The organism is Ruegeria sp. CDSC068, assembly GCF_059610545.1.
Genome location: NZ_JBXWNV010000007.1, coordinates 221,243 through 278,913, shown reverse-complemented (window position 1 = coordinate 278,913; position 57,671 = coordinate 221,243). Strand labels below are relative to the sequence as shown.

The window sequence follows — 57,671 nt, the reverse complement described above, 5'->3', positions numbered from 1 at the left end:
CCGTTCACTCCCATGTGCTGTCCTCAGTTTTGTGACCATGCGCTTCTTGCCATCACGGAATTGAAAGCTGCAGGCGCTCCTATCCGATCCGCGCCGCGCCGCGCCCAGTGCTATTTCGTCAGCGCCAAACGGCAAAGCGTGCCGAGTTCCCAGCTGACATAGCTCAAGATGGAGCTGTTTTATGAACTTCCGCCCATTGGCGATCCTGCCCCCACTCGTGATTGCTGTGCTCGGCTTCAACTGGATGACTCGGGAACTGTCCGAGGACGTCACCCGTCACGAAGAAACCCGTCTCGCGGTGCGCGCGATGGAGATCCTACCGCAACCAGTCTCGGCCACTGTCATCGGCTATGGACGGGTCGAGCCAGCTCGGGACTGGTCAGCCGTTTCCGAGGTCGAGGGGCGGATCGACGCGATCCCCGGGGACCTTGCCGTCGGAAGCGTCGTCGAAGCCGGCGATGTGCTGTTCGAGATCGACGTGACGGATTACGAGCTTGCCCGCCAGAAGGCGCAGGCAAATATCACCTCGGTCGAGGCCCAGCTGCGCGAGAGCGAACGGCAGGAAGAAAACACCCGCAAGACGCTGGAGTTGCAGGAGCGGACGAAAGCTGTGGCGCAGAACGAGTATGACCGCGTCGCCTCGCTGGTTGAACGCGGCGCCTCGACACAGGCCGCGCTCGATACCGCGCAAAAAACCCTGCTGGCACAGTCGAATTCGGTGCTCACCCTGGAGAACACGCTGGCGCTCTATCCAGCGCAACGCGAGAGCCTGGAGGCGACACGCGCTGTGCGGATGTCCGAACTACGCGAGGCTGAGCGGTCGATCGAGAAAGCCAAGATCTCCGCGCCATTTCGCGGCCGGGTCTCAGAGATTGGCGTCGAGGCCGGACAGTTCGTTCGTACCGGCGACATATTGTTGGTCCTGGACGACACTTCGGCCGCCGAAGTAACCGCCGAGGTTCAGCCGAAAACCTTCGCGCCGATCTTTATGGCGGCACGCGGCAAGGGCGAGGCTCCCGCCGAGGGCATAGACACCTCCCGGGTCATGGAGTTCCTGACGGATGCCGGGATTTCGGCAGAAGTGCGCGTCTCGCTTGAAAACCGCGTCCTGTCATGGCCGGCGAAGTTGGAACGTATGCGCGGCACACTCGACGCCGACACCGCAACCATGGGCGTTGTCGTCCGGGTCGAGGATCCGACAATCGGGCAGCCGCACCTGCAACGCGGCCCGCTTGAATCCGGTGCATTTGTCTCGGTCATCTTCAGCTCGGAGCCGATGGAGAACACCATCGTCGTTCCGCGCAGCGCTTTGCGCTATGGCGACGATGGCGCTGCGTTTGTCTACCTCGCGGATGCGCAGGACCGGCTTGCCAAATCCGCGGTCAAGGTCGGTCATTCCATCGGCGAGGGCGCCATTATCCTCAGTGGGCTGGAGGGCGGCGACCGGCTGGTGCTGAGCGAGCCATCCCCGCCGGTGATCGGCATGGCGTTGGATCTTGTCATGCCCACGGCGGAGCAGTGACATGATTGCCTGGTTCGTCCGTCACCCCGTTGCGTCCAACCTTCTGATGGCGTTGATTTGCACCCTGGGTCTCGCAACCGTCAGCGATATCGAACGCGAGACCTTTCCCGACACCACCGCCTCCACCGTTCTGGTCTCTATCTCCTATCCCGGCGCCTCGGCCGTCGATGTGGACGAGGATATCTGTACCCGGCTGGAGGATGCGATTTCCGGTACTGACGGATTAGAGGAACTTTATTGTCTCTCCATCGACGGACGTGCCTCAGCCACGGCCGAGCTGGAGACCGGCGGCGATATCATCCAGTTCTACAACGACGTCTCCTCGGCCGTCTCCGGCGTGGACGACTTCCCCGATGATGCTGAGACACCCTCAATCGAGCGAGGTGGGCGCACCGAGATGATCGCACAGATCGGCATCTCTGGGATCGACGGCAAGCAAGGACTGCTGGAATATGCCGACGAGCTGGCCAGCACGCTCCAGAGTGTGGACGGTGTGACCGAAGCTACCGTGTCGGGGCTGACCGATCGAGAGCTGCGCGTAACTTTCGACGACGAGGACCTGCGCCGCTACGGGCTGTCGAGCCAAGACGTGGTCGATGCGATCAACGCCCGCTCGCTCCAGCAGCCGCTGGGTGAGGTCGAAACCACTGAGAAGAGCCTCGTGCTGCGTTATTCGGACGTGCGTCGCTCGGTTGCCGATCTCGAAGACCTGATCGTATTGCAGAACCAGAACGGTGGCATCGTCCGGCTCAAGGATCTCGCAACCGCACGGATCGTCGACAGCGACGAGAACACGCAAAGCTACATCAACGGTGCGCAGGCGGTGACCATCCAGATCATGAAGGCGTCGGAAGGTGATTCCATCCGTATTTTCGAACGTGTCGAGGCGATTTTGGAGGCGGAGCGCGCAGCTTGGCCGAAGCCATTCGAAATTACCGTCATCAACAACATGACTGAGATCGTTGAGGAACGCCTTTCCCTCATTGTCAGCAATATCGTGATGGGCTTGGCGCTGGTTTTTGCGGTGATGTGGATGTTCTTCACACTCAAAGAGGCGCTCTGGATCTCGGCCGCACTGCCGGTTTCCTTCCTCGGCGGGCTGTTTCTGATGAGCGCTCTGGGCGTCACCATCAATATTTTCACGCTCATCGCGCTCCTGCTGGCAGTTGGGCTGATCATGGACGATTCAATCGTCATCGCCGAGAATATCGACAAGTGGCGCCGGCGCGTCGGCGGCAAGGAAGCTGCCTGGCGCGGCACGCAGGAGATCTTGCCAGGCGTGTTGTCCTCTTTCCTGACCACGGCCTGCGTCTTCGGCCCGCTGATGTTCATCGACGGCGACCTTGGACAGGTGCTCAAATACATCCCGATGGTGCTGCTGATGACGCTGGCATTGTCCTTGCTTGAAGGCTTCCTGATCTTGCCGCATCACCTGAGTCATATCGGGAAGGGGGCGCCCGCCGAGTACAAGGATCGACCAGCTGCGCGGGTGCTGGAGCGGTTCAAGGAGGGTGTTGTCATTCCCACCGCCGCAGCGCTGGCGCGGGCCCGCTACCTGACCGTCGGCAGCGTTCTAGGCGCGCTCGTCCTCTCGATCGGGTTGGTCGCGTCCGGTCAGGTCAAGGTGGTTGGCTTTCCAGAGGTGGAGGGCGACACGATCGAAGCAAAGATTGCGCTGACCTCGGGGATCGCCCGCCATCGCACCCTGGCCAATGTCGAGCAGATTCTCGAGGGCCTCGAACGGGTGGATGCGCAATTCAGCCCTGAAACTGAGGGCGCCGCGCCGCTGGTCGAACGTGTCCTTGTCAGCTACGGCTCTAACTCGAGCGTTAACGACAATGGCTCGAACACCGCGACGGTGACCGTCGACCTGTTGGAAGCTGGGAAGCGCAATGTGAGTGCCGACGAGGTCCTGCAGGTCTGGCGCGCGGAATCCGGCACGCTTCCAGACCTTCACCAGATAAGCTTTGCCCAGAACGAGGCAGGGCCGGGGGGCAATGACATCGATATCGACGTCTCGGGAAGCGATCTAGGGGAGATCGAGGCGGCCGCATCCGAAGTCCTGTCACGGCTCTTGGAGCGGATTGACGTCAAAGAGGCCTATTCCGATTTCTATGGTGGCCGTCAAGAAGTGAAACTAACGCTGAACGAATACGGTTATACCGTCGGGCTGACACCGCAATCGCTCTCGGCGCAGCTCCGCCAGGCCTTTCAAGGCTCGGAGACCGACACGTTCCACACCGGAGCGTCGAGCGTGAACGTGCAGGTGCAGCTGGGAGACACAGTCGCGAACTTCACCGAGCTGGAACAATTCCCGATCATCGTCGGCGGCGGCAAACAGACCGCCCTGATCTCGGTGGCCGATATGGAACTCGCTGCCTCCTACCCGACGATCACACGTAAGGATGGGCGGGTCGTCGCCAATATCATCGGCCAGATCGACCGCAAGGCCACCACCTCCACAGCCATTTCGGCCTTCGTGCTGAACGATGTCGCGCCGGAACTGGAGCGACAATACCCCGGCATTTCGATCTCAATTGGCGGAGCCACCGAAGAACAACAGAAGTCGCAATCTTCGGTCGCCACGAAGCTGCTATTGGGGCTTGTCGGCGTGTATATGGTACTCGCCTTCCAATTCCGCAGCTACACGCTGCCGCTGGTGGTGATGCTGTCGATCCCCTTTGCGCTGATCGGCACGATCCTTGGCCACTGGGCAATGGGGTTGAGTCTGTCGATGCCCAGTCTGATCGGCTTTGCCTCGCTTGCGGGGATTGTAGTCAACAACGCCATCCTTTTCCTGACTTTCTTCCAAACCCACCTGCAAGGAGACGACCACGTTGCCGCAGCACTGGATGCCGTCCGTGCCCGCTTCCGGCCGATCATCTTGTCGACCGGGACGACGGTGGCCGGGCTTCTTCCCTTGATCTCCAACACCTCGGTCCATGTGCAAACCACAGTGCCCCTCGTTGTCTCGGTGGCAGCTGGTCTAACGGCCTCGATGATTCTGGTGACACTGGTGCTGCCATCTCTGCTCAGTATTTATTTCGACATTTTCTCGGTGCAGAGATGGGTTGGAAAGTTCGATGACGCGGAGGGAGGAGACATCCGGCGCAGTAAGGATTGCCGTCGGAGGCCTGAAGTATAAGCAAAAACTTGCGACAAACCTCGGCTTTGCAGAAAGCCTACTGCATTTGGCCAGGTTGGACTGGTCAGTACCCGATTTTATGCATCTTGTGTCGTCGACAAAGGCCGCTGAGTGTAGACCTGCTTACCGTGATAACAGCGACCCGTTGAGCCTTTGTTTTCGACAGCACGGGTATCAAGACAGAGGGTAAAGCTGAATAGTTTGCTCGCAAGCATGGACGCCCTATGCGGTGATTTGGCGCAAGATACACACCGGCATTGATAAGGAAACGCTGGAAGCGCGCCATTGAAGTCACCACCAGAAATGTCGCTGACGCTCGCTGTTACCTGAGTTAACTGCCCGGACCCCGGTTGATCAGGACAACGGTTTCGTGACCGCATACGGTGCTTGCGACAAGCAAATGCCGTGACGCGATGGCCACGAGTGGCGCACATGCCGTCATTCTCCCGCACAGGAATGCCAATCTTTGAAGTCCACAAACATAGATGCCATCGCCCGAAACGAGGCGGTCACTGCCTCGCGATACCTATGCCGCGCCATATGGCGGACCTGGATCGGATATCACCGCCAAAGCCACGTCGAGACCAAGATGCATTGGATGAGACTGCTAGGCCTTCCTCTCGGTAGATTGTTCCGCAACCGCCTGCTGGGCAAGGGCTGGCGTAGGACTCGCTTGACAGGATGCCTAAATCCAGGCCCAAGTCTCCGTCCTAAACCGCTACTCTAGGCATAACCGTCACAGTGCCCATGGGATAAGTCCGTCCGTTGGAAAGGAACCTACGAACAGAACCTGATTTGTCCAACAAAGCCATTGCGAGACTGAGAGATGACCGCCGTCACCATACTTTTTTGATAAACCGCATGATTGAGAAGCATGATCGCATTTAGATCGAGCTTTAGTTTCTAGTCCAACGGAGCCTCATAGCTTGATCACCGCCATCTTGTCATGCGTCATGTCGTGCATAGTATAGCCGATCCCACCTGTGTTGTAGCCTGACTGTCGGCGGCCCGCGAAGGGCATCCAATCGACCCGGAACGCAGTGTGATCGTTGACTATAACCGCTGTGGCATCCAGGCGCTGAATGGCTTGCATCGCCGTGTCCAAGTTTTTGGTAAAGACCGCAGCCTGAAAGGCAAATGGCAAGTTATTCGCGGCCCTGTAGGCATCCTCCGGTGCGTCATAGCCATAGACACAGACAACCGGCCCAAAAACTTCCGCCGTTGAGACCCGGGCATCAGAAGACGGATTCAGCAGGACAGTCGGGGCATAGGTTGTCGGGCCAAGTCGTTTTCCACCGGTCAGCAGCGTCGCACCGCCTTGAACCGCCTCGTCCACCCATTGTTCGACGCGGTCAACTTCGGTCGGGCGAATAAGGGGGCCGCAATCGACATTGGGGTCGGTGGCGTCCCCAACCGTCAGTGCCGCCGCCGCATCCGCTAGTTTTTGAGCGATCTCTACGGCTGATCCGGTCGGTGCAAAAACCCGCTGAACCGAAACACAGACCTGTCCGGAATGATAAAATCCCCCCTTGGTTAGGGATGGGATCATCGCATCAATGTCGGCGGTGTCATCCAAAATTACAGGCGCAACCCCGCCATGTTCCAACGCACAACGTGTGCCGGGTGCCAGTTTGGAACGTAACATCCAACCCACCCGCGCCGAGCCAATGAACGAGAAAAAGCCGACGCGGGGATCGGTAATCAATGTCTCGGCCACATCATTTTGGCAGGGGGCAAAGCAACACCATTCGGCGGGCAGACCGGCCTGATGCAAGATATCCACAAAGGCCTGACATGACATGGGTGTATCCAAAGCGGGTTTGACGATCACCGGGCATCCGGTGGCCACTGCCGGGGCAACCTGATGCACAATCAGGTTGAGCGGGTGGTTGAACGCGCTTGCCGCAACCACGACACCAATCGGTTCGCGCTGCGTAAACGCGACACGTCCTGCCCCGGCCTCGGTCAGGTCCATCGGGATTTCGCGCCCTGTCATCTGTCCAATCTCATGAATGCACAGCTCGACCCCGTCGATGGCGCGCTTGACCTCGACACGGGCATCGACAAGGGGTTTGCCGCCTTCATTGGCGATCAGAAACGCCAGTTCTTCGGCCCGGTCAGACATCAGCCGCGCGGTTTCTTTCAGAATTTCGATCCGCTGATAGGCGGGCAGCCAACCATCACGATTGCGGTGAAGATCCTGCGCGGTGCTTAACATGGGCTCGATCTCAGCCCACGAACGGGTTTCGACGCTGCCGATCGACTGCAGGCTGTATGGGTTTACGACATCTACGATACCGCTCATATCAAGCACACCTTGGCGGCCAGCTCGTCAATCAATACCCGTTGGTTTTCGCTGTAATCCACCGGCAGGTCGACCAGATGTACACCGCCAGCGGCAAATGCGGCCTCAAAGGTTGGAACCAGATCTTCGGTGCGTTCAATTCGGTGGCCAGTTGCGCCATAGCTGTTGGCATATTGCACAAAATCGGGATTGTTGAATTCCAGCCCCCAATCATCAAACCCGGCATGTGACTGCTTCCACCGGATCATGCCGTATGAACTGTCATTGAGCACCGTGACCACAAGGTTCAGACCTAGCCGGACTGCGGTTTCAATCTCCTGGCTGTTCATCATGAACCCGCCATCGCCGCAAATCGCCATGACCCGGCGTTCGGGATAGAGTTTGGCGGCCATCATGGCTGAGGGCAGCCCCGCCCCCATCGTGGCCAACGCGTTATCCAGCAACACTGTGTTGGGCTGATACGCCAGATAATTACGCGCATACCAGATCTTGTAGATACCATTGTCCAACGCGATGATGTCGCAATCGCCCATAACCTTGCGCGTATCCGCAACAAAGCGCTGCGGGATCACCGGGAATCGTGGATCATCTGCCCCCGCCGAGGTGTGCAGGTCGGTTTCCCGTTTGACGCGCTCAAAATAGGCGCGATCAAAATCCAACGGCCCGCCCAGCTTTTCGCCCAGCCGCGCAATCGATTGTGCCAGATCCCCGACCACCTCGACCTGAGGGAAATAGACCTGATCGACCTGTGCGGCCTTGTAGTTCACGTGGATCACCTTGGTGCCGCCTTCCTCCATGAAAAAGGGCGGCTTTTCGACCACGTCATGGCCCACATTGATGATCAGATCGGCTCGGTCGATGGCGCAGTGCAGGTAATCTCCGTCCGACAACGCAGCCGTGCCAAGGAATAGATCAGAGCGTTCGTCCACCACGCCCTTACCCATTTGTGTGTTGAAGAACGGAATCTGCGTGTCTTTCACAAACTGGCTGAGGGCACTGCGCGCGTGTTTGCGATTGGCCCCAGCTCCCAACAGCAGCAGCGGCATCTTCGCCGCCCGGATCAGATCTGCGGCTTCGTTGAGGACCGTGTCACCGGCCACGGCATAGTGGCGCGGATGTGGTTTCAGCACAGGTTCGTCGGTTTCCTCGGCTGCGATATCCTCGGGAAGTTCCAGCAGCACCGCGCCGGGGCGTTCCTCTTGAGCGACGCGAAACGCCTCGCGGATCAGGGACGGGATGGTGTTGCCGTGCACGATCTGCTTGGACATCTTGCAGATTGGTGCGAACAGGCCCACCACATCGATGATCTGAAACTGACCCTGTTTGGATTTCTTGATCGGTTTTTGACCGGTGATCATGATCAGCGGCATACCGCCCAGATGTGCATAGGCCGCTGGTGTGGCAAAGTTTGTGGCCCCGGGCCCCAGCGTTGCCATGCAGACCCCGGCCTTGCCCGTCAGGCGTCCATAGGTGGCTGCCATGAAGGCCGCGCCCTGTTCGTGACGCGTTAGCACCAGCTCAATCTTTGAGGTTCTGAGCGATTCCAGAACGTCCAGATTTTCTTCGCCCGGAACTGCAAAGATGTATTCAACACCCTCGGCCTCAAGCGCGGCGACCAACAGGTCCGACGCTTTGGTTGGGATTGTTGCGATAGGTGTTGAAGGTGACATGTGATCTCCTGATGTTTGCGGGGTCAACGCGAATGGCCGCCCCGCAGGCAGCCGGGGCTGCCGTGTCCTTTGATTATACAGATAAGTTTATTCAGCTGCCTGCATTTGTTGTGGTTTCGGGTAAAGGTCATCCATCGATGCCGAGCGTCCGTTGTCCAGAACGATGCGCGCATGATATCGTTTCAGCAGACGCGGTTCAGCCACACCGCAACTGTGAGCGATGATCCCAATCTCTTTTTTCATGTTCTTAACATAGCTGGCGACACGTTCCGCCTTGCTGACGGGATCAAGCCCGAATTGCAGTTTTGGATTGTGGGTCGTGATGCCCGTGGGACATGTATTCTTGTTGCACTGCAGGGCCTGAATGCAGCCTAGCGCGAACATGAATCCCCGCGCTGAGTTCACAAAATCAGCACCTGCGCAAAAGGCCCATGCCACTTCGGACGGGTTGATCATCTTGCCGCTGGCGCAGACCATCACTCGATCTTTCAGCCCGTACTTCCTGAGCATATCCACCGTCAGCGGCAGGCTTTCACGCAGAGGCATGCCCATATTGTCGATCAGGCTCATCGGGGCAGCGCCCGTGCCGCCATCAGAGCTGTCGATGGTAACGAAATCTGGTGCACTTTCTGGACCGCGCTTGAGAATTTCCTGGCACAGGCTTTCGAAGAATCCGTAAGCGCCGATAACCGCTTTGAAGCCGACCGGCTTGCCGCTCACTTCGCGCACATAGCTTATCATGTCCAACAGATCGCCCACGCTGTTGATTTCGGGGTGTCGGTTAGGGCTGATGGCATCCTGACCGACCTTCAGACCGCGAATTGCAGCAATGTCCTCGGTGACCTTGGCGCCGGGCAGAATACCGCCCTTGCCGGGCTTGGCGCCCTGACTCAACTTGATCTCAAACATCTTTATGGCGTCATGGGCCGCAACTGCGCGCAGCTTGTCTTCGTCAAAACCGCCTTCCGGTTTGCGTACGCCAAACTTGCCGGTCCCGATCTGGAAAACGATATCCGCGCCGCTTTCCAAGTGATAGGGCGACAGGCCACCCTCGCCAGTGTTGATCCAGATACCCGCCGCTTTTGCACCCGATGACAACGCCCGCACGGCCGGAACCGAGATTGCCCCATAGCTCATGCCGGAAATGTTAAAGACGGAATCGGTAGTATATGGGTGTTGCGCAAATGGTCCGATGGTCACGGCTGACGGCTCTTGCGCGTCCTGTTCCAGCGTTGGAAACGGGCAATTCACAAAATAAACCGTCCCGGTAGGGCGCAAATCACGGGTCGAGCCAAAGGCCACGGTGGAATCCACGTTTTTGGCGGCACGGTATACCCAGGACCGTTCGGCCCGATTGAACGGCATCTCTTCGCGGTCCTGTGCAAAGAAATACTGACGAAGGAACTCGCCCATGTGCTCAAAGAAATAGCGGAACCGTGCGACCACCGGATAGTTGCGACGCAAAGTGCTTTCGGTTTGGGTCTTGTCACGGAAATAAATCACCACGATCCAAAGCACGGCGAGACCGATGGCAAAGATGAAAGCATAAGAGAGGACTTGCAATAGGGTCAGGATCACACTCGATAGCTGTGACATCATTTATGCCTCCGAATTTTGTTCTTGGTTGAGGGTCGATTGATGGATTTTTCATCTGGCTGGATCGTTGATGATCCGTCAGGGGTGCATGGTTAGAAGTTAGATCGCGACAGAAGTGCGCCTAGTCCAATCACAAACGGTCAATTTTTGGTCATACACTCATAATTCAAGTGTTCCGTAGCAGACCCTGAAGTGTAGAGGCGACCGCTGGCTTCGATGTGCCACTGTGGGTTTGTAAACAATCCAATTTGGAGGCGTCGATTGAACAGATTAGCATGATTGGCTTGAACCTAACGAAGATTGTGTTTCAGGTTCATGGTTGGGTCAGAAATGCTTGACGTTTGGGTCAGAATTGAATGACGCGATTCACTGATTTATTGAGGTTTTGACAGTCGATTGAGTCAAAGGTCAGTGACGTTCCACATTTCCTGTTGAACGTCACACGAACCTGACCCAATCGTCATAGTTGGACCAGAAACTAGGTGAACGTTCGACGTCCGAAGGCGCCCCCCAACGTTGGACATCAGTTGAATTTGACCTTTGCGTCATCAACTAACACACCGTTCCCATTTTATGCTCCCGCACGCAGTTTGATTTGTTCTGACTTCCCTTTCGGAAAATCAGAGCTGATTTGTAGGTCAGACAGCGAAGCTGCCTGTTCCTGCTAATCTGCCACGTGGCGAACGCGGGAGGGGGCAAGGCAACGCTATTCGACAGGGGTGGTGCGGCCCGCAGGCACAGCCGAGGATACGGCCCTGTCTAATAGGGTTACCCGAGGGGGAGGGCAGCGCCCTCACCCTGACGGCCAAGGGCGTTTGGCTTGTCCAAATCCCGCTGGCCCGCGAAAGGAAAGCGGCGTGAAGGGTGATAGCTACTATTGGCGATCATTAAATTACCTAATAGCGAAAGTGACATTCGGCCCTAACCTGCCGTTCGGTTGCGGTCGCCTTAGCCGTTGTGCGGCGCGTCAGAGGAGACATTCGCCGCAAACGCGAAACTGGGACGCGAGTGTTGGTCTGGAGCACGGGCGAAGCCATCGTCTGACCAAGTTGTTCGAACCGGTTAGGAAGGCCCAATTTGATCTGTTCTATAGATGAATGGAACCTGCGCTGGCTTTGAAAACCAATCATAGCGGACCGCAGTACCGTTCAAAGGAACCTTGAATCTACGCGGATTGTTCTTGCCGGCAGTTCTTCTGTTTGTTGCGGATTGATTTCGAATGCTCGGTGAGCAAGTCTGCCAACTCTGGCCGGCAAGACCCGCAATTCGTTCCAGCCTGAAGGGTATCTCCGATATCGTCCACACTGATCATATGTTGGTCATGAATGGCACGGATGATGGTTTTTAGCCCGACTTCGAAACAGGAACAGACAATTGGTCCGCAATCTTCTGAAGACGCAGAGGAACGGCCAGACAAAATCTGCTGAGGCGTCACCTTGGGAAAGCTTGCCAAATAGTCTCGCATCAATGTGATAGGTTGGCGCGAGACGAAGAGCGCTGCCAATACGCGCTGCCCGTCTGTCATCGCTATTCTGTACGAGCCCCTCTTTGGATCTTCTACTACGGTGGCCTCGGCATCCGGTAGCCCAAACCATTCGCGGGCAGTGCTTTCCCAATTGTCTATGATCTGCATGCCTGCCAACTCCATCCTGTAGCCGTTGGGTGTTTTGGCAGTTGCCCAGTACTCTGAGCCAGGGGCCGCCGCGTCAACTGAAACGGCAAAGCCGTACCACGCGGCATGCATAGGTTTTACAGATACCGCTGTTGACTTACTTTCCGGCTGTCCTGAAATCGGATCAGTCACACTTGGAACAAGCGCATCCACACAGGCTGATGGGGCCGTTTCGGCCGTCCAGTGAATTGGCGCAAACACTTGACCTGGTGCCACAGTCTCCGTGATGCGAAGCCGAAATATACCGCTTCCAACTGAGCTGTTGAGTTCAACCAAATCTGCGGCACTAAGGCCCAATCGATCAACGTCGTTGGGATTAACGTCAACATAAGGCTCGGCAAGATGGGCAGACAGGCGCGGCGACAACCCGGACCTTGTCATGGTGTGCCACTGGTCCCTGTTTCGTCCCGTGTTCAAAAGAAACGGAAATTGTTCAGAAGTCGTCGCCTTAGGTGGACGATGGGTAACAGGCACAAAACGTGCTTTGCCATCAGGATGGAAAAACTGCCCATCGCCGAAAAAACGGCCATCTGATTTACGAGATGTCGTCGGCCACCGTGTTGCGCTCAGCGCTTCATAGTCTTCGTCATCAAGGTCCGAAAAATTTGTAATATCCAGATCCTTGCCAAATGATACAGCGAGCGAAGTCATCTTAGCGTATTCTCGAAAAACCTGTGCTGGGGTTTTATAGCTGAATGCTTCTGTCCAGCCCATGCGGCGGCCCACTTCGGCCAAAATATCCCAATCCGCGCGCGCTTGTCCCGGAGGCGCCAAAACGGCGCGTTGTCTGCTGATCGTGCGGTCTGAATTGGTCACTGTACCGCTTTTTTCGCCCCAACCCGCTGCTGGCAGCAATATGTCTGCGACACGCGCGGTATCTGTTCTGTCGGTCAGGTCGCTGACAACTGTGAATGGACAGCTTTCGATGGCCGCCTTCACTCGGTCTGCATCTGGCATAGTGGCCGCCGGATTGGTGTGGATGACCCACAGTGCTTTGATCTGGCCGCTTTCGACAGCGCGAAACAAGTCAACCGCTTTGAGCCCCTGCTTCTGTGGCATGTTGGGTGCTTTCCAGAAATTCCGGACGGCTGAATTGTGGGCTTTGTTTTCGATATCCAAATGACAGGCGAGCATGTTGGCCAAGCCGCCCACCTCTCGACCACCCATGGCGTTTGGCTGACCGGTGACTGAAAACGGACCCATCCCCGGGCGACCGATCCGTCCGGTGGCCAAATGGCAGTTCAGTATCGCGTTGACCTTGTCGGTTCCGCTAGAAGACTGGTTCACACCCTGACTAAAGATCGTCACAACGCGCTCGGTACCGATCCATAGATCGCAGAAAGCTTCAATCTCACCAGGGCGCAGCCCCGTCTCATCAGGATCGTCAAGCTGTGCCAGCTCGACGGCCTCATTGAACCCAACGCTGCGATCCAGAAATTCCGCAGACACATGCCCGGTTTGGTGAATTCTGGCCAACAATCGGTTGAACAATGCGACGTCGCTGCCCGGTTGAAGCGCCAGATGGAGATCGGCTTGATCGCAGCTTGCTGTTCGACGTGGATCAATAACCACAATCTTCGTTCCGCGCGCCTGACGCGCAGCTATGACCCGTTGATAGAGCACAGGATGGCACCAAGCGAGGTTCGAGCCGACCAGCACAACCAGGTCAGCCTGATCCAGATCCTCATAGGTTCCAGGCACCGTATCTGTGCCGAAAGCGCGTTTGTGCCCTGCCACTGTAGATGCCATACAAAGCCGAGAGTTGGTGTCGATATTCGCCGAGCCCATAAAGCCTTTCATCAGTTTGTTGGCGACATAGTAATCCTCGGTCAGCAACTGCCCCGAGACGTAAAAAGCGACGCTGTCCGGCCCGTGTTCAGTTATCGCGGCAGAGAACCGGTCTGCAATCAGTTGCAACGCGTTATCCCAGCTGGTGTCCTGACCAAAGGCGCGAGGAGCCAGCAACCGGTGTTCCAACCCCACGGTTTCACCCAAAGCCAACCCTTTCGAGCACAAACGACCATGGTTCGCTGGATGATCCGGGTCGCCCCGGACAGTCAGCCCTCCAACTCCATCTGGTCGCAGAAGCACGCCGCAGCCAACGCCGCAATACGCGCAGGTCGAGCGAACTTCGGGCAGACCACTTCCGTCCATCAAGCCGCGCTCCGCCGGGAAACCGCGCTGTCGTCCAATAGGATACGACCGTCTTCAAGACGCACCGGATAGGTGGTGATGCTGCCATCATCCGCGCCTTTAGCTTCGCCCGTGTTCAGGTCAAAGACCCAGTTGTGTAGCGGACAGGTGACTGACTGGCCGTGGACGATGCCCTCGGACAATGGGCCGCCCTTATGCGGACAGTTGTTGGTCGCGGCGAATACTTCCGCCTCGGCAGTACGGAAGACGGCGATACAGCCGATATGGGTTTTCACCAGACGCGCTCCGCGCACCGGCACCTCATCAATATGTCCGATGTCGATCCAGCTCATTCCGCAGCCTCCAATGTAAAATCTGCAATCGGCGCGTAGGTCTGCGCTTTTTCTTTGACGTGTTCGGCCCACGGGTCTTTGCGGTAGATGCTTTGCGACAGTTCGAACCGGGCGACCAAAGCAGCGCGGTTTTCAAGATCGTCCACGACCTGAGCTTTGACCCAGTCCATGCCAACCTTGCCCAACCATTTGTACAAGCGGTCCAGATACTTGCCGCCTTCGCGATAGGCTTGGGTGACGGCCATCGCGACCTCGATTGCTTCGTCCTCGGTGGAGACTTGGCAGAGCAACTCGGTCTCTTTTACGTCCATGCCTGCGGCACCGCCGATGCTGATCTGATAGCCCGAATCCACGCAGACCACGCCGATATCCTTGCACGTCGCCTCGGCGCAGTTGCGCGGGCAGCCTGACACGGCAAGCTTCAGCTTGTGCGGCGTCCACGCCCCCCACAGGGTCTTCTCCAGCTTGATCCCTAGGCCTGTACTGTCCTGCGTGCCAAACCGGCAATGATCCGTGCCGACGCAGGTTTTGACCGTGCGCAGACCCTTGGAATAGGCATGGCCCGAGACCAGACCAGCCTTGTTCAGATCCGACCAGATCGCAGGCAGGTCCACACCCTTTACGCCCAGCAGGTCGATGCGCTGACCGCCCGTGACTTTGACGGTTGGCACGTCGTACTTATCGGCAGCATTGGCAATGGCGCGCAGCTCTTCCGGTGTCGTGATCCCTCCCCACATTCGGGGCACGACACTGAATGTGCCGTCTTTCTGAATGTTGGCGTGTTTGCGTTCATTGACGAAGCGGCTTTGCGGGTCGTCTTGGTACTCCAGCGGCCAATCCGCCAGTAGATAATAGTTAATCGCCGGGCGGCAAACATGGCAGCCGTTGGGCGTGGTCCAGCTGAGTTCCTGCCAGACAGCGGCCTGGCTTTTCAGTTTCTGCCCCTTGATCAGACGACGTACATCCTCATGCGTCAGGTCGGTGCAACCGCAGATCGGTTGCGCGGTTGGCATTTGGAAGTCGTCACCCAGCGTCACCTGCAACACCTGTTCCACCAGTCCAGTACAGGTGCCGCAGGAAGCACTCGCCTTGGTGCCTGCACGTACCGCGCCCAGATCGTCGGCACCTGCGTTGATCGCCTCGACAATCTCGCCTTTGCATACGCCGTTGCAGCCGCAAATCTCCGCCTCAGGCGGCAATGCTGCAACGGCTGAGAGAGGGTCCGCGGTGTCGCCCCCCTGATAGGCCGGGCCGAAGATCAGCGTCTCACGCATCTCGTCGATGCTGGTGCCGTCCTTGATCAACCCGAAGAACCAGCTACCATCGGCGGTGTCGCCATACATGACAGCACCAACCAGCCGATCCTCTTCGATAACGAGGCGCTTGTAGACGCCGCGCGAAGGGTCGCGAAACACGATGTCTTCACGCCCCGGCCCGTCAGCGAAATCGCCGGCACTGAACAGATCGCAGCCCGTGACCTTCAGCTTGGTCGAGAGGGTTTTCTGCGCGAATGCGGCGTCTTCTTCCAACAGAGCACGCGCCGCCACTTTCGCTTGATCGTAGAGCGGAGCGACAAGGCCAAAGATCTCTCCGCCATGTTCGACGCATTCACCCACGGCATAGACATCCGGGTCCGAGGTCAGCATTTGATCATCCACATGGATGCCGCGACCGGCGGCCAGCCCGGCCTCGTGCGCCAGCGCCGTGTTGGGACGGATACCCACCGCCATAACCAGCAGGTCACAGGGCAGTTCGGTCCCGTCGTCCAGAAGCAGCGCGCGAACCTTTCCGTCCTGCCCCAGAATTTCCTTGGAGTTCGCCTGCAGGCAGATCTTGATGCCTTTGTCTTCCAGCGACTTCTTCAGCAGGTAGCCTGCGGCTTCGTCCAGTTGACGCTCCATCAGGTGGCCCATTATGTGGACAACGGTGACGTCAACACCATGCGCGACCATCCCTGCAGCGGCCTCGAGCCCCAGCAAACCACCGCCAATTACGACGACCTTGTTTTCCGGACTCATGCCCATCATCTGCTGCGTGTCTTCCAAATCGCGATAGGCGATCACACCATCCAGATCATGCCCCGGCAAAGGGATGATGAACGGGTTCGACCCGGTCGCGACGACTAGCTTGTCGTATGGAACATGTCCGTTCTCGCCCTCGACCACCTTCATCTCACGGTCGATCTTGGCCACCTTCTCTCCAAAGCGGCAGGAGATGCCCCGCTCGGCATACCAAGTGTCGTCATGGGTGACGATCTCTTCATAGGTCTTCTCACCCGACAGAACCGGGCTGAGCATGATGCGGTTGTAGTTCCCGCGCGGCTCAGCGTTGAACAGGGTGATTTCGAACGCATCCGGTGCGGCGTCGGTCAGGTGTTCCAGCACCCGACCCGAGGCCATGCCTGCGCCTATAACAACTAGTCTTTGCTTCATGATTTCACTCCGCTGCAATCGCCTTGGGGGCGGGCGATTTCGGCTTGGCGCCGTGTTCGTATTCTTCAAGGAAATCGAGAACTTCCTGCCGGTAGGCGTAATAATCCGGGTGCTCCAACAGGGCCTTGCGAGTCCTTGGGCGCGGCAGGTCGACCTTGGTGATTTTACCGATGGTCGCCTGCGGACCGTTGGTCATCATCACTACGCGGTCGGCCAGCAGGATCGCCTCGTCCACATCATGGGTGACGCAGATCGCAGTCACCTTTGTGCGGGACCAGACCTCCATCAGAACTTCCTGCAATTCCCAGCGTGTGAGGCTGTCGAGCATCCCGAAAGGCTCATCCAACAGCAATAGTTTGGGCGACAGAGCAAAGGCGCGGGCGATACCGACACGCTGCTTCATCCCGTTCGACAGGTCAGAGGCAGATTTGTCCATCGCATCGGCCAGTCCGACGCGTTCCAGATAGTACTCCACCACGTCCTGCCGCTCGGCCAGGCTTGCATTGGGGTAGACCTTGTCGACACCAATCGCGACGTTTTCCTTGGCGGACAGCCAGGGGAACAGGTTTGGCGATTGGAACACTACAGCGCGTTCCGGGTCGGCGCCTTCGACGTGACGGCCATCTAACTTGATCGCGCCCTTGGAGATGTCATTAAGACCTGCGGCCATGGTCAGAACTGTGGACTTGCCGCAGCCGGAATGGCCGATCAGAGAGATGAACTCACCCTTGTCGATCTTCAGGTCAAAATCCTCGACCACGGTCAGAGGGCCTTTGGGCGTCGGATACACCTTGTGCAGCTGCGAGAAATCGAGGAAGCGGTTCTCAATCATCCCCTTTTGCGCCTCGGCCACCGCCGTTGGAACCCCGTGGATTGGGGTGACATCCGGCAGGGTACGAGTGCCTTCGACCTTGGCCTCGATCCCTACGTCCATCAGATATTTGGTGACGTCCGCCCGCAAGCGTTTGAACGTCTCATCGTTGTTCATGGCACCGCGTTCGCGCGGTCGCGGGATCGACACGTGGAACTCCTGCCCCAGCGTGCCATCGGGGTTCAGTGCAATGATCCGGTCGGCAAGAATGATTGCTTCATCGACGTCGTTGGTAATCAGCACGCAAGTCTTCTTGTCGGCTTCCCAGATGTGTTCGATCTCGTCCGCCAGATTGGCACGGGTCAAAGCGTCGAGCGCCGACAGAGGCTCATCCAGCAGCAATACCTCAGGGTTCATCGACAGCGCCCTCGCCACGTTGACCCGCTGGCGCATCCCGCCGGACAGTTCCGCCGGGCGGCGCGTCGCGGCCTGGCTGAGACCCACCATCCGCACGTAATGCGCAACCTTCTCGGCTTTCTCGACCTTGCTGAGATCGGGGAAAACCGTATCAACTGCCAGCCCGACGTTACCGCTGACTGTCAGCCAAGGCATCAGCGAGTAATTTTGAAAGATCACCCCGCGTTCCGGGCCGGGGCCCTTGATTGGAGCGCCTTTGAACGTGACCTCTCCGCTGGTCGGGCGATCCAGCCCGGCCATCAGGTTGATCAGGGTCGTCTTACCAGTGCCTGAGAAACCAAGGATCACCAGAAACTCGCCCTCTTGCACGTCCAGATCGATGCCTTTCAGCACATCGGTGCGCGCAGTGCCTTCACCGAAGGATTTAGAGGCGTCCTTGAAGCTTAAAATGCTCATCGCGTTCACCGGTTATTCGTGAAGGTGAAAAGGGATTGCAGGGCAAACATCACACGGTCCAGCAGGAAGCCGATGATACCGATAGTGAAGACCGCAACCATGATTTTGGCCAAAGAGCTGGAGGAACCGTTCTGGAACTCATCCCAGACAAACTTGCCCAGACCAGGGTTCTGCGCCAGCATTTCCGCGGCGATCAGAACCATCCAGCCAACACCAAGCGACAGGCGCAGACCAGTGAAGATCAGTGGCAAGGCAGAGGGCAGCACCAGCTTGGTGATCTTGGTATAGGTGTTCATTTTCAGAACCTTGGAGACGTTCACCAGATCCTTGTCGATAGATGCCACACCAAGCGCGGTGTTGATCAGGGTCGGCCACAAGGAACACAAAGTTACAGTGATGGCCGAGATCAGGAAGGATTTCGCGAACCAGCCATCATTGGTGACGTAAACGGCCGAGACGATCATGGTCACAATCGGCAGCCACGCCAGTGGCGAAACCGGTTTGAAGATTTGTATCAGCGGGTTCAGCGCCGCATTTGCCGTTGGCGACAGACCTGCCGCGATGCCCAGAGGGACTGCGAGGGCAGTAGCGATCAGAAAGCCGAAAAACACAGTTTTGATCGAGGTCCAGATCTGTTGGTAGTAGGTCGGAGCCCCGGTGAAAGCCACGTCTTTCACCTTCTCCGGCTGGCCAGCATCAATAAACTTTTGATTGCGCGTGTCGACCATGGCTTCGAACTTGGCGCGTTTTGCCGCTTTAGCTTTGGCGTCCTCATTCAGGCTGACCATCTCCGCCCAAACCTGCGCTGGCCCGGGGACCGCGCCCAGCGAGGTCTGTACCTTGGGCGCCAGCGTGCCCCACAGAAGCAAAAAGGCGAAGATCGACAGCAACGGCACGATCAGCAAGCGCCAAATCTCGGCCATCTGAGCGCGGGGATTGTCTCCGGCGGCGGCTTTCAGAACAGGCGTGGCCCAGCTGAGGCCCAACACCTGGAACCATTTGTCGGCTGCATTGATGCGGGTGAAAAGGCGGGCGCGACGCTCCTGGCGTGCAGCGTCTGCGTTGAATTCGGGATCGACGGTCGTCATCTGATGTGTCCTTGCGATGGCGGGGCACTTGTGAAGCCCACGCCCGACCGTGGCCGGACGTGGAGCTGAGGAATTAGCCTTGAACGTCCGAGCCGACGATCTTCTGCTCGCCCTTCAGGCCAATGGACATGCTTTCGAGATAGGCGTTGGGTGTGCGGCCGTCATAGGCGATCCCGTCAATGATATCCTCGGCAGGCGTTGGTGCCTTGTAGCCGTCACTGTTCCAGGGGAAATCGGCCTCATCCGCCAGACCTTCGTCAACCAGCAGACGGGCGGCCTCCAGGTAGATTTCGGGCTTGTAGACCGACTTGGCCACTTCGTCATACCAACTGTCCGGCTTCGCATCGGCGATCTGACCCCAACGACGCATCTGGGTCAGGTACCAAACCGCGTCCGAATAGAACGGATAGGTCGCGTTGTAGCGGAAGAACACGTTGAAATCTGGAACCTCACGCTTGTCGCCTTTTTCATATTCGAAAGTGCCAGTCATCGAATTGGCGATCACGTCATAATCCGCGCCCACATATTCTGCGCGGCTCAGGATTTCGACCGCTTCGGAGCGGTTGGCGTTGTCATTTTCATCCAACCACTGTGCCGCGCGGATCAGGGCTTTGGTCACTGCCAGAGTGGTATTCGGATACTCCTCGGCAAACTCGGCTGTGATGCCAAAGACCTTCTCGGGGTTGTTCTTCCACAGTTCGTAATCGGTAAGTACTGGAACGCCGATGCCCTTGAACACCGCTTGCTGGTTCCACGGCTCACCCACGCAGTAGCCATAGATCGTTCCGGCCTCCAACGTGGCTGGCATTTGCGGCGGAGGTGTCACCGAGAGGAACACATCCGCACCGATTTGACCGGTCACGTTGTCTGGGCTGTAGAACCCCGGATGCAGCCCACCAGCGGCCAGCCAATAGCGCAGTTCGTAATTGTGGGTCGAGACTGGGAAGACCATGCCCATGTTAAAGGGCTTGCCTTCAGATTTGTATTTCTCAACGACCGGAGCAAGCGCCTCTGCGCTGATAGGGTGTTGGGGACGACCATCCTCCATCACCGGGATGTTCGGCTTCATCTCTTCCCAAATCTCGTTGGACACGGTGATGCCGTTGCCGTTCAGGTCCATTGAGAAGGGCGTTACGATGTGCGCTTCGGTTCCGTATCCGATGGTGGCAGCCAAAGGCTGTCCGGCCAGCATGTGTGCGCCGTCAAGCTGCCCGTCGATCACGCCATCCAATAGGACCTTCCAATTGGCTTGTGCTTCCAGCGTCACGAACAGGCCTTCGTCCAGAAAGTACCCATTCTCGTAAGCGACAGCCAGCGGCGCCATATCGGTCAGTTTGATAAAGCCAAAAGTCAGCTCGTCTTTTTCCAGTTCCAGTTCCAGCTCGGCCAGTGCCGGAGACACAAGCGCCGTCGTTGCGACGAGGCCTAAAAGAAGCTTTTTCATCTCGATCCCTTTCGGTTCAGCCCAACCTCTTGGGCAAACAAAAAAGCCGCCGACACAGTCCGCCGGGAGGAGGTGGCGGATGGTCGAGCGGCTTTGCTCTTGTAAGGTGCCCTGGATAGTGGGCGAATTCCGTCGGTGGGCGTCGTTGCCTTCCGATGTCCCGATTAAGACATCCTTGATCTGGGCCGTCATCCGGTTTTGAGTGTCAAAGTGTGATTTTTCTGCGCTGCAGCGTGATTTGATGCTGCGCTGCAAAAATTTTGGGCACTCTCACCCCGTTGGCTCGAAAATGCGACGATCGAAGAAGACGTTCGGCGCCAGAATCAAGCTTCCGTTTGTCGAGGCTACGGTGGTCGACTCAGGAAGCGCCCCTTCCAGCTTTTCTGACGCTCCGGGGGTTTCGACACCCAGCCCGAACAACTCGCGCCGATAGAGATCGCTGCGAAAGACACGGGCGGCCTGACGTTCGGCTGTGCTGACATCGATCCCGTTCCGTTGCGCTAGCTGATGCGCGATCCACTTGGCCTGACTGCGCCATGGGAAGGTGGCAGCGCCATCAAAGAACTCGACAAACCCATCCACATGGCGTTGCTCGCCGCGCGCCGAGATTGTGAATTCGCCCATCAATGCACGGTCGATTAGTTCGGGTGAGACATTGAGGTAGGTTTTGCGCGATAGCATCTCGGACGCGGTTGTTCGGCTGTCCGTGTTTGAAAGCCAACGTCCCGCGCGCCAAACGGCCCGCATGAGGCTACCCAGCAAATGCGGCTCAGTTTCGGCCCAGTTGTTTCTAACCGCCAACACCTTTTCAGGTGCGCAGGTCCAGATTGCCTTACCGGGCAGCAGCAAGGCACCAACATTGTCATCCACGGCGAAAGAGCCCCAAGGCTCGCCCACGCAGAAGGCATCGATCTCGCCACCTGCAAGCGCCTGCGCCATGAGAGGGGGCGGGACAGTGCGGATTTCGACCTGCTTCGAAGCCAGTTCGGTTCCCGCAACCCAATAGCGCAGCAGTTCAACATGCATCGAAAACGGAAAAGGCACTCCGAACACCAAAACCTCACCGGCAGCCTTTGCCAGTGCAGCCCCAGCCGCAACGGCATCAGTGAAATCGAAGTCATAGCCCTGATCGGTCAGACGCCCTGCCAATTGGGTTCCAACGCCTATGACGTTGCCATTCAGGGATAGGACAGACACTGCGGACAGCGGCGTCGAGATACCGCCCAAACCCAAGGCCATCGCAACGGGTACAGGTGACAGCAGATGCGCTGCGTCCACATGCCCAAAAGCCAGCATATCGCGCAGAGATGACCATGACGGGGCCGGTCGCAGATCCAGAGACACGCCTTCGGCATGGTCAAATCCCATCTCGCGCGCGACAATCAACGGGGCCGCGTCGACCAAAGGCATATAGGCGACAGGCAAGGTCACGGTTCTCATGACAACAAACCCGAGGCCGTGACCAGGGCTTCGGCCACTTCTGCAACCCGGCGGTTCTGGTTCATCGCTGTTTTGCGCAGCAGGGCGTAGGCCTCGTCTTCAGACACACCCTTGGCTTTCATCAACAACCCTTTGGCGCGATCAATCACTTTGCGTTCTTCCAACGCACGGCGGGTCTCGGCCAGTTCGGTCCTCATCTGGCGTAGTACCTGAAACCGGGCGATGGCGGTATCGATCACAGGTTTGATGCGCTCGGCTTGCAGGCCATCGACTACATAGGCTGATACCCCTGCCTCAACGGCTGCTTTCGCCAATCCACCCGCAGCGCCCGAGACGAACATGGCCACCGGACGCTCCATCGGACCGGAGGCGACGGTCAACTCTTCCAGCATATCCCGCGATGGATTGTCTATGTCGATCAGAACGATGTCTGGGCTATGCATTGCAATTCTACGTGCCAGCCCGGAAACATTGCCGATTACAGAAACGTCTACGTCTCCAGACTCTTTTAAGGCATCCACAATTGCAAAGGCACGTTCTTGGTTCTGCTCGACGACAACGACAGTAAGGTGTTGTTTCATAGGCACCCAAGTGAGCCCAAGCTTCATCGATCGCAATTCCAAGGCCACTAAGCGTTTCATCAGGCTGCCAGTTTGCCTATTTTATCAGCATATTTTTACATGCAGCGGAATGTCTGCACAGTTTTTCTACATGTTTTCAAAGAAATCTGCTTTGAGCCCTGGCGTGGCGCATTGGATCGACTCTTTGAATTTTCATTTGGTCTAATCTTTGGTTTGGGAGGCCAAATGTACTTCCATCGACGATGCGAAATCGAAGGTCCATTTTGACAGCAAGAACCACGTGACTCCGCAATCGCAGCGAATGATCGCTTTCCGCCCAACTGCTGGAATTCGTGCGAGCGCTGATGAAAGTGTATCCGTCTATCCGGCGCTACGCAGCCTTGAGATGTTCCGAGGCAGCCTGAGTGCCGCCTCCGTGATGAGGCATACCGCTCTTGGCTAGCCCCATTTCTACGCCAGAAAGGGTGGCCATCAACATTAGGTCGTTGAAATCGCCCAAATGACCAATGCGGAACACCTTGTCGGCTACCTTGGACAGACCATTTCCTAGTGAGATGTCATAGTGCTCAAGCGCCGTAGCACGAAACGCATCGGCGGAGTGACCTTCTGGGACCTTAACCGCAGTCAAGACGCCCGATTCCTGACCTTGATGTGTGCACAAAACCTCAAGACCCCAGGCGCGCACGGCAGCCCGTGTCGCGGCTCCGTGTCGGGAGTGACGGGCAAAAACGTTGTCCAACCCTTCCTCGTGCAACATGTCTATGGCCTCATTTAATCCATAGAGAAGATTGGTGCCGGGGGTGTAGGGAAAGAACCCCTTCTGATTTGGTCCGACCATATCTTGCCAATCCCAGTAACTTCGCGGCGTGGTCACGGATTTTGAGTGTTTTAGCGCCCGATCGCTCACGGCGTTGAAGCTCAGACCAGGCGGTAACATCAGTCCTTTTTGCGAGCCGGAGACACACACATCGACCCCCCAGTCATCGAACCGAAAATCAATCGACGCAAGGCCGGAGATGGAGTCCACGATTAGAAGTGCTGGGTGTTTGGCTGCGTCTATGGCCCTGCGCACTTCCTCAATTGATGAGACTGACCCGGTAGACGTTTCGTTGTGAACGACGCAAACCGCCTTGATGTCGTGCTGCTCATCCGCACGTAGACGGTCTTCAATCTGATTGGGGTCCGCGCCGCCGCGCCAATCCCCTTCGATCAGCTCTGGGTGCAATCCTAGATTTCCAGCCAAGTTGCACCACATGAAAGCGAAATGTCCTGTTTCAAACATCAGAACTTTTTCGCCCGGCGAAACCGTGTTCACAAGTGCGGCTTCCCACGCACCGGTGCCGGATGAAGGATAGATAAAGACGTTCTGTTTTGTCTTGAAAATCGTCTTCATACCATTGAGGGCTTTATTCCCGACTTCTGCAAAATTGGGCCCTCGATGATCAATGGTCTGCGTGCTTATGGCTCTCAGGATTCGATCTGGCACAGCACTTGGCCCTGGAATCTGCAAAAAGTGTCTACCCGCCTGACGCATTTGAACTGATCCTTACGCTGGTGCCAAAAAAGTGGCGCTATTATCTATTGCAAAAGTTAATTATGAATTCATTATTCAGTCAACGATGAAGTGAAAGGTCTAATTAGGCTTACAGGGAAGGGAAGGCGAACCTGATGGTAGAGAATGGATCGTTGTACCGCCGACTGTTGTCCGATGTACGGGGGGAAGTGATGTCAGATCCGGCATCGCTTGCTCGATACTCGACCGATGCCTCAATCTATCAGATGATACCGGACGCTGTGGTGATCCCCCGGTCCACAGAAGATGTCCAAGCCGTGATGTCCATTGCGCGGGACGAAGGATGTTCGGTTCTACCGCGCGGCGCCGGCACGTCGCAATGCGGGCAAACAGTCAATCAGGGTGTTGTGCTGGACAACACAAAACACTTGAATCGTATTCTTGACGTAGACGCTGAGAAACGTATCGCGCGCGTTCAGCCCGGTGTTGTTCTGGATCAATTGAACCAAGCGTTGAAGCAGCATGGCCTGTGGTTTCCCGTGGATCCTTCAACAGCGTCCCGCTGCACTCTTGGGGGGATGGCGGCAAACAATTCTTCAGGTGGAAAATCTCTGCGATACGGGATCATGCGAGACAACGTCGTCGCGATAAACGCAATCATGGTTGACGGCACGGAAGCGCGGTTCAGCGCTGATACGGCCGCATCAGGCGATTATGCGGATCTTGTTGGTGATATGCGCGCTCTTGGGCGTCGCGAGGCTGCTGAAATTGACGCTCGTTTTCCTAAAGTCCAGCGCCGTGTGGGCGGGTACAATATCGACGCGCTCGTAAGTAACGACATCAACATGTCCCATTTGTTGGTGGGGTCAGAAGGCACATTGGCCTATTTCACAGAACTGGAATTAAGTCTGGCACAGCTGCCGGGCGCGAAAGTTACCGGTGTGTGCCATTTCCCGACATTCCGTGCTGCCATGGAAGCCACTCAGCACATCGTGACACTCAACCCCCAGGCGGTAGAGTTGGTCGACGACACCATGATTGCGTTGGGGCGTGAAATCCCATTGTTTCGCGAAACGATTAATGCATTTGTTGAAGGCAATCCTGAAGCCCTGCTGCTGGTGGAATTCGCCGAGGGTAGCGTCGAAGCAAATGCCGCAAAACTGGTCGAGCTTTCGCAACTGATGGGAGATCTCGGGTTTGCTTTCAGCGGTGCGAAAAACCGGTGGGGCGGCGTTGTCACTGTTACGGACAACTCTTTGCAGAATGCTATCGCCGAGTACCGAAAATCCGGGTTGAACGTCATGATGTCGATGAAAGAGGCGGGAAAACCAATCTCTTTTGTCGAAGATTGCGCTGTCCCGCTGCCCGACCTCGCCGAATACACCGCTGGCCTGACCGAAATCTTTGCAAAACATGGCACAAAGGGAACTTGGTACGCGCATGCCTCGGTGGGGTGTTTACACGTGCGACCTGTGCTGAACATGCGGCAGGACAAAGACGTCCGGACAATGAGGGCGATCGCTGAAGAAACATTTGATCTGGTCAAAAAATATAAAGGATCTCATTCAGGTGAACATGGTGACGGGATCGTAAGATCAGAATTTCATGAGAAGATGTTCGGTCAGCGTATCGTTTCTGCGTTTGAGCAGGTTAAGAACCGGTTTGATCCCGACGGGGTGATGAATCCCGGCAAGATCGTGAACGCGCCTGCGATGGATGACCGGCGATTGTTCCGCTATGGCCAGGACTATTCGGTTCCTGAATTCGAAACGACGCTGGATTGGTCCGCTTGGCCGGGTTCCGGAGGAGGGTTTCAGGGCGCCGTCGAGATGTGCAACAACAATGGTGCATGCCGCAAGCTCAAGGGTGGGGTGATGTGCCCATCTTTCCGAGCGTCCCGAAACGAGCGTGATGTTACGCGTGGACGGGCAAATACGCTGCGGTTTGCGATCAGCGGGCAGATGCCGGGCGGTTTGTCGTCCGATGCCATGTTGGACACAATGAAGTACTGCGTGTCCTGCAAAGCTTGCGCTCGGGAATGTCCGACCGGCGTCGACATGGCGCGAATGAAAATCGAAGTAATGTCAGCAAAACGTAAAAAAGATGGGCTGACGTTGGCAGACAAATTGATAGCTTACCTGCCCCGATATGCACCAAAAGCCGCGAAAGTCGCGTGGCTTATGAATTTACGAAACAAAATTGCACCCTCGCGTAAGCTATTGGAGGGACCGACTGGTATTTCAGCGCGACGTGATCTGCCAGTGTGGTCTTCTGCGCCGTTCCGTGATGCCGAGGCTCAGGACAATGATCCGCAGGTGTTGCTGTTTGCCGATGTGTTCAACCGGTATTTCGAACCAGAAAATTTACGCGCCGCTGTCCGGGTTTTGCGGGCAAAAGGACTTCGGGTGGCCGTGGCGCGAGACGATCAATCTGACAGGGCCTTGGATTGCGGACGTACTCTTTTAGCTATGGGCTGCGTGGACGAAGCGCGACACGAGGCACAACGCGTGATTGACGCGACGCGAGAGGCGGTTGCAAAAGGTGTTCCAGTAGTCGGGCTCGAACCTTCCTCCATCCTCACGTTCCGGGATGAGTTTTTGGCGCTTTGCCCGGGGCCGGAAACGGAGATGTTGTCGAATGCAACGCGTACCTTTGAGGAATTTCTGGCCGATCAGCCGGACTTGGCCCTGAAGCCCTTGGATCGCCCGATCTATGTGCATGGGCATTGCCACCAGAAAGCACACGATGCCGTCACACCGATGCTCAACCTTTTGAAGCGTATTCCGGAGGCACAGGTTCACATGATAGAAAGCGGTTGTTGCGGAATGGCCGGGGCGTTTGGGTATGCGCCTGAAACTATCGATGTTTCGATAAAGATGGCACAACTTGACTTGTTCCCGGCGTTGGAAGCAGCACCTATAGATGCAGTTATCGTGGCCGATGGGACATCTTGCCGCCATCAAATCGCCGAAGGTACGCAGCGGAAGCCCATGCACGTCGCGCGCCTGTTGGATCTGGTTCTTGATGTTTAGGAAATGGAAATGAACCTGACGGACAGCATTAATCGCCCGACCCTTCATGAAGAACTGGTCGAAAGGCTGCGTAACCTGGTTGTCGAAGATGTGCTAAAGCCGGGTGAAAAAGTGCCCGAGAAGCAGCTTTGTGACTCGTTGGGGGTCTCGCGGACACCTTTGCGAGAAGCTTTAAAGGTGCTTGCATCAGAAGGCTTTGTGGTACTTCAAGCCAACCGGGGGGCCCGCGTCGCAAGTGTCACGCGAGAGGAATTGGAGAATACATTTCCAGTGCTTGCGACGCTTGAGCAACTGGCGGGAGAGTTGGCATGTCAGCACCTGGATTCCGCTGAAATTGAACTAATCGAACGTCGCCACGCCGATATGCTGAAAGCCTATAAGTCACATGACCGACAGGCATATTTTAAGGCCAATCAGGACATTCATCAGGCACTGATACGTGGCGCGCGAAACGATATCCTTGCGAGCCACCACAAGCTGTTGGCCGCACGGGTCCGCCGCGCACGTTTTATGGCCAACTTGTCGGACGAGCGCTGGGCGCAGGCCATTTACGAACACAAAGCCATGATGGAGTTACTCAGGGCCCGTAATGCAGATGGGCTTGGGAAATCCATGAAGCTTCACATGATGAACAAACTTTCTGCTCTTGTGAAAGCGCTGGAGGCAGAGGACGAGACACCTCGCTAAACCCTAGTAAAAAGCGCCTACCAGCTTCCCACGGATGCGCTGCTAGTCGGCGCTGAGACTAGGAAACAGAGGGGATAACCCACAGTCCTCAGCAAGTTTGTTGAGGTCTCGACAAAGAGCGGGATTCAGCCTCACACCATCTTTGCGGCGGGCCTCTGCGGCAGCCGTTTTGCCGTCTCCGGGCAAGCGCACCGGGTCATGACCGGGCAGGGGGGCGGATGCGCGCATTTCAGAGAAGACGCGGGCTGCGTTAGAAGCAAAGTCATTGCCCATCCCAAAGGCTGCCGGATTGAGCGCCATAACGAACTGGCCGGTGTTTGTGGATGAAGTTGTGTCCGAGGTGAAATTGACCACATCGGAACCGAAGGCCGCGCGGTTTAAGACCCCGGCCATCAACCCGATAGCTACGGAAAGACCGAACCCTTTCGGACCCCCAATCGGCAACAGAAATCCTTCTGACTTGAGGGCGGGGTCCGTCAATGGATTTCCATCACGCCCAACCATCCAGCCTTCGGGCATAGGCTTGCCTTGCTGCAACAGGGTTTTGATCTTGCCCATCGCGGCTACGGTCGTCGCCATATCAAACACAAACGGGTCGGGACCATCGGCAGGGGCGGAAAAAGCAATGGGATTGGTGCCAAGAAGCAAATCGCTACCGCCATAAGGCGGGACGTGGTTCGCGCTGCCCACTGCCGCGGCCATACCAAGCAGCCCTGCCTCGGCTTGCGGACGTACATAAAGTGCGAGTGGTCCCGCGTGATTGCCGCGCCGAACACCAACCCACCCGATACCGGTCGCTTTTGCCTTTTCAATTGCAAGATCCCGCGCCGCCAACATTGCCAGATGGCCGAGGCCATCGTCTCCGTCGATCAAAGCGGTTGCGACAGTCTCATGTTCTACAGTTACTTTTGGCGTAGGATTGGAGCCACCTCCCGCCAGCCGGGCAAGGTACTGGCGCAGGCGAAAGACACCATGCGTGCCGTAGCCATAAATGTCGGCCTCGACCATCAACGAGGCCACCTTGTCCGCATCTGTTTTTGACACACCTCGAGTTTCGAGCACGACCGCCACAAATTCACGCAGGGTGTGGCAGTCTATATTCACAGGCTCAGAAGTCATCTCTTCCCACCTGTTCCTTGTGCCAGAACACCAATTTACGCTGTGTCCAAACCACCGATGCAAATACCACCAGACCGACAAGGCTGAGATACAGGATCAACGAGAAGACGCGCGGCGTGTTGAGCTGCGAGGCCGCAACTCGGATAAGTTCGCCAAATCCCTTGCCACCACCCAGGAATTCTCCTGTGATCGCACCAGCCATTACGCCGACCGCTCCGATCTTGAGGCCAGTGAAAACCTGCGGTAGGCCGGTTGGCAGTTTCATCTTGATCAATGTCTGCATCCGACTTGCGCCCATCGTCTTGAAAAGCATACGCGCGTTTTCATCGGCGGCGTGAAGCCCAGCGGCGGTACCAACCACGATTGGAAATGTCGCGATAAAGGCGGCAAGCGCGACCTTTGATTCAATGCCAAAGCCTAACCACGCTACGAAAAGCGGGGCGAATGCTACCTTTGGCATGGTATCTATCGCCACCAGGTAAGGCATCACCGCCTTTTCACCAAATGCCGTTTCCCCCACCAATACACCCAGCGAAAAACCGATCGCGATAGCCAGCGCAAAACCATAGATAACTTCTTTGATTGTGATCCAAAGCGCCCCAAGCATGTAGCCGCCGGTCAATAGGTTTTGTCCCACGAAGATCATATCTTTTAGGGTTTCCAACGGTGTAGGCAGAATGATTGGGGAAACCAGCCCAAGGCTCGTGACACTTTGCCATGTGCCCACAAAAACCACGAAGACAAAGGTCATCGCCAGCCAGCGTGGAACCGAGTCGATAAAGTGGATTTTCTGTTCCCATACCGTGTCTTCTGCGGTGTCAGAATCCTTTAGGGAAGGTGAGTGGTTATGAACGTCGCTCACATTTCTTCTCCCTTATCCAGGAGGCCGCGAATGTAGTCCACAATGGCGCCAAACTTGGGCGTGGTCATCATATCCAACGTGCGTGGGCGTGGCAGGTCGACCTTCACGATCTCGGCAATCCTGCCTGGGCGTGGTTTCAACACGACGATTTCGTCGGACAAAATCACGGCTTCCTGAATAGAGTGCGTAACAAGAAAAGCAGTCGCATCCTGTTCATGGCAAATCCGCTGCAGTTCCATATTCATCATGTCACGTGACAGCTCGTCCAGCGCGCTGAATGGTTCGTCTAACAAAAGCACAGCTGGTTCAGTGATCAACATACGGCAGATTGAGGCGCGCTGTGCCATGCCGCCCGACAATTCGTTCGGATATACGTTTTCGAACCCCTTCAAACCCACAATGTCCAAAAGTTCGTGAGCCTTGCCCATTGCTTGCTTGGCAGCTGCCTTGCCATCGCGGATCTCGATTGGCAACACGATGTTTTCCACGGCGGTTTTCCAGGGAAATAGTGTCGCCTGCTGGAACATCATACCAATGTCTCGCCGGGGACCGGTCACTGGCAGACCTTGTAGGATCACACGCCCTTTGGTGGGAGGGATCAGACCCGCCATGATCTTGAGCAGAGTGGATTTCCCGCACCCGCTGGACCCAATGACAGAAGTGAAGCTTCCTTTCCGTAACGTCAGATTAATATCCTCAAGCGCAACAACAAGGTTGCGTGCATAGGTTTTGCTTAAATGGGTCAATTCGTAGACCGGCGTGCCCAAGGGCGCGCCGGAAAACTCTTGTGCGGCTGCAGCGTTCATTTGCTGGCGGCCTCGTTGCCAATGGCGGCAAATTCATTGGTCCAGGCGGCGCTCAAGTCATCAAGCGGTCCCGGAATTTCGCCCCCTGCGACAAGTGCGTCTTGCCATTCTTGCCAAACCTCGGCGGGGTACCATCCCAGACCATTGCTTGGATCCGCTGCTATGGTCTTCGAGCGTACCGCATCGAACAGCGCGGCCTGGAATTCTTTGTCTTCGCCTTCCTGCGGATTGCCGTCCGCCAGATGCTTCAGCACAGCTTCACGGTTAGCATCATCGAGAGCAAAGGCATGGCCACGTGCGAACGCGCGGCTCCAGGCCTCGACCAATTCGCGATCGTTGGCGATTGTGTCAGCCATTGTGGCGATACCGTTTCCGAAGAAACGCCCGAATTCCGCAGGCGTGATGTCACGCACCTTCATTCCGCGCTGGTTCAGGATTGCTGTATCTGCCGTCGAAGCAGAATATGCGTCGATTTCACCGTTCAGGAAAGCTGCAGTCGCAGGGCCGCCGTCGCCAACAGTAAGAAATGTGAAATCCTCACCTTCTTTCATACCTGCACCGGTCAAGACGTTTCGTGCAAAACCTACTTCGGCACCGTCTGCGGTGCCGGTTCCGATGACTTTTCCTCGCAGTTCCTCAACGCTTTGGACTTCAGAGTCTTCTGGCACCGCGATGCCGAAGTTGCTGCGTGCCGCCACGTTGTAGATATGTACGGCATCCACATCGCGCGACCGCGCTGCAATCAGAGGTCCGGGTCCAGGGCGACCGAAATGCGCTTGCCCAGCAGACAACGCCTGAAGCACGGCGCCTGAGCCGTTGATAGCCTCGACTGTCACGTTCAATCCTTCATCTGCGAAGTACCCTTCGCCAATGGCGACAAACACAGGAAATGAGTTGATTGCCGAAGGGCTTGGTTGCACGAAGGTGATTTCACGCAAGTCTTGCGCAAAACCCATTGTTCCTAGTGCTCCTGCTACTGGAACAGCAGTAAGCAGGGACGCTGTGAAAGTCCTTCTGTTCATCATTGTAGTCTTCCTCCCTTGAATGTTGACGCCTCACAGCGATTGCTGCGTAGGAGCCATTATACGGCACGCACTGTGTTCCTTAGCGTGCCGATTTCGGAAACCTCGCAAACTACGACGTCCCCGTTTTTCAAAAACTGCGGCGGTTCCATTGCGTATCCGACGCCTGATGGCGTACCTGTCGCAATGATGTCTCCCGGTTCTAGTGTCAGGCCTTCTGACAAGGATGCGATCAACGTTGGAATGTCGAATATCATGTCCGACGTCATCCCGTTTTGGCGCTGCTCACCGTTTACTGTCAGTCCGATCGACAGAGCTTGCGGATCGCTGATGGCATCGGCGGTCACGATGTAGGGACCAATTGGGCAAGATCCATCAAGCCCTTTGCCTTTGAAGTACTGGCCGCCATGGCGGCGCTGTATGTCTCGGGCGGTTATGTCGTTCAGAATAGAATACCCAAAGACATGATTAAACGCATCTGCCTTGCTGATGTTACGCCCGCGCTTCCCTATCACGACTGCCAACTCGACTTCGTAGTCGATGGACTGCGACACCGAGGGAAAGAGTAGGATGTCGGCGTCTGGTGCAACGACCGAGGTCGGCGGCTTAGTAAAGAAAACCGGATGTTCGGTGATGCCGATTATCTCTTTTTGCGCCCGTTCACCTTCTGCGATGTGCTCAGCGTAGTTTCGCCCCACACAGAAAACGTTCTTACGTGGCGTGGGAATGGGCGACAGAAGAGGCGCGTCTTCGGGGACGAGCAAGTCCTTGAGTTCGCCAGCCTCACCCGCAGCAACAACGGCGTTCAACGCTTCAAGTGAGGTCTGACCGCCTTCGATAATCAGCTGCATTGTGCTTACATCAAGAGACGTATCCGGCATGAGCATCTTAAACGCACGCGAAACATCCACCATGCTTCCGTTAGCAAGCAATGCGACGCAAACGGCGTGGCTATCTACTGAAACAGTCGCTAAACGCACTCGGCTCTCCTCCTACATTCTGGCGCCCACTTAGGTCACCGATCTTGGCCGGCGACTCAGATTTGGTTGTCACTTGCCCTTGAGTTTTTGCCGACTTGGCGTTTCAATCAATCAACCAATCAGCAAATTGGGTGGCAATGTGAGTGAGCCTTCAGAACTTTCGCAACGTGTCCGGGACCTGATCGACAATGCGGGATACCGGCACAACGATAGACTTCCACCTGAAAGGGAACTGTGCCAATGGCTAGGTACAACCAGAAACCAGCTGAGGCGCGTATTGGCCGAACTAGAGGCGCAGGGGCTTATCTGGCGGCATGTGGGTCGGGGCACGTTCGTTGGTGCCCGACCGGTTCTAAATCTGACGGACGTGACCTATTTGGGTGCACAGATTAAGCCTGAACAAGTTGTGGGTGTTCGGTTTACCATCGAGCCGCAGCTTAGCCGCCTTGCCGCGCTTCATTCTACGCGTTCGGACCGTGAGCAAATGAGGCTCTGCGTTGAGAGGTGCCGAGCCGCAGAAGACTGGCGCACATATGAAGCATGGGACAATAATTTGCATCACGCGATAGCCCGGGCAACGCGTAATCAGCTTTTCCTGTATTTCTTCGAGACTCTGAATTCCGTTCGAAGGTCCATTGTGTGGGGACAACCTCGTAAAACCTATAAACCCCCAGATGATTATTCCAGCTTTCGAGAGCATGACTTGATCCTGTCGGCGATATCGAGTGGAGACGGAGAACAGGCGGCGCAGGCCATGTTGGCGCATCTGAGGTCCGTTTACTCCCGCGTGTTGCCAGCTAGTCTTGAGGCCGACCACTAAACTAGCGCCCGACCAATTTGGGAAATGGTTGGGCCAAGCAGCGGCTGAACCTCTTGCAAATCGACGGTCACATTGGCGATGACTGAGACAAGAGCTACGTCTTTTCGGGTGTGGCACAGCATCGATCGGAACAAGGCCACAGATTGGCAAACCGATCTTTGGCAACGATGTGTTCAGGAGGATAGCGATGCACGATCTTGTAATTCCCGCGGTGAAGGTTCACGAAATACCGGTAGAAGGCGGTGGCATATTCCCGGTACGTCGGGTTTATTGCATTGGTCGAAACTACGCGGCGCACGCCATAGAAATGGGCCACGACCCAAATCGTGAACCCCCATTTTTCTTCCAAAAGAACCCCGACAACCTCGATCCATCCGGAGAATTTCCATATCCGGCTCACAGCTCGGACGTACATCATGAAGCTGAAATGTATGTGGCGCTTAAATCCGGCGGTACGAAAATTTCTGTGGAAGATTCTCTGGATCACGTCTACGGCTACGGGCTTTCACTCGATATGACCCGTCGAGATCTACAGGGCGAAATGAAGAAAATGGGTCGTCCTTGGGAAATCGGGAAGGCATTTGAGCGCTCAGCTCCATGCGGACCGGTGCACAAAGCAGAAGATGTTGGGCCACTCGACGAAGGCGCAATTCGCCTATCGGTGAACGGAGAAATTCGGCAGGAAGGTGATTTGAACCAGATGATCTGGAAAGTCCCTGAAATGATCTCTTACCTGAGCGATTACTTCGAACTTGCCGCCGGTGACGTTATCCTGTCTGGCACGCCCTCTGGAGTTGGTCCAGTAAACCGCGGCGATGTATTGGTGCTGTCGGTCGACAAATTGGGTAGCCTAACTGTCAAGGTAACTTAGCAACCACACCAATCCCTCTTCGCGAAATAGGCCAATGCTTTTGTAAACGGATCCCAGATGCCCCACTTAGTCGCCGATTTGATCGCACCCCATTCTGGTACCGCAAATGCTATCGGTGCCCCAGGTCGATCTTGGTTGAACTACCTCGGGCTGCGAGAGCTTTGCGCAAAGGTCAAAAAAGATCTTCATCAGATCGGAGTAGGTCGCGGCGACCGAGTGGCAATTGTGTTGCCCAATGGCCCCGAAATGGCGACGGCCTTCATATCCGTCGCCCAAGTGGCGACGACGGCACCTTTAAACCCGGCGTACACTTACGAAGAATACGTTTTCTACCTCAAGGATCTGAAGGCCAAGGCCCTTCTCGTAAACGAAGACGAAGATGGACCTGCCGTAAAAGCTGCTAGGGACCTTGGCATTGCTATCTTGAGGGCATCTCACGATCGCTTACTTTCGGCCGGTCAGTTTTCTATTTTGCCCTGTGACTCAATTGGCCCGGCTGACACATCCGCTCCGGGTAAAGACGATGTCGCCCTGATACTGCACACGTCAGGAACTACGTCGCGTCCCAAAATCGTTCCTCTGACGCAGGCTAATATCTACGCATCCGCGCGAAATGTGGCTTCATCTTTGAAACTGACAATCGACGATCGCTGTCTGAGTATTATGCCGCTGTTTCATATCCACGGGTTGATTGCGGCTGTTGCCGCGTCTTTAGGTGCTGGATCTCAAATTAGCTGCGCCCCCGGATTCAACGCTCTTAGCTTTTTCTCTCAAGTCGCTGAAGTCGACCCGACCTGGTACACCGCGGTTCCGACAATGCACCAAGCTATCCTCGCCCGAGCTGCACGAAACCAATCGATCATAGAGCAGTCGCGGCTGCGCTTTCTTCGGTCTTCTTCTGCTTCGTTGCCGGGACCGGTAATGGAAGAGTTGGTGGCAACTTTTGATGCGCCCGTCATCGAAGCCTACGGCATGACTGAGGCGACACATCAAATGTGTTGCAACCCGCTTGCTCCCCAAACGCAAAAACCCGGATCTGTTGGAATAGCAGCAGGCCCCGAAGTCAGAATTGCAGACGAGAACGAAAATGTTCTGATCTCTTCGAGGGACGTCGGAGAAATCGTTATCAGCGGTCCGAACGTGACGCCGGGATACGAAAGCAACCCGCAGGCAAATGCTGAAAATTTCTTTGAAGTGGACGGAAAAACTTGGTTTCGCACTGGTGACCAAGGGTCGTTCGACGAAGAGAATTATCTGCGACTGACCGGTCGTCTTAAGGAGCTTATCAATCGCGGTGGAGAGAAAATCAGTCCACTTGAGGTTGACGCTGTACTCTTAAGCCACCCAGACGTTGCTCAGGCAGTTTGTTTTGCCGTTCCCCACGAAAAACTGGGTGAAGACATAGCGGCAGCTGTGGTGCTTTCAGAAGGCGCGACGATCCAGGGGCAGGAGGTCAGGGCTTTTGTTGGCGCGCGGCTCGCAAAATTCAAGGTGCCGACTTCAGTGGTTGTTCTTGAAGAAATTCCAAAAGGCGCGACTGGCAAGATACAAAGGATCGGACTAGCTGCTAAATTGGGACTGGCAAAGGCTTAGACACATGAAAGTTTGTATCTTTGGTGCCGGAGCTATCGGAGGTTACGTTGCCGCGAAACTTGCAAAAACCGACACGGAAGTCAGTGTCGTCGCGCGTGGTCCCCACTTGGCGGCAATGCAGGAAAAAGGACTGACCCTGCTTGAGGAAGGGCAGGATCCAGTTAGCGTTCCAATACGCGCTTCAGACAATGCTGCCGATCTCGGCCCACAAGATTATGTCTTCATCACACTGAAAGCGCATTCCGTCCCAGCAGTCGTAGACTCAATGCAGCCGTTGATTGCAGACGAGACAACGGTAGTTAGTGGAGTGAACGGGGTGCCCTGGTGGTATTTCCACAAACTGGGCGGTCCGTACGAGGGGACGAGGTTGGCGTCAGTCGACCCGGGAAATGTACAATGGGACGGTTTTGGGCCAGATCGCGTCCTCGGATGTGTTGTTTATCCTGCCGCCGAGGTCATTGCCCCGGGATCAATCAAGCATATCGAAGGCAATCGTTTTTCGTTGGGTGAGCCCGATGGTGCTAAATCAGACCGTGCTGCCAAGCTTTCGGCTGCGCTATCCGCCGCCGGACTGCGTGCGCCCGTCAGACCAAGAATCCGGGATGAAATTTGGTTGAAACTGTGGGGTAACTTGTCGTTCAACCCGATTTCCGCTCTTACCCACTCAACACTTGATGTCCTGTGTGCCGACGAAGGCACACGCTCCGTGGCACGCGGAATGATGCTCGAGGCTCAGGAAGTCGGTGAAAAACTTGGTGTAAAGTTCCCGATAGATGTTGAAAAACGCCTCGACGGCGGAGCGGCTGTCGGTGCGCACAAAACCTCTATGTGGCAGGATTTGGAGTTGCACCGACCGATGGAAATTGATGCCTTGGTAACTTCGGTGCAAGAACTGGGGCAACTTACGGGTATCTCAACGCCCACAATCGATACCGTCGCGTCACTGATCAAACTGAGGGCAAAGGTCGCAGGTCTTTATTAAAGTCTTTGTGGGCCGTGCAACGAGAGCATCGCTTGAGGCGGATTACGGGGACTGGTTCCAACGTGTCATACAGCGCCTTTGGGAGTTTTCCTGCACCTTCGATGTCATTTCGCTCCTCGTTTTGGGTTTGAAATGCTTGACGTTTGGGTCGGAATTGAGTGACGCGATTTACCCATTTGTTGAGGTTTTTGACGCCGATTTAGGCAGGAATCAGTGACGTTCCACACGAACGCGGGAGGGGGCGAGACAACGTTATTCGACAGGGGGGGTGCGGCCCGCAGGCAAAGCCGAGGACACGGCCCTGACTAAAAGGGTTGCCCGAGGGGGAGGGCAGCGCCCTCACCCTGACGGCCAGGGGCGTTTGGCTTGTCCAAATGCCGCTGGCCCACGAAGGGAAAGTAAGGGGAAAGAGCGCCCGCCGCCATTTGCGATTGTACCATTCTGTCAAACTGCAAAATGCAATAGGAGGCCATCCGCATTTGTCCACGATGTATTTTGGTGACCATGGAGGCTTCTGGCTCCGAGAACGCGTTTCAACTTCTTGAGTGGTTGGTGCTGCCGATTGGGACCTGTGCCAAACATGGCGTACCGTTGCTCCTGCTTCCCAACGCGGCGCATGCGCATCTCACCTACGACGTGATTGAGCAGGTGGCCCGCCACAAGGGTCTGATCTTTGAGGCCGCACAAGACGCAAAGACGCTTCGACGTTCTTTGTTTGAAGCTTACTTAAGCCGCCGTATCGAGTTTGAGGTCGCGGATGATTGGTTGGACCCACTGGACCTGACGCATCTTCATCAGGCGTGTTTGACACTGGGAATGTCGATCGCCCTGGTTCGAGGCGTCGGTCGTTTGGACTTGGACTTCGAACAGGAGCGTGCTGCCATGTCGGCCGGGTTCGAGGTTTTGAAGAGTGGGCCGGAAGCCCTGATATCTGAGTTGGACCGTGCCAGGCGTCGGTCTTCCTCCAAGCGATCTTATTTCACGACAGATATGGGCGAATTCTATACCTGGCTGAAAGACACTGAAGAGGACCCGGCGACAGTAGTCCTCAGGGCTTGGGTGCAGGATTTTGTGCGGGAGAATTATCCGCTGCAGACCGGTGCGAAAGTTCTGGGTACGGAAATCTCAGCACCCAAACTCATCACGCTAGAACGCGCGCGGGAGCTACATGGGGTCGGCGAGGTTCGGGTGCGAGGCATTCTCGCCCACTTTCGCGGTCAAAACGCGAGCGAGTTGTCAGATATGAAAGATGTCAGCCATGAGGATCTGGCCGCCGTGCTCGATTTCTGGTCTGGACTGCAGAATATCAAATCCACCGCGACCTAGCTGAATATCCATCCGGTCCAGGTGAAAGCGCTGATCCGGCAGGACGTTTTGAAAGCTCATCGTTTCGGAACGTCTCTGCGCTACGTGACATCGTCTTCTGTGCAAACCTAGATGACCCGTCTTGAGAATCTGCAGTTAGCATCATCGACACGTCGTAGGTTGCCACTCAAGGAATTCAGCCGAAAGAGCCGGGTTCCTTTGGCACGCGTTGTCGCCGATTGGGCGGCAGGTCGATTGACCGGCGTGTCGCGTGATCCAGAAGTCGAAGGTTTGGCTGGGATGCTGATCGATCAAGCTGAAGGCTTAGAGAGGCAGGAGCGTGCATTTTCTGGTGACCTGCCGCTCTTGGATGCGGCGGCACGCTTGAAAATGAATGTGATATCGATCCGACGGTTGCGGGATGGTGGCTTTCTTAGTCAGGTCACGGTGCGAAACCCGGACACGCAGCACAACCGGTGCTATATCATGGCCCAAAGCCTGCAAGCGTTTGAGGCGCGTTATGTAACACTGGGTCAAATGGCTGAGCAGTTTGAACTTGCCGCGATCCATCTGGCTCGGGCGTTGGACCGAAGAGAAATCGAGACTATCCGCTGTGAGGCCGGGTTTGTTCGCGCGTATCCGAAAGAGATACGAGATATTGTTCGGGAATTGACGATGAGGGGTTACACGTCAGACCAACCCGAAAATACCAACGACTGTTTGAACCAAGAAAAGCAAGTGGCGGAGCCAAGCTGATGCTCCGCCGTGCATGCTCACCAGTAGTAGTGATTGGGTTTGCGGCTATCCGGCCAAGCAATGTCATTAGGATCAGCGCCTTTCAGGATGCCAAGCGCAAGGGCCTTGGATTTGAGTCTTGTTGGACGTGTGTGAAAGATGATGTCGTGGCCGCGCGGCCAATTGCCGAGCCACCGGACATCATCCAGGTCTTTTCCGAGACGACGGCTCAGACCCAAGAGCGAGTACCCGTTCCCAGGCACGGTGCGGGGACGTTTGCGTTTGTAGTGGGCCATGTCTTTGGCCTTTCATGCAGTTTCAGAACTACATGGCACCCTCCATCGTTTGGTTTGCTGGTCTTGGGCTGGGCTCTGCTTTGACACTGAACACGCCGCCGGACTGGATATCGGACTGGGTCTTCAAAATCAATCGGAGGGAATAGGACGGCTTTGCAAAAGAATTTGTGCATCGGCTCTGGCAACCGGAGAGGCCCTTTAGTCAGGGCAGTTTACAGGCAACGGAACGTTACAAGTATTTCATGTGCGTAGGCCGTTGCCAGTTTTTCCTAAAGGCAAACTACAAGCATTTGTTAAACTGCGAGGTGAAGAGACATGACTGATGGTCGAAATGATCTTTTTGAACGGCTCAAACCAATTTGGGAGGCCGTGGTTAAGTTTGGCGAGAACACCCCCGAACTCAGTATGAGGGTCTATCATCAATGAGATGAGGGGCGAAGTAGACAAAGCACGGACCGCTTAATTGGGGACTGAAAATAGTCCGGATTGGTGTGACGAAAAAGTAGCGGAGGATCCTGAAGCTCAGTTCAAGATGATTGCAGTCGCCTATGCCACTGGAGACATGGATGAGGTCGACCGGGTGATAAACTACCTTGCTTTTATACGTCGTATGAAAAAACAGGGTATTTATGAATTGGGACACTGGATTGATGAGGGCCCAGGTGGGCGATGATACAACCAGAGATCGCTTCACATAATACCCCAACTGCGACGTTTGTGGTTTGTAATTTTGCCGCCAATCACCCAACGGCTGCGAAAAACTTGCCATTCGAAACGCGGCTCTGCGGCAGCTGCAATGCCGACTAAGCGGACTTTTGCGGTTGCAGGTAGTGCTTACGCAGCATTTCTTCGCGCTTACAGTTAAGTGGTATCGGTGACGTGGTGGATTTCACCAGGCTGGTCGTTTGATCGTTCTTGTCTCGATTGTAAAGGTTTCTTGAGGGCTACAGGTGATCAGGTCGCGTTGAATCTAATACAGGTAGCTGGTTGCGCTCACACCTGTTGCGGCATTAGAAGCCCGGCTGCAATGAGGGCCGTAGAGTGACGGCGGGTAGGTATCATTGATTCCTCGTCAACCAACGGCGATCTTAGACCGAGCGTGCCTTTCAAGCACCGAATGATACCGCGATCTGGGTTTCAATCGTTGCCTTGACGTGACATGAAATAAACTAACGGTATCTGCGCCAAGCCATGATTTACGGAGCAAAGGAACAACTTATGACCTCAGCCAAACCAAATGTCGGCGCGCAAATCGAGCAAATGTACTTTTCAATGCTAGGGTCTGAGGACAAGGTTTCGATCGGTCAACAAAAAGACCGCTGGACCATGCTGTTTGTCTATCGAGGCAAGCATTGTCCGCGCTGCAAGCGTTTTTTGAACAAGTTGAATTCGGCGCTGTCGGCATGGGCTGACGTTATGGACGTTATTGTTGTCTCTGCCGACACCAAAGAAAAAGCTGCGGCAGACAAAGCAGAATTCGGCTGGGATTTTGATCTTTGCTATGGAATGACTGAAGCGCAAATGCGCGCGCTTGGTCTTTACGTGTCATCGCCTCTGTCTGATGCAGAAACGACGGGTCTGTTCGCCGAACCTGGCGCGTTTGCTATCCGTCCGAATGGAACACTGATGCTGGCCGATATCTCTAACGGCCCTGCGGCACGTCCCGATTTGGAAGAGCTTTTGGACGGCATGAAATTCAATATTGATAATGATCGTCCGGAACGAGGAACGGCCTGAGACCACCAGATCGCATGGCCTCGGTTACTCAAAGTAGCCTGGGTGCGTCTTGTGGATGAAGTCGATGGTTTCGTCGAGGCGGGACAGGTGTTTTCTGACAGCGGCTTGCGCTTGGTCATGGTCTCCTGCCGCCATGGCCTGTGCAATCTCTCGGTGATCGGCGAGGATGGCGTCTGCGGCACTGCCCTTTTCAAGGCTGAGCATACAAAGCCGGTCAACCTTTTGCTTTGATTCCAGCATCACGTCAAATGCCATAGGATTGCCGCTGAGCACGTAGATCAGTTTGTGAAAATCATAGTCCAGCGCGTGAAACGCAGATAGATCACCGTCATTGATCGCCTGCTCTTGTAAGGCGAGGTTTTCTGCAAGCTTTGCTTCACGTGTTGCGTCCCAGACTTCCATTGCTCGATGGATGATCTCCAGCTCCACCGCCATTCGAACCAATCGAGCGAGAGCCACACGCTCCATAGAAAATCCTCGAACTACGGTCGCCTTTTGTGGTCGTATTAAGAGCAGATCTTCGTTGCCGAGCCTTGTGAATGCGTTGCGAACAGGTTGGCGTGATACGCCGAATCGGCTGGCTACCTCAGTTTCGGATAGTTTTGTACCGGGAAGAATTTCAAGCGAAACGATCTCGTCGTGTAGCGCTTCATAGACCGCATCGGTTGTGGTTCGTCTGACAATATTTTCCACGGTATGTTGCTCGCGCCCTCTATCTTAGTCACGTTTCAATTTAATGGTCCACTGTTAGAGCATTGAAATAAAATAATTATTCTACTTTATTTTGCTTGAGTGAACCAATGTAGGCCTGTCACCTATCAAATGCCCTGCGCTTTCGACTGTCAAGCAATCTGACATACTAAAAGCCTACAGTTGACATAACTTGGATACTAGTGTCCCTTTAGGGGCAGCAGCGATTCTGGTTCTTGGGGGAAATCGAAAGCTACGTGGCTTACGGTCTCTGAAATTCCATGAAAGCCAAATCCTGTCCAAAATTAATCGGGGAGGAGAACCCATGACTTTCACGAAATCGTTCTTTGCAACTGCGACCGCTGTGGCATTCATCGCAACGTCAGCTTCAGCCGAAAACTGGCGGGCCTGGAACATCCACAACGACGGCCATCCCAACACGGCTGCGATGGACAAGTTTGCTGAACTGGTTGACGCTGCTACAGACGGCGAGGTTACCGTCGATGTATTCCACGGTGGTGTTCTTGGTTCCCAACCGGATGCCCTTGAACAGGTTCGTATCGGCGCAATCGAGGTCGGTAACTTCAACCTCGGTCCCATTGGCCCAATGGTGAAAGAAGCTAATCTTGTATCGCTTCCTTTCATCTTCAAAGATGTGCCGCACATGTTCCGTGTGCTGGATGGCGACGCCGGTGAAGTTGTTTCAGCTGCGATGGGTGAAGCAGGTGTTCTGCCACTGGCATGGTTTGATGCCGGTGCGCGTTCATTCTACAGCCAAAAGCCGATCAATACTCCCGCAGATGTCGAAGGTCTGAAAATCCGTGTGATGAACAACGATCTTTATACATCGATGATTTCAGCTATGGGCGGGAACCCGTCTCCAATGGCTTTCTCCGAAGTTCAGCAAGCGCTGAAAACCGGCGTCGTTGATGGTGCGGAAAACAACTTCCCGTCATTCAAAAATGTCGGCCACTTTGAAGTGACCACAAATTATTCTTTATCCGAGCACCTGATTATTCCCGAGTGCATCTGCGTGAACACGGCCAAATTCAATGCGCTGTCTCCTGAACTGCAGGCCGCTGTGCGCGGTGCAGCAGAAGAAGCCGCATTGGTCCAGCGTGAGCTTTGGGCAATCGGCTCTGAGCAAGCGCGTAAAGATGTCGAAGCGGCTGGTATCACAGTCAATGAAATCGCTGACAAAGGCCCATTCCAGTCCGCAATGGATTCGGTTTATGCAGACTACTTGGCTGCAAATCCTGACATGAAAGCGTTGGTAGAAATGGCGCAAGCCACTGAATAAGTTGTCGTAACAGTCCAACTTTGAGCGCCCGGCTCCACCAATTGGATGCCGGGCGTTTTGTCTCAGAGGAATCCCAATGCAAGAGCCCGATACCCCACCTGCCGCCATGCGCAACATGGACAGGATTCTTGATCTGCTCGCACGAGGTTGCATGTTGCTGTCTGGCGTTGCCATTGTTGTAATGACGGCGATCTTTGCCTGGCTGGTATTTGGCCGCTACGTTCTGAACAACACGCCCACTTGGGTCGAGCAGGTTTCACTGCTGTTGGTCATGGTCATCGCGTTTCTCGGTGCGGCTGCGGGCGTGCACAATCACACGCACCTCTCTGTTGTCGTATTTCGAAATATAGTTCCGCCCTCTGTGCGAACGGTTTTCGTCGTGGTCTCTGATGTCCTGATGGCAGGTTTCGGTGGCATGATGTTTTGGTACGGAATCGAGTTGACCAAATTCAAATGGAACACCCTGATCCCGCTCATCCAATGGTCAGAGGGCTTGCGTTCCTTGCCACTGACAATCAGCGGCGCGTTGGTGTTCCTTTTTTCCACTGGCCATCTGATCCGCCTGTTTCTGGGCCGAGACGAACGCCAAGACAACATAGATCAGGGATAGTCATGGGACTCATGATTCTGTTGGGGGTTTTTGCCCTTTGTGTCATCATCGGTGCGCCAGTGGCATACGCCCTTGGTATCGCTGCATTGGCTTCCTTTTGGTTTGAAGGATTACCGCTGTTTGTTGGATTCCAGCGTATCGTGTCGGGGATCAACGTCTTTTCCCTAATGGCGATCCCGTTCTTCATCTTTGCGGGCGAGCTTATGTTTCACGGTGGTATCGCGATCCGGTTGGTTCGGTTTGCGCAGGCCGCCGTAGGCGCTGTGCGCGGTGGACTTGGCATCGTCAATGTCTTCTCGTCCATGTTGTTTGGTGGCATTTCCGGATCGGCGATTGCCGATATCTCGGCCCTTGGGTCGATCCTGATCCCGGTGATGAAAGACAAAGGTTATGATGCCGACTATGCCGTGAACGTCACAGTGACGTCATCAATTGCCGGGATCATCATTCCGCCCAGCCACAACATGATCATCTTTGCCCTTGCAACGGGCGGTGCTGTTTCAATCTCAAAACTGTTTCTGGCTGGCGTTGTGCCCGGCGTCCTTATGTGTTGCTGCCTTGCAATTGCAGCGTACGTCGTAGCGGTCAAGCGTGGCTATCAGGCCGAGCAGTTTCCAGGTTGGACCGCACTTGCCATTGCTTTTGTGGGTTCGATTCCGGGTTTATTGACGGCCGTGATTATTGTCGGAGGGGTCTTGTCAGGCGTCTTTACGGTGACTGAATCCGGCGCGTTCGGGGCAATGTATGCCTTTGTCGTGACGCTTGTTGTCTATCGTAGCCTGTCCTGGGAAAACTTTAAAACTGCCGTTATCTCTTCGGTACGCACAACTTCTATGGTGATGATTCTGATCGCCTGTGCCGGTGCTTTTGCCTATATGCTGACGTTCAACCGGGTGCCGACGAAAACGGTCGAATTCCTGTTGGGTATCACAGAAAACCCGATCCTGATCTTGTTAATGATCAATGCTGTCCTGTTGCTTTTGGGGATGATCATGGACATGGCCGCGTTGATCCTGATCTGCACACCGATTTTCCTGCCGGTGATGAACATGCTGGGTATCGACCCGCTGCAGTTCGGCATGATCCTTTTGGTGAACCTCGGTCTTGGTCTTTGCACGCCACCTGTCGGGACATGTCTCTTTGTGGGGTGTGCGGTTGGAAAACTACCGATGGAGAAAGCGGTCAAAACGATTTGGCCTTTCTACCTCGCCATCTTTGCCGCGCTCATGCTGATCACTTTTGTACCGGCAATATCGCTGACGCTGCCGAACCTGATCATTGGCCCGTAAATCAAAGGAGAATGTGGCGATGCTGACAATAAGACGCCTGGACATCGATGACGCGGGCAAGTTGATCGCAGGAGCGCGAGCCAAAGCGCAGGAAATCGGCGTGCCGATGTGTATTGCCGTCACAGATGAAAGCGGCAACCTCATCGCGTTTGAACGGATGGATGGTGGCAAGATTACCAGCATCATTTTGGCCATCGACAAGAGTTTCACTGCAACCGGTATCCAAAAAGGAACCGATGCTCTTGGTGAAGCAAATCAGCCTGGCATGGCCGCACACGGAATATCCTCAACGCTCGGCGGACGAATGGTGACCGTTGCAGGTGGCCTTCCCGTGACGGTCGACGGACAGGTGGTTGGCGGGATTGGTGTTAGCTCGGGCTCACCAGCTCAGGATCTCAAAGTTGCACAGGCAGGGGTCACGGCGCTCTGCGAAGCCTAATTAGAAAGAGTTTAAGGAGTCAGATATGACAAAACCCGTCATCGGTTTCATCGGCCTCGGTCTTATGGGCGGCAACATGGCAGAGTGCCTGCAAAACAACGGTTTTGATCTGGTTGTTATGGGTCGGAACAAGGAAGCTGTCGCAGCAACAGTCAACCGCGGTGCTGTAGAGGTTACAACGCCACGAGAGCTTGCTGAAAACAGCGATATCGTGATGCTTTGTGTAACAACATCGGATGTCGTCGAAAGCCTGATCTACGGCGATGACGGCATCCTGGCAGGCATCAAAGATAGTGCTGTGGTCATTGACTTTGGCACCTCGATCCCAGCGTCCACACGCAAAATCGGCACAGACTTGGCCGCAAAAGGTGCTGGTATGATTGATGCGCCGCTGGGACGCACACCGGCGCACGCCAAGGATGGTTTGCTGAACATCATGGCAGCGGGCGATATAGCCGCCTTTGAGAAGGTGAAACCTGTCCTGGATGTACTGGGGGAAAATGTCTTTCACCTCGGCGAACTGGGTGCGGGCCATGTGACCAAGCTCATCAACAATTATATGGGCATGACGACAGCTTGCACCATGAGCCAAGCCTTTGCTGTGGCTGAACGCTCAGGGGTAAACAAACAGCAGCTTTTTGACATCATGTCAGCTGGACCGTCCAATTCCCCCTTTATGCAGTTTTGTAAGAACTACGCGGTTGATGGTGTCAGCGATTTGGGGTTTTCGATTAACAACGCCAACAAGGATCTTGGTTACTTCCTGAAGCTGGCCGAGGACGTGGGCACTCGTGCCGAGATCGCTGAAGGAACCGCGAACAACCTTCAGGCAGCCGCGGACGCAGGCATGGGCGACGGCAACGTGCCGGAAATCTTCGACTATTTTGCCAAGCTTTAGCGTCAGATCCATCAGTCACGCATAGCAGCACCAATTGAACGGGAAAGAGCAACCATGAGACTTCAGGGAAAGACCGCAATTGTCACGGGTGGTGGCCGCGATATCGGGCGCGCCTGCGCTGTCAAACTCGCCTCCGAAGGGGTGAATGTCGCGGTGAACTACTTCGCCAGTAGTGCTGGCGCCGAGGAAACCGTAGCCGAGATCAAAAAGATCGGTGGACAGGCGTTTGCAATGCAAGGCGACCTGAACAAACCCGAAGAGGTCGATGCGTTGATCGCCAAGACGGTCGATACCTATGGCAGCCTGGACATTCTGGTGAACAATGCCGGAGGTTTGATCGCGCGCAAGAAAATCACCGAGATGTCGCTTGAGCATTGGCAGGCTGTCATGGATCTCAACCTGACCAGCACGTTTCTTATGGTCAAAGCGGCACTGCTGCATATGAAATCCGGGGCCATTGTAAACATCGCCAGTCAGGCGGGTCGCGACGGTGGTGGCCCGGGTGCGTCGGCTTATGCAACGTCAAAAGGCGGGGTCATGACGTTCACCCGTAGTCTTGCAAGGGAACTGGGCCCCGATATCCGGGTCAATGCAATCTGCCCGGGCATGATCGACACGGATTTCCATAACATCCATACTCCCGATGCAGGCCGTCGCGGGCTAGAAGCTGCTGCGCCGCTCAAGCGGCAAGGCCAGTCTCAGGATGTTGCGAACCTCGTGACGTTTCTGGCAAGCGAGGACTCGGCTTATCTGACCGGGACCAATGTTGATATCAATGGTGGGATGCTGTTCTCGTGATCGCAGCAGCACAGTTGGCGTAAGTGTCAAACGCTACTGTTCGTCAACCTTCAAAGTACTGGACACCGGACTATGCGTATTCTCTCGATTGGTGAATGTATGGCCGAAATGGCCCCTACTGACGCGCCAAGCACGTTTCAGATGGGGTTCGCCGGAGACACGTTCAATACAGCTTGGTATCTGGCCCAACTCACTCCCGAAACGCCCTTGTCCTATTTTACCGCCGTCGGAGACGACGCCATCTCGTCCCGGATGCTGGGTGCCATGCGCGAAAGTGGGGTGGATACCCAGCAGGTGCGGATCGTGCCAAACCGTTCTGTGGGGTTGTATCTTATCACGCTGGACAACGGGGAGCGCAGTTTCACCTATTGGCGTGGTCAGTCAGCCGCACGTCTGTTGGCGCAAGACAAGCAAGCACTCGCCCATGCCATGACGCAATCAGATCTCATCTATTTCTCGGGTATCACTCTGGCAATCTTGGACCCTGAAGGGCGCGCCGCCTTGCTCGACGCTGCTCGGTCGGCGCGGCGCGATGGAAAACGGATTGCCTTTGATCCCAATCTACGCCCGCATCTTTGGGACAGCCCGTCCGAGATGACCGATACTATCATGCAGGCGGCGGCCGTTAGCGATATCGCCTTGCCATCGTTCGAGGACGAGGCACGTTGGTTCAGCGACATGGACCCTGCGGCCACTTTGCGGCGCTATGCAAGCGCGGGCGCGGAAACGATCGTTGTCAAGAATGGCGCAGAAACGGTCCTTTATCGTACCGGTGACGCAGAGGGCTCTGTCCATGTTCCGCCTCTGGCTTCGGTTGTGGATACGACTGCTGCCGGTGACAGTTTCAACGCTGGCATTCTGGCGGGGCTGGCAGCAGATACACCCTTGCCAGACAGCATAGCGCTGGCGTGCAAACTGGCAGGGCATGTCGTGCAAGGCAAAGGTGCCCTTGTTCCCATCAACCAAAGCCTGCTCGACAGTTGCCCACAGCCTTAGCAGAAGGATCCAGCCCATGCCGAACCCTCAGCCTGCCAAAACGATCAAACTGCATCCCGATACGCTTGATCGCTTGTCAAAGGTCAGCACGGCAACCGTGGCCACGCTGCTTTACAAACGCGGTTACCAAAACGCCTATGTTCAAGGCGTTGCCCCATTGGGCAAGGGCAAGTCCACTCTTGTCGGCCCGGCCTTTACGCTGCGCTACATTCCGACGCGACCTGATACCGACCCAATCGAGGCGTTTCGTGAGCCAGATCACCCGCAGCGCGTGGCCGTGGAGACATGTCCGGAAGGCGCGGTATTGGTCATGGATTGTCGGCAGGATGCCTCGGCGGCCTCGGCCGGTTCGATCCTTTTGACGCGACTGGAAATGCGCGGAGCAGCGGGCGTCGTCACGGATGGTGGCATTCGCGATGCCGACGGTGCCGCCGCACTAGAGATGCCAGTGTTTGCTGCCAAACCGTCTGCCCCAACCAACCTTACGAAACATCATGCGGTTGATGTCGGATTGCCAATCGGGTGTGGCGGTGTGGCGGTCTATCCTGGTGACATCGTTCTGGGTGACAGCGATGGTGTCATGATTATCCCACGTCACCTTGCCGATGACATTGCGATCGAGGCAGGCCCAATGGAGCTGTTCGAACGCTTTGTTCTGGAAGAGGTACGAAAAAACACCCCCGTAATCGGACTTTATCCTGCAACCGACCCAGACGTTCTTGAACGATTTAAGGTCTGGCGCGCACGGCTCTCTGACTGACGTCTGAATCGCGATCACCTATTGTCTAATACTGGGACGAACGCATTTCGCCTCAGGGCTCACCCACCAAAAGGATAGCTTATCCAGATGACTATTTCTCCAAAGGCAGCGAGTTTACGGGCCCGAGAAATCTGTGCACTCGCGCCAATTGTTCCGGTTTTGGTGGTTGATGATGTCACAACAGCCCGACCATTGGCCGAGGCGCTTATCGCAGGCGGTTTACCCACGCTGGAGGTCACATTGCGCACTCCTGCCGCTCTCGAGGTTATTCGGGTCATGAGCGGCGTCCCGGGTGGGCATGTGGGGGCTGGCACACTGATAACCCCCGAAGATGTTCGGGCTGCCAAAGAGGCGGGCGCTACCTTCGGTGTCTCTCCGGGGGCAACCGATGAACTGCTGGCGGCTTGTGAAGCCGAAGGATTGCCGCTCCTGCCCGGGGCCGCGACTGCGTCTGAGGCGATGCGTCTTTTGGCGCGCGGCTATGATATGCTCAAGTTCTTTCCAGCCGAGGCCTCGGGCGGAGTATCGGCACTCAAGGCTATTGGCGCGCCTTTGCCGCAGGTTTCCTTCTGTCCTACAGGTGGGGTCAGCGCGGCCAATGCAGGCTCATATCTGGCGCAGCAGAATGTGGTTTGCGCTGGAGGCAGTTGGGTGGCGCCCAAAGATCTTATCGCAGCGACCGATTGGGCGGGTATCGAGACCCTGGCTCGGGACGCTGCCCAGTTGGAGGTGTGTAAATGAAGATTTCCGAGGTCCATACACATCTTCTTGACTACAAGCTTGAGACCGCCTTCGAGAGCGCAGCAACTCGTTTCACGCGACGCCAACATGTTTTGGTCGAGATTATCTGTGACGACGGAACAACGGGTTGGGGAGAATGCCTGGGGCCAGCTCAGCCAAACGCTGCGATCGTAAAGGCCTATGCGCCCTATTTGATTGGCCGCAATCCGCTGGATACGGAAGTTCTCTGGCAAGGCCTGTATAATCTCCTTCGAGACCAAGGGCAGCGCGGTCTCACAATGACCGCACTTTCAGGAATTGATGTCGCTTTGTGGGATATCAAGGGTCACCACTTTGGCGTTCCGGTTTCGGTGCTTCTCGGAGGACGTGTTCGGGACAAAGTAAAGGCATATGCCACCGGGTCTTTCCGGCGCGACGGGGTCGATCGTATTTCGGACAATGCCGAGGAATGCGCAGCCCATGTCGCTGCAGGGTTCCACGCAGTTAAAATCAAGATTGGCTTTGGGGTGGAAGAAGATGTTGCAGTCATCAAGGCGGTGCGTGAAGCGATCGGAACGCATACTCGTCTGATGATAGACGCAAATCACGGGTACTCGATCCAAGAAGCGATCACTCTGGGCAACCGAGCGGCAGAGTTCGATATCGATTGGTTCGAGGAACCGGTCATTCCGGAACAACTTGACGCGTACCGTCGTGTACGCGACGGTCAACCTATTCCGGTTGCTGGTGGCGAGACTTGGCATGGCAGGTTCGCGTTCCGCGAGCCCCTGGAAACAGGATGTATCGATATCGCCCAGCCAGACTTGTGTGGCACTGGCGGTTTTTCGGAGATGCGCCGGGTCGTTGATATGGCGGCTCTTCACGGCGTACGTGTTGTTCCGCATGTTTGGGGAACGGCAGTGCAAATCGCTGCGAGCCTCCAGTTTGTTTCGGCCCTGTTACCAGACCCACCACGGCGTGATCCAATCGAACCGATTTTTGAGTTTGATCGGACGCATAACCCATTCAGGCAGGCGATAATCACCCACCCGATCGAACATGAAAACGGCGTGATCGCAATTCCAAACAAACCGGGTCTGGGTATTGAGATCAATCGTGATGCATTGGCAGAGTTCGCCATGGGAGAACCCGAATGATCGAACGCAGCTTCTCTGGCCGTGCCCCTGAGACCAAGCTGCCTGCAGGCGCCATTGATACACACCTTCACGTCTATCTTTCCGGGTTTCCAGCACTGCCAGGAGGTCCTGATCTGCCAGAGGGCCAGCCTGGGTTATCAGAGTACAGACAAGTCATGGGCTGGCTTGGCATTGACAGGTTTGTCATCACACAAGGAAATGCACATCACGCCAACCATGCGAATTTGCTGGCGGCGCTCAAAGAAACCAGGGAGGTGGCACGTGGCGTGGCCGCCATTGACGGTGAAACCTCTGACGCAGAACTTGAAATCCTCAAGGATGGAGGGGTCGTTGGAACACGTATCGTGGATCTGCCAGGGGGCGCGGTTGGGCTCAGTCAGCTCGAAGAGGTCGACGCCCGTGCTTTTGCCGCGGGCTGGATGATTGCAATTCAGTTCGATGGCTCGGACATTTCGGACCATGTCGATAGGCTCTCAAAACTGCGATCCAGATGGGTGCTTGACCACCATGGCAAATTCTTAAGGGGCGTCGTGCCTGATGGCGATGAAGTCGCCATGCTCAAACGCCTTGTCGACGGCGGTAGATGCTGGTTCAAGTTTGCCGGTTGCTATGAGTCTTCCTTTGAAGGTGGATCTGATTATTCAGACGTAGCCGAGGTTTCGAAGGTCATGGCAACCCATGCCCCCGAACGCATTGTATGGGGGACAAATTTTCCTCACAACACAGCGACTAGAACCACAGACTACCCCAACGACGCCGCATTGCTCGATACTGTTCTAAACTGGTTTCCTGATGACCGCGCGCGTCACCTCGCTCTCGTAGAAAACGCCGAAAAACTCTACGGCTTCCAATCTATAGCGAATTAAACGCTGCCTGCAAAAAGTGAGATATACAAAATGCTAAACAAACTTTTGATAACGGGTGCTGATGGCAACCTTGGGTCGGTTTGTCGGTCTCGCTTGCAGGGCCTCGCCACAACCATTCGCCTTGGCGCGCGAGAGGATGTGGGCCCTGCCGGTGAAAATGAAGAAATTGTGTATTGTGACTTGGGCGACAAAGATGCGGTTGAGGCCATGGTTGAAGGGTGCGATGGGATTGTTCACATGGGGGGGCAATCGATTGAAGCACCCTGGGAAACTATAAAACAATCCAATATCGACGGTGTATTCAATCTCTACGAAGCGGCCCGAAAATCGTCGGTAACGCCGAGGATATTTTTTGCCAGTTCAAATCACGCGATTGGCTTTCATGAACAGACAACACGGCTTGATGCCAATGCACAGGTAAGGCCCGATAGTCTTTATGGAGTGTCAAAAGTCTTCGGAGAAGCTCTCGCACGGCTTTACTTCGAGAAATTTAATATAGAGACAGCAATTGTCCGCATTGGTTCATCGTTTCCGGAACCAAAGAACCATCGCATGCTTGCAACGTGGTTGAGTTACGATGATCTGAAATCTCTTATCGAGAGTGTTTTCGCTATTCCGCGTTTGGGATGTCCGATTATCTACGGTGCCTCGAACAACGATGCATCCTGGTGGGACAATCGAGAGACAGGCTTTTTGGGATGGAAGCCAAAAGACAACTCTGAGGCGTTTCGCGCCCGTATCGATGCCGAATGCATCCAACCTGCAATCGACCACGTATCCGTAGTTTTTCAGGGCGGGGATTTTTGTGGTCAGGGCATTCTTGAGGAATAGAACAGATACGATCAGGCCATATGTGTGGATACTCTGAAAAGGTAAACCGATGCGACCAAACAAAATTAGAGAGCATTGGGCCGCTGGGCGGCCTGTAGTCAACGGATGGCTGTCGATCCCAAGCGGTTTTTCAGCCGAAACCATGGCGCATCAAGGATGGGACACACTTACTGTTGATATCCAACATGGCGTAATCGACTACCAGAAGGCGGTCGAGATGTTCACTGCGATTTCGACAACCGATACCGTCCCAGTAACGCGCGTGCCGTGGCTCGAGCCCGGTATTTTGATGAAAGTGCTAGATGCCGGAGCGTACGGTGTTATTTGTCCAATGATCAATAGCCGCGAAGATGCTGAGAACCTTGTGGCCTGGACGCACTACCCTCCCAAAGGAACAAGGAGCTTTGGGCCGATCCGGGGCCTCTTGTACGGTGGTTCAGACTACCCAGAGCATGCCAATGACACGATCGTCGTCTTCGCAATGATCGAGACGCTGGAAGGTCTCGACAACCTTGAAGAAATACTGTCGGTTCCGGGTCTTGACGCCGTCTACATTGGACCTTCCGATCTTTCCCTAGCACTGGGTTGTCGACCGTCATTCGATGAGGTCGAAGCTCCTGTTGCCGAGGCCATTGAAATGATAGCCGCTAAGGCAAAAGAATATGGAAAATTCGCAGGTTGCCATAACGGGACACCGCAATACGCCTTGAAACGCATTGAAATGGGATTCCGGTTTGTCACAATCGCTTCGGACGCCCGCTTGATGGCAGCTGCCTCAAAGGACGCTTTGTCTCAGGTGCGCGATGGTCTGCCATAGTTTGTTAGTGGTGAATTTTGGGAGGCGCGTTTTCAATGCTTCAAGGCAGCCAAGCTTGGGTTGGCAAGCTGTTTAACTATGAGAATACGCTTTTCGCGATGTTTGGTATGATCACGGGTCGAAAGTTCTAGTCGGCACAAGACCAAGACTTAGGAGGCATGTATGCCACGTATGAAGCCCGAAGACCTCAGATCGCGGCATTGGTTCGCAAATCCGGATGATCCGGAAATGACCGCGCTCTACTTGGAACGTTATCTAAACTACGGGCTCACGCGCGAAGAACTGCAATCCGGTAAACCGATCATCGCAATTGCACAGACGGGCAGCGACCTAAGCCCCTGCAACCGCCACCACCTGGAACTTGCCAAACGGGTACGTGACGGCATAATCGCAGCAGGAGGCACAGCCATCGAAGTGCCGGTCCATCCCATTCAGGAAACCGGCAAACGCCCCACCGCCATGCTCGACCGCAATCTGGCGTATCTCAGTTTGGTTGAATCGCTTTATGGCTACCCAATAGATGGCGTAGTGTTGATGATTGGCTGCGACAAGACCACACCTGCGCTTCTGATGGCAGCTTCTTCAGTCAACATTCCAGCCATTGCTCTTTCTGTAGGACCTATGCTGAATGGTTGGTACGAGGGAAAGCGGGCAGGGTCCGGCACTGTTATTTGGAAAGCCCGCGAACGCCTCGCTGCCGGAGAAATCTCCTCTGATGAATTCATGGAAATCGCCGCAGCCTCTGCTCCTTCGGTGGGGTACTGCAACACCATGGGAACCGCCACCACGATGAACAGCTTGGCCGAAGCACTCGGCATGCAGCTACCAGGCGCGGCGGCCATTCCGGCCCCGTACCGCGAACGCGGTCAGATCAGCTATGAGACCGGAAAACGCATCATTGAAATGGTGTGGGAGGATCTGCGCCCGTCTGACATCATGACGCGCGCGGCTTTTGAGAATGCTATCGTGGTTAACTCCGCCATTGGTGGATCCACCAATGCGCCTATTCACCTAAATGCTATTGCGCGCCATCTAGGTGTGCCGCTTGACAATGATGACTGGCAGGCTTTGGGGCACAATGTACCACTTTTGGTCAATCTACAGCCCGCAGGCGAATATCTCGGCGAAGACTACCACCGCGCTGGCGGTGTTCCTGCCGTGATCGCAGAGCTGATTGCAGCTGGTCGCCTACCTCATGAAGAGGCCAAAACTGTCAACGGGCACAGCATAGCCAACAACTGCACGCGCCGGCGCAGCACAAATTCCAACGTCATTAAATCTGTTGATGCCCCGCTGAAAGACAAGGCAGGGTTCATCAACCTAAAGGGCAATCTATTTGACAGCGCGTTGATGAAAACCAGTGTCATCGGTTCAGAATTTGCAAAAGCCTATCTTACCAATCCCGATGATCCCAACGCGTTTGAGGGTCGCGCAGTTGTTTTTGATGGACCTGAAGATTTTCACAAGCGCATTGATGACCCATCTCAGGATATCGACACCCGTTGTATTCTCGTTATGCGCGGAACCGGTCCCAAAGGGTATCCCGGCGGAGCAGAAGTCGTGAATATGCGTGCGCCATCCTATCTCTTGAAGCAAGGCGTTCAGGAATTACCCTGCATAGGTGATGGGCGCCAATCTGGCACTTCTGGCTCGCCATCAATCCTGAACGCTGCGCCAGAGGCTGCCGACAATGGTGGCCTAGCAGTTCTGCAAACAGGGGATCGGATCCGCGTTGATCTTAACACCTGCACAGTCAACATTCTGATTTCCGATGTGGAACTTGAGCGGCGTAAGGATCAGTTAATCCAAAACGGCGGATATCCCGTGCCCGAAAGCCAATCTCCTTGGCAACAGTATTTCCGTGATCTCGTGCAACCTTTTGACAAGGGTATGAACCTACGCAATGCTGACGCCTATCGCGACATCGCACGCAAGTCACTGCCTCGAGACAACCACTGAATTCAACAAATTGTGGGCACGCAGCGAGATCGTTTGCGGCGTCACATACGCATTCCAGCTTCACATCTTCATCTCGGTGTTGACGATAATCACGACCATTATGATGTCACTCCTACCTCTCATTTTTCGCGGCTCCTGCTTGGCAGGGTGGTTTGGGCCAGCATTTTCGGGAGGAGGTGAAAATGCTGGCCCTTTGCGTTGGCGCTCCCTGTTGGTTTTTTCGCCGCCGCTTTTGCTGGCTTACTCTGGGAGGAGCGAGGACCAGCAAATTTCTTGCAATCTTCTGTCCTGAGGGTCTACTTCTCTATTCGTCAGCCATCAATTTTGCGGCATATTCCGGGATATCGGATCGCGAGATTCCGATCTGAGCGAGCTGGTAGTCGCTCATACTCGAAAGTGTGGAGAGCATCCTGGCCATTTGAAAAGTCTTTAGGCCAGCATTTGCCGAGGCTCCGATCCAAGCCAGGAAGGCGATTGATACGGTAATGGCCTGGCCGCGATCTGAACTAGCCGTTTGGGTGTTAACAGCCATACGCAGCCTCCATAGCAAGTCTTTTGATGCTACTGCGCGGAATGCCCAGATCTGTTAGGTCGCGGTCAGATAGCACCGAGAGCTCATAATACGTTGCGCGATAAACCCTGCGTTTGGCCTGTGCCTTTCGCATCGCGTCCAGTTTTTGATGAAAGAACGTGCGGCCAGCTTCGAATACGACATCCAGCGCGCTGTTTGATCGTGTAATTGCCATGATATTGCCTCGTCCGTTGCTGCAGTGCAGTATTTATGCTGCAATGCAGAGATACGTCTGTTTGGTAGCGCTCACAATTTGGCAATCTGGCATAGGCCCCATGCCAGATTGGAACAGCAAGGGTCATGACATGGATATTTCTGCGCAAATGTTAATTTTTGCGACAGTGGTCGAGCAAGGAAGCATATCTGCGGCTGCACGATCAATGGGGCAAACCCCATCAGCAGTAAGTAAGCAGATCGGATTACTTGAAGATCAGGTTCACTACCGCCTTCTTAATCGCACCAGAACGGGTATCTCTCCAACACTGGAAGGCCAAGCATTCTACGAAAAATGCAAAGCGATGGCTGACAAATTCAAAGAAGCCGAGGCGATGATCCTTAGCTTTGATGGTGTCCCGCGCGGAGTGCTCAGAGTCGCATCCACGGTTGCCTTTGGTAAGTCACAGCTGATCCCCGCCTTGCCTGAATTCATGGAGGAGAATCCTGAAGTTCAAGTATCGTTGGATTTAACCGACCGGGAGATTGATCTTCGCAGTGAAGGGTTTGACGTGGCGATCTGCTTTGCTGAACAACGCAAAAACCCAGATACAGTCGTCAGGCGCATCATGCAGAGTCGCAGAGTGCTTTGTGCTTCACCTGAATATATTGAGCGGTTTGGAACACCGTCGAATTTTGCCGATTTGGTCGACCACAATTGCCTCAGAGTTGCAGGAAGAAGCCAAAGGAACTCTTGGAACAGCATCGAACCAAAAGCAGGCGATGAGTTTGAAGCAACGGGCAGTTTTGAGGGAAATAGCACTGATGTCGTTTTTCGAGCAGCACTGGCAGGCATCGGTATCGCGCGACTACCTAGCTACATTGCAAACCGGAAATTCGATTCCGGGGAACTCGTTCATGTCATGCCGAAATACGCGCCACCCAGCACAGATATTGTCGTAATGTTTGCCGAAAGGCGCAATTTAGCGCCGAAAACTCGAGCGTTCGTAGATTACCTGGCGCGACGGTTTCGCAACGCCGTAGGCGACCAGTTGACTTAATAATAGCCGTTGGAAACAATCGATAGTTTCCAAAATAGTTTCGCATCAAGCGCCTAAAAATTGGAAACATTATGCCGGGAATATCAATCCAATAACTAGCACTGGTTTGTAAGCGTAGCGGTAGTAAATTATGCCTGTCATTGTTCTTGTCGGTATCGTCCATCGATGGATGCCGTTATAGCTGGGACAGAAATGCTTGATGTTTGGGTCAGAATTGAATGACGTGATTGACCGATTTATTGAGGTTTTGGCTGTCGATAGAGTCAAAGATCAGTGACGTTCCACAGTGCTTTTGTGAAACGACACATAGTTCCGCCACCAGCTACAGAAC

48 protein-coding genes are annotated in these 57,671 nt (G+C 55.3%); 27 read left to right on the top strand and 21 right to left on the bottom strand.

Translation table 11 applies throughout. The annotated features are described in order from the left end of the window. Positions 1–181: 181 nt before the first annotated feature. Positions 182–1,522: an efflux RND transporter periplasmic adaptor subunit gene (locus AC2FID_RS16090; protein WP_496837664.1), complete on the top strand. Its 1,341-nt coding sequence runs from the start codon at positions 182–184 to the stop codon at positions 1,520–1,522. A 1-nt stretch (position 1,523) separates the two neighbouring features. Beyond that, on the top strand, positions 1,524–4,667 hold the full coding sequence (locus tag AC2FID_RS16085; protein WP_496837663.1) for an efflux RND transporter permease subunit: 3,144 nt from the start codon (positions 1,524–1,526) through the stop codon (positions 4,665–4,667). 919 nt (positions 4,668–5,586) lie between these two features. Here the strand turns inward: AC2FID_RS16085 and AC2FID_RS16080 are convergent. The 12 genes from AC2FID_RS16080 to AC2FID_RS16025 form a co-directional block, all read right to left on the bottom strand. After that, a complete protein-coding gene (locus tag AC2FID_RS16080) occupies positions 5,587–6,972 on the bottom strand; it encodes an aldehyde dehydrogenase family protein (RefSeq protein WP_496837662.1) in 1,386 nt (461 codons plus the stop codon). Next, the gene (locus AC2FID_RS16075) at positions 6,969–8,642 is read right to left on the bottom strand and encodes an acetolactate synthase large subunit (RefSeq protein ID WP_109310516.1); all 1,674 of its coding nucleotides are present in this window, start codon (positions 8,640–8,642) and stop codon (positions 6,969–6,971) included. The genes AC2FID_RS16080 and AC2FID_RS16075 overlap by 4 nt, the downstream gene beginning before the upstream one ends. Before the next feature lie 87 nt (positions 8,643–8,729). Next, positions 8,730–10,238 (bottom strand): FMN-binding glutamate synthase family protein, encoded by a 1,509-nt coding sequence (locus AC2FID_RS16070; RefSeq protein WP_496837683.1) that lies wholly within the window; start codon positions 10,236–10,238, stop codon positions 8,730–8,732. Between the two features lie 1,165 nt (positions 10,239–11,403). Further along, positions 11,404–14,064 (bottom strand): molybdopterin-dependent oxidoreductase, encoded by a 2,661-nt coding sequence (locus AC2FID_RS16065; protein WP_496837660.1) that lies wholly within the window; start codon positions 14,062–14,064, stop codon positions 11,404–11,406. Then, positions 14,064–14,396 (bottom strand): nitrite reductase small subunit NirD, encoded by a 333-nt coding sequence (nirD, locus tag AC2FID_RS16060; protein WP_282120617.1) that lies wholly within the window; start codon positions 14,394–14,396, stop codon positions 14,064–14,066. Before nirD ends, AC2FID_RS16065 begins: the two co-directional genes overlap by 1 nt. Continuing rightward, on the bottom strand, positions 14,393–16,828 hold the full coding sequence (nirB, locus tag AC2FID_RS16055) for a nitrite reductase large subunit NirB (RefSeq protein WP_496837659.1): 2,436 nt from the start codon (positions 16,826–16,828) through the stop codon (positions 14,393–14,395). Before nirB ends, nirD begins: the two co-directional genes overlap by 4 nt. A gap of 4 nt (positions 16,829–16,832) precedes the next feature. Further along, the gene (locus AC2FID_RS16050) at positions 16,833–18,512 is read right to left on the bottom strand and encodes an ABC transporter ATP-binding protein (RefSeq protein ID WP_496837657.1); all 1,680 of its coding nucleotides are present in this window, start codon (positions 18,510–18,512) and stop codon (positions 16,833–16,835) included. A gap of 5 nt (positions 18,513–18,517) precedes the next feature. Continuing rightward, positions 18,518–19,600, bottom strand: a complete 1,083-nt coding sequence (locus AC2FID_RS16045) for an ABC transporter permease (RefSeq protein ID WP_282153257.1) — start codon at positions 19,598–19,600, stop codon at positions 18,518–18,520. Between the two features lie 73 nt (positions 19,601–19,673). Then, on the bottom strand, positions 19,674–21,044 hold the full coding sequence (locus tag AC2FID_RS16040; protein ID WP_496837655.1) for a CmpA/NrtA family ABC transporter substrate-binding protein: 1,371 nt from the start codon (positions 21,042–21,044) through the stop codon (positions 19,674–19,676). 270 nt (positions 21,045–21,314) lie between these two features. Further along, entirely contained in the window at positions 21,315–22,484 is a 1,170-nt protein-coding gene (locus AC2FID_RS16035; RefSeq protein ID WP_282120622.1) for an ABC transporter substrate-binding protein, read from the bottom strand. Further along, entirely contained in the window at positions 22,481–23,065 is a 585-nt protein-coding gene (locus AC2FID_RS16030) for an ANTAR domain-containing response regulator (protein WP_282120623.1), read from the bottom strand. The genes AC2FID_RS16035 and AC2FID_RS16030 overlap by 4 nt, the downstream gene beginning before the upstream one ends. Before the next feature lie 370 nt (positions 23,066–23,435). Further along, positions 23,436–24,599 (bottom strand): pyridoxal-phosphate-dependent aminotransferase family protein, encoded by a 1,164-nt coding sequence (locus AC2FID_RS16025; RefSeq protein ID WP_496837654.1) that lies wholly within the window; start codon positions 24,597–24,599, stop codon positions 23,436–23,438. Between the two features lie 134 nt (positions 24,600–24,733). Between AC2FID_RS16025 and AC2FID_RS16020 the strand changes: the two genes are divergently transcribed. After that, entirely contained in the window at positions 24,734–27,610 is a 2,877-nt protein-coding gene (locus AC2FID_RS16020; protein ID WP_496837652.1) for an FAD-binding and (Fe-S)-binding domain-containing protein, read from the top strand. A gap of 9 nt (positions 27,611–27,619) precedes the next feature. Next, positions 27,620–28,297, top strand: a complete 678-nt coding sequence (locus AC2FID_RS16015; RefSeq protein ID WP_496698254.1) for a GntR family transcriptional regulator — start codon at positions 27,620–27,622, stop codon at positions 28,295–28,297. Positions 28,298–28,339: 42 nt separating this feature from the next. Here AC2FID_RS16015 and AC2FID_RS16010 read toward each other — a convergent pair whose 3' ends face one another. The 5 genes from AC2FID_RS16010 to AC2FID_RS15990 all read right to left on the bottom strand — a co-directional run bounded on the left by AC2FID_RS16010 (position 28,340) and on the right by AC2FID_RS15990 (position 33,086). After that, positions 28,340–29,416, bottom strand: a complete 1,077-nt coding sequence (locus tag AC2FID_RS16010) for an Ldh family oxidoreductase (protein WP_496837650.1) — start codon at positions 29,414–29,416, stop codon at positions 28,340–28,342. Further along, positions 29,406–30,278 carry an ABC transporter permease gene (locus tag AC2FID_RS16005; RefSeq protein ID WP_496837649.1) on the bottom strand — a complete coding sequence of 291 codons (873 nt, stop codon included), beginning with the start codon at positions 30,276–30,278 and terminating at the stop codon, positions 29,406–29,408. Before AC2FID_RS16005 ends, AC2FID_RS16010 begins: the two co-directional genes overlap by 11 nt. Then, positions 30,275–31,084: an ABC transporter ATP-binding protein gene (locus AC2FID_RS16000; protein WP_108859902.1), complete on the bottom strand. Its 810-nt coding sequence runs from the start codon at positions 31,082–31,084 to the stop codon at positions 30,275–30,277. Before AC2FID_RS16000 ends, AC2FID_RS16005 begins: the two co-directional genes overlap by 4 nt. Further along, positions 31,081–32,040 (bottom strand): ABC transporter substrate-binding protein, encoded by a 960-nt coding sequence (locus AC2FID_RS15995; RefSeq protein WP_234416594.1) that lies wholly within the window; start codon positions 32,038–32,040, stop codon positions 31,081–31,083. Before AC2FID_RS15995 ends, AC2FID_RS16000 begins: the two co-directional genes overlap by 4 nt. Before the next feature lie 125 nt (positions 32,041–32,165). Then, entirely contained in the window at positions 32,166–33,086 is a 921-nt protein-coding gene (locus AC2FID_RS15990; protein WP_496837646.1) for a fumarylacetoacetate hydrolase family protein, read from the bottom strand. Positions 33,087–33,225: 139 nt separating this feature from the next. Here AC2FID_RS15990 and AC2FID_RS15985 point away from each other — a divergent pair, with 139 nt between their 5' ends. The 6 genes from AC2FID_RS15985 (at position 33,226) to AC2FID_RS15960 (ending at position 39,413) form a co-directional block, all read left to right on the top strand. Continuing rightward, positions 33,226–33,906: a FadR/GntR family transcriptional regulator gene (locus AC2FID_RS15985; protein WP_108859904.1), complete on the top strand. Its 681-nt coding sequence runs from the start codon at positions 33,226–33,228 to the stop codon at positions 33,904–33,906. A gap of 187 nt (positions 33,907–34,093) precedes the next feature. Then, positions 34,094–34,777, top strand: coding sequence for a fumarylacetoacetate hydrolase family protein (locus AC2FID_RS15980; protein WP_496837645.1), 684 nt, complete (start codon positions 34,094–34,096; stop codon positions 34,775–34,777). 57 nt (positions 34,778–34,834) lie between these two features. Next, positions 34,835–36,370, top strand: coding sequence for an acyl--CoA ligase (locus AC2FID_RS15975; RefSeq protein WP_496837643.1), 1,536 nt, complete (start codon positions 34,835–34,837; stop codon positions 36,368–36,370). Positions 36,371–36,374: 4 nt separating this feature from the next. Further along, positions 36,375–37,352, top strand: coding sequence for a 2-dehydropantoate 2-reductase (locus tag AC2FID_RS15970; protein ID WP_496837641.1), 978 nt, complete (start codon positions 36,375–36,377; stop codon positions 37,350–37,352). Between the two features lie 498 nt (positions 37,353–37,850). Then, complete coding sequence (locus AC2FID_RS15965) at positions 37,851–38,678, top strand: hypothetical protein (RefSeq protein ID WP_496837639.1); 828 nt, start codon at positions 37,851–37,853, stop codon at positions 38,676–38,678. A 198-nt stretch (positions 38,679–38,876) separates the two neighbouring features. Continuing rightward, a complete protein-coding gene (locus AC2FID_RS15960; protein ID WP_496698268.1) occupies positions 38,877–39,413 on the top strand; it encodes a hypothetical protein in 537 nt (178 codons plus the stop codon). Between the two features lie 17 nt (positions 39,414–39,430). Here the strand turns inward: AC2FID_RS15960 and AC2FID_RS15955 are convergent, their stop codons facing one another. Then, positions 39,431–39,688 (bottom strand): hypothetical protein, encoded by a 258-nt coding sequence (locus AC2FID_RS15955; RefSeq protein WP_496837283.1) that lies wholly within the window; start codon positions 39,686–39,688, stop codon positions 39,431–39,433. Positions 39,689–40,151: 463 nt separating this feature from the next. On the opposite strand from AC2FID_RS15955, the gene AC2FID_RS15950 reads away from it, so the two are divergent. Continuing rightward, complete coding sequence (locus tag AC2FID_RS15950) at positions 40,152–40,361, top strand: hypothetical protein (protein WP_496837284.1); 210 nt, start codon at positions 40,152–40,154, stop codon at positions 40,359–40,361. 545 nt (positions 40,362–40,906) lie between these two features. Then, positions 40,907–41,425: a redoxin domain-containing protein gene (locus AC2FID_RS15945; RefSeq protein WP_496837286.1), complete on the top strand. Its 519-nt coding sequence runs from the start codon at positions 40,907–40,909 to the stop codon at positions 41,423–41,425. Positions 41,426–41,449: 24 nt separating this feature from the next. Here AC2FID_RS15945 and AC2FID_RS15940 read toward each other — a convergent pair whose 3' ends face one another. After that, complete coding sequence (locus AC2FID_RS15940; RefSeq protein ID WP_282120601.1) at positions 41,450–42,118, bottom strand: GntR family transcriptional regulator; 669 nt, start codon at positions 42,116–42,118, stop codon at positions 41,450–41,452. A 322-nt stretch (positions 42,119–42,440) separates the two neighbouring features. Between AC2FID_RS15940 and AC2FID_RS15935 the strand changes: the two genes are divergently transcribed. From AC2FID_RS15935 to AC2FID_RS15870, 14 genes are all read left to right on the top strand, one after another. Continuing rightward, positions 42,441–43,415 (top strand): TRAP transporter substrate-binding protein, encoded by a 975-nt coding sequence (locus tag AC2FID_RS15935; protein ID WP_108862003.1) that lies wholly within the window; start codon positions 42,441–42,443, stop codon positions 43,413–43,415. 76 nt (positions 43,416–43,491) lie between these two features. Beyond that, the gene (locus AC2FID_RS15930) at positions 43,492–44,025 is read left to right on the top strand and encodes a TRAP transporter small permease (RefSeq protein WP_496755662.1); all 534 of its coding nucleotides are present in this window, start codon (positions 43,492–43,494) and stop codon (positions 44,023–44,025) included. A 2-nt stretch (positions 44,026–44,027) separates the two neighbouring features. Beyond that, positions 44,028–45,314 carry a TRAP transporter large permease gene (locus tag AC2FID_RS15925; RefSeq protein WP_058272447.1) on the top strand — a complete coding sequence of 429 codons (1,287 nt, stop codon included), beginning with the start codon at positions 44,028–44,030 and terminating at the stop codon, positions 45,312–45,314. 19 nt (positions 45,315–45,333) lie between these two features. After that, positions 45,334–45,753 carry a GlcG/HbpS family heme-binding protein gene (locus AC2FID_RS15920; RefSeq protein ID WP_058272448.1) on the top strand — a complete coding sequence of 140 codons (420 nt, stop codon included), beginning with the start codon at positions 45,334–45,336 and terminating at the stop codon, positions 45,751–45,753. A gap of 25 nt (positions 45,754–45,778) precedes the next feature. Then, the gene (locus AC2FID_RS15915; protein ID WP_496755661.1) at positions 45,779–46,651 is read left to right on the top strand and encodes an NAD(P)-dependent oxidoreductase; all 873 of its coding nucleotides are present in this window, start codon (positions 45,779–45,781) and stop codon (positions 46,649–46,651) included. A gap of 54 nt (positions 46,652–46,705) precedes the next feature. Further along, a complete protein-coding gene (locus tag AC2FID_RS15910) occupies positions 46,706–47,449 on the top strand; it encodes an SDR family NAD(P)-dependent oxidoreductase (RefSeq protein ID WP_058272450.1) in 744 nt (247 codons plus the stop codon). A gap of 72 nt (positions 47,450–47,521) precedes the next feature. Further along, the gene (locus tag AC2FID_RS15905) at positions 47,522–48,445 is read left to right on the top strand and encodes a sugar kinase (protein WP_496755660.1); all 924 of its coding nucleotides are present in this window, start codon (positions 47,522–47,524) and stop codon (positions 48,443–48,445) included. 16 nt (positions 48,446–48,461) lie between these two features. Then, positions 48,462–49,205, top strand: a complete 744-nt coding sequence (locus AC2FID_RS15900) for a ribonuclease activity regulator RraA (RefSeq protein WP_282120607.1) — start codon at positions 48,462–48,464, stop codon at positions 49,203–49,205. Between the two features lie 87 nt (positions 49,206–49,292). Beyond that, positions 49,293–49,946, top strand: a complete 654-nt coding sequence (gene eda / locus AC2FID_RS15895) for a bifunctional 4-hydroxy-2-oxoglutarate aldolase/2-dehydro-3-deoxy-phosphogluconate aldolase (protein WP_496755659.1) — start codon at positions 49,293–49,295, stop codon at positions 49,944–49,946. Continuing rightward, a complete protein-coding gene (locus AC2FID_RS15890; protein WP_496698287.1) occupies positions 49,943–51,082 on the top strand; it encodes a mandelate racemase/muconate lactonizing enzyme family protein in 1,140 nt (379 codons plus the stop codon). The genes eda and AC2FID_RS15890 overlap by 4 nt, the downstream gene beginning before the upstream one ends. Next, positions 51,079–51,948 (top strand): amidohydrolase family protein, encoded by an 870-nt coding sequence (locus AC2FID_RS15885; protein ID WP_496837634.1) that lies wholly within the window; start codon positions 51,079–51,081, stop codon positions 51,946–51,948. Before AC2FID_RS15890 ends, AC2FID_RS15885 begins: the two co-directional genes overlap by 4 nt. Positions 51,949–51,978: 30 nt before the next feature. Next, complete coding sequence (locus AC2FID_RS15880; protein ID WP_282170071.1) at positions 51,979–52,779, top strand: NAD-dependent epimerase/dehydratase family protein; 801 nt, start codon at positions 51,979–51,981, stop codon at positions 52,777–52,779. A 49-nt stretch (positions 52,780–52,828) separates the two neighbouring features. Then, a complete protein-coding gene (locus AC2FID_RS15875; protein ID WP_496837632.1) occupies positions 52,829–53,596 on the top strand; it encodes an HpcH/HpaI aldolase family protein in 768 nt (255 codons plus the stop codon). Between the two features lie 162 nt (positions 53,597–53,758). Next, positions 53,759–55,555 carry an IlvD/Edd family dehydratase gene (locus AC2FID_RS15870; RefSeq protein ID WP_496837630.1) on the top strand — a complete coding sequence of 599 codons (1,797 nt, stop codon included), beginning with the start codon at positions 53,759–53,761 and terminating at the stop codon, positions 55,553–55,555. A 304-nt stretch (positions 55,556–55,859) separates the two neighbouring features. Here the strand turns inward: AC2FID_RS15870 and AC2FID_RS15865 are convergent, their stop codons facing one another. Together AC2FID_RS15865 and AC2FID_RS15860 are read right to left on the bottom strand one after the other, a co-directional pair. Further along, the gene (locus tag AC2FID_RS15865) at positions 55,860–56,087 is read right to left on the bottom strand and encodes a DUF1127 domain-containing protein (protein WP_496741671.1); all 228 of its coding nucleotides are present in this window, start codon (positions 56,085–56,087) and stop codon (positions 55,860–55,862) included. Next, positions 56,077–56,301: a DUF1127 domain-containing protein gene (locus AC2FID_RS15860; protein ID WP_496698297.1), complete on the bottom strand. Its 225-nt coding sequence runs from the start codon at positions 56,299–56,301 to the stop codon at positions 56,077–56,079. Before AC2FID_RS15860 ends, AC2FID_RS15865 begins: the two co-directional genes overlap by 11 nt. Positions 56,302–56,431: 130 nt before the next feature. Here AC2FID_RS15860 and AC2FID_RS15855 point away from each other — a divergent pair, with 130 nt between their 5' ends. Beyond that, positions 56,432–57,340, top strand: coding sequence for a LysR family transcriptional regulator (locus AC2FID_RS15855; protein WP_496837628.1), 909 nt, complete (start codon positions 56,432–56,434; stop codon positions 57,338–57,340). Positions 57,341–57,671 lie beyond the last annotated feature (331 nt).

Excerpts from the sequence above, each read along its gene's own strand:
- AC2FID_RS16020 (WP_496837652.1), top strand. The coding sequence starts at position 24,734 with ATGGTAGAGAATGGATCGTTGTACCGCCGACTGTTGTCCGATGTACGG.
- AC2FID_RS15910 (WP_058272450.1), top strand. The coding sequence starts at position 46,706 with ATGAGACTTCAGGGAAAGACCGCAATTGTCACGGGTGGTGGCCGCGAT.
- AC2FID_RS15900 (WP_282120607.1), top strand. The coding sequence starts at position 48,462 with ATGCCGAACCCTCAGCCTGCCAAAACGATCAAACTGCATCCCGATACG.
- AC2FID_RS15875 (WP_496837632.1), top strand. The coding sequence starts at position 52,829 with ATGCGACCAAACAAAATTAGAGAGCATTGGGCCGCTGGGCGGCCTGTA.
- AC2FID_RS16015 (WP_496698254.1), top strand. The coding sequence starts at position 27,620 with ATGAACCTGACGGACAGCATTAATCGCCCGACCCTTCATGAAGAACTG.
- AC2FID_RS16065 (WP_496837660.1), bottom strand. The coding sequence starts at position 14,064 with ATGGACGGAAGTGGTCTGCCCGAAGTTCGCTCGACCTGCGCGTATTGC.
- AC2FID_RS15855 (WP_496837628.1), top strand. The coding sequence starts at position 56,432 with ATGGATATTTCTGCGCAAATGTTAATTTTTGCGACAGTGGTCGAGCAA.
- AC2FID_RS15860 (WP_496698297.1), bottom strand. The coding sequence starts at position 56,301 with ATGGCAATTACACGATCAAACAGCGCGCTGGATGTCGTATTCGAAGCT.
- AC2FID_RS15915 (WP_496755661.1), top strand. The coding sequence starts at position 45,779 with ATGACAAAACCCGTCATCGGTTTCATCGGCCTCGGTCTTATGGGCGGC.
- AC2FID_RS15865 (WP_496741671.1), bottom strand. The coding sequence starts at position 56,087 with ATGGCTGTTAACACCCAAACGGCTAGTTCAGATCGCGGCCAGGCCATT.
- AC2FID_RS15890 (WP_496698287.1), top strand. The coding sequence starts at position 49,943 with ATGAAGATTTCCGAGGTCCATACACATCTTCTTGACTACAAGCTTGAG.
- AC2FID_RS15930 (WP_496755662.1), top strand. The coding sequence starts at position 43,492 with ATGCAAGAGCCCGATACCCCACCTGCCGCCATGCGCAACATGGACAGG.
- AC2FID_RS15885 (WP_496837634.1), top strand. The coding sequence starts at position 51,079 with ATGATCGAACGCAGCTTCTCTGGCCGTGCCCCTGAGACCAAGCTGCCT.
- AC2FID_RS16050 (WP_496837657.1), bottom strand. The coding sequence starts at position 18,512 with ATGAGCATTTTAAGCTTCAAGGACGCCTCTAAATCCTTCGGTGAAGGC.
- AC2FID_RS16075 (WP_109310516.1), bottom strand. The coding sequence starts at position 8,642 with ATGTCACCTTCAACACCTATCGCAACAATCCCAACCAAAGCGTCGGAC.
- AC2FID_RS16070 (WP_496837683.1), bottom strand. The coding sequence starts at position 10,238 with ATGTCACAGCTATCGAGTGTGATCCTGACCCTATTGCAAGTCCTCTCT.
- eda (WP_496755659.1), top strand. The coding sequence starts at position 49,293 with ATGACTATTTCTCCAAAGGCAGCGAGTTTACGGGCCCGAGAAATCTGT.
- AC2FID_RS16040 (WP_496837655.1), bottom strand. The coding sequence starts at position 21,044 with ATGAAAAAGCTTCTTTTAGGCCTCGTCGCAACGACGGCGCTTGTGTCT.
- nirD (WP_282120617.1), bottom strand. The coding sequence starts at position 14,396 with ATGAGCTGGATCGACATCGGACATATTGATGAGGTGCCGGTGCGCGGA.
- AC2FID_RS15955 (WP_496837283.1), bottom strand. The coding sequence starts at position 39,688 with ATGGCCCACTACAAACGCAAACGTCCCCGCACCGTGCCTGGGAACGGG.
- AC2FID_RS15980 (WP_496837645.1), top strand. The coding sequence starts at position 34,094 with ATGCACGATCTTGTAATTCCCGCGGTGAAGGTTCACGAAATACCGGTA.
- AC2FID_RS15925 (WP_058272447.1), top strand. The coding sequence starts at position 44,028 with ATGGGACTCATGATTCTGTTGGGGGTTTTTGCCCTTTGTGTCATCATC.
- AC2FID_RS15920 (WP_058272448.1), top strand. The coding sequence starts at position 45,334 with ATGCTGACAATAAGACGCCTGGACATCGATGACGCGGGCAAGTTGATC.
- AC2FID_RS15945 (WP_496837286.1), top strand. The coding sequence starts at position 40,907 with ATGACCTCAGCCAAACCAAATGTCGGCGCGCAAATCGAGCAAATGTAC.
- AC2FID_RS15970 (WP_496837641.1), top strand. The coding sequence starts at position 36,375 with ATGAAAGTTTGTATCTTTGGTGCCGGAGCTATCGGAGGTTACGTTGCC.
- AC2FID_RS16035 (WP_282120622.1), bottom strand. The coding sequence starts at position 22,484 with ATGAGAACCGTGACCTTGCCTGTCGCCTATATGCCTTTGGTCGACGCG.
- AC2FID_RS16000 (WP_108859902.1), bottom strand. The coding sequence starts at position 31,084 with ATGAACGCTGCAGCCGCACAAGAGTTTTCCGGCGCGCCCTTGGGCACG.
- AC2FID_RS15870 (WP_496837630.1), top strand. The coding sequence starts at position 53,759 with ATGCCACGTATGAAGCCCGAAGACCTCAGATCGCGGCATTGGTTCGCA.
- AC2FID_RS16085 (WP_496837663.1), top strand. The coding sequence starts at position 1,524 with ATGATTGCCTGGTTCGTCCGTCACCCCGTTGCGTCCAACCTTCTGATG.
- nirB (WP_496837659.1), bottom strand. The coding sequence starts at position 16,828 with ATGAAGCAAAGACTAGTTGTTATAGGCGCAGGCATGGCCTCGGGTCGG.
- AC2FID_RS15935 (WP_108862003.1), top strand. The coding sequence starts at position 42,441 with ATGACTTTCACGAAATCGTTCTTTGCAACTGCGACCGCTGTGGCATTC.
- AC2FID_RS16010 (WP_496837650.1), bottom strand. The coding sequence starts at position 29,416 with ATGACTTCTGAGCCTGTGAATATAGACTGCCACACCCTGCGTGAATTT.
- AC2FID_RS16030 (WP_282120623.1), bottom strand. The coding sequence starts at position 23,065 with ATGAAACAACACCTTACTGTCGTTGTCGTCGAGCAGAACCAAGAACGT.
- AC2FID_RS16045 (WP_282153257.1), bottom strand. The coding sequence starts at position 19,600 with ATGACGACCGTCGATCCCGAATTCAACGCAGACGCTGCACGCCAGGAG.
- AC2FID_RS15905 (WP_496755660.1), top strand. The coding sequence starts at position 47,522 with ATGCGTATTCTCTCGATTGGTGAATGTATGGCCGAAATGGCCCCTACT.
- AC2FID_RS16080 (WP_496837662.1), bottom strand. The coding sequence starts at position 6,972 with ATGAGCGGTATCGTAGATGTCGTAAACCCATACAGCCTGCAGTCGATC.
- AC2FID_RS15995 (WP_234416594.1), bottom strand. The coding sequence starts at position 32,040 with ATGGGTTTTGCGCAAGACTTGCGTGAAATCACCTTCGTGCAACCAAGC.
- AC2FID_RS16090 (WP_496837664.1), top strand. The coding sequence starts at position 182 with ATGAACTTCCGCCCATTGGCGATCCTGCCCCCACTCGTGATTGCTGTG.
- AC2FID_RS15880 (WP_282170071.1), top strand. The coding sequence starts at position 51,979 with ATGCTAAACAAACTTTTGATAACGGGTGCTGATGGCAACCTTGGGTCG.
- AC2FID_RS16025 (WP_496837654.1), bottom strand. The coding sequence starts at position 24,599 with ATGCGTCAGGCGGGTAGACACTTTTTGCAGATTCCAGGGCCAAGTGCT.
- AC2FID_RS15975 (WP_496837643.1), top strand. The coding sequence starts at position 34,835 with ATGCCCCACTTAGTCGCCGATTTGATCGCACCCCATTCTGGTACCGCA.